Consider the following 55,102-nt stretch of genomic DNA (forward strand, 5'->3'; position numbering starts at 1 on the left):
CACCGCCGAGCCGTACCGCGGCGTGCGCGTCTCACTGCTCGACGATGCCGCGCTCGTCGCCCTGCAGCAGTTGCGGTGCGCCCTCGAGACCGAGGCGCTGCGGATCGTCCGCGACCGCGGCATCCGTCCGCCCGATGTGGATGCCGCGCTCGACGCACTGGCCGCCGCGGAGGCATCCGGCGACTGGCCCGCGACGCTCGACGCGCACGCCCGCGTGCATCGCGCCCTCGTGGATGCCGCGGACTCGCCGCGCATCGCCGAGGAGTACCGGCGCCTCGACTCCGAGATGCACCTGCTGCTCACGCACGTCCGGCCCGCCTACTCCACGGGCGCCCTGACGACCGAGCACCGCGCGTACGTCGAGGCGGCGCTCGCCGACCCCGAGCACGCGGTTCGGGAGCATTTGGAGCACTCGACACGCATGATCTTCGACGGGCGGCGGGGTCTGTGACGACATATCCCGTCACGCGAGGAAACGCCCGTTGGCGGCACCCACGCTCCGGGTTAGCGTGGGGGCACATCGCGGCGATCCGGGCGGTCCCGGGCCTCGGTTCATAACCGAAGGCGTGGCGGGTTCGACTCCCGCCGTCGCGTCCACTTCTTGTCACCAGGTTGGATCGGCGCGCTACGATATACCACGGAGGTATATCGCATGCCCGACCGCTTCGACCCCCGCCGAGCCGGCACGTTAGTGAAGGCCGCGCGCACCGATCGGCACATGTCTCAGGCCGAACTCGCACGCGCAGCCGGCATGAGCCAGCCCCACGTCGCGGCGATCGAATCCGGGCGGAGGATCATCAGTGCCGAGGTTCTGGAGCGCCTCCTCAGAGAAGCGGATTACCGCCCCAGCCTCGCCCTCGAAGAGCACGCGGATGCCATTGTCGAACGGGCGACTCGGCACGGGCTGCACGATCTGCGCGTCTTCGGTTCGATCGCCACGGGCAGCGACCACTTCACCTCGGACATCGATCTGCTCGTGCGATTGAGCAGCGGGAGGAGCTACTTCGACCTCGCGATGTTCCAGAACGAGGTCGAGAAGCTCACCGGTTTCCCCGTCGACGTGATCGTGGATGACGCGAACCGACCGTCGTTCCTCGTCGACGCCCCGATGGTCGCCCTATGACCGACGGAGCGCCGCCCGACTCGCCGCGCCGCTTCGAGCGCATTCCGCGGACGGAGCGCGACGAGTCGTCGACGAATATCGCGCGAGCCAAGCTCGCCGACCGCCTGGAGGCCATCGAGGCCTTTCTCGGCCACGCTGTCGCGGGCGGCCGGGCCGGGTTCACGCGGAACTCCCCGGCCTACGCTTCCGGCTCGATGGTGGTCATCCGCGCGGCGGCCCTTTTCGAGCTGCGCGAGTTCGACGCCCTGCTCGGCGACGTTCCCAGCGACGTCATCGACGCCATCCGCACGATCAGGAACATCGCTGCCCACGGCGGATATCGCGCCATGAACGACGACGTTTTCTGGACGACGCTGACCGTGCACCTGCCGCCGCACCTCGAGCAGTGGCGAGCCTCGCTGGGCCAGGCTCACGCGAGAGAGTGAGTCGGGGGTCGGCAGCTCCACTCCCACCTGGTCGGGCCGCCGGCACCTCGTCGTGACGTGCGATCCCATGGTCGCCGCCACATCGAGCACCATCCACGTGAGCTCGTCACGGGCTCCGGACCGTTTCTTGTCCGGGTGGCCCGCGCCTTACACCTGCGTGCGAGGTGCGGCCTGATGAAGGGGCGCGAGGGCATTATCGAGTGCCGCTTCCAGAGGCCACGCCGATCCTTCAGGCTGACTGAGGATGAGACCGCCCTGGATGGCGGCGAGAATGACGGCTGCGATCCGGTCGGCGTCGGCTGCCTGGTCGACCGCACCGGCCTGTTGCATGTGGCGCACGCCTGCCGCGAGCGCCCCGCGCCAGACGCGCATGCTCTTCGCGAGGATGCGCTCGAGCTCGGAGTCGGTGACCGCTGCCTGAGTCGCGAGCGAACTGATGGGACAGGCCCACCGACCTCGGCCGACGTAGTAGTCGACGAGCCTGGTCCGCCACCGCTCCCACGACTCCCATGACCCGAGGTCGGTGATCTCCGGCTCCTGTGCCTCCCAGAGCTGGTTCCACTCCCATTCGGCCACCTCGCGTATGAGCTCGGCCTTGCCACCGGGGAAGTAATGGAACAGCTGGCTCTTGCTGGTCAGAGTCGCAGCCCGCACGGTGTCCAGCGTCGTGCCGCCGATTCCTGAGGCGAGAATCTGCTCGCCGGTGGCCGCGATGATTCGTTGCCGGGTCAGACGGCCGCGCTGGGTGAGCTGCGCCTCGTGCATGGTCCCACTCTATGTGCTGGACCGTATGGTCCAGCCTGTGCTATCAATGGACCATGCAGTCCAATGAAGCCGCTCTCCAATCCCTTCCCACCGACAGCCGCCTCTTGGGGCGCACAGCGATCGTCACCGGGTCAAGCAGCGGGATCGGAGAAGCGATCGCGCGCGTGCTCGCCGCCTCGGGCGCCACGGTCGTCATCAGCGGCCGAGATGTGGATCGTGCGCGGCGGGTGGCGGACCGGATTTCCGCTGGGGGCGGCGCGGCTCACGTCGTGCCGGTCGACCTTGCCGGTGGTTACGAGGAGATCCGAGAGTTCGCGGCCACCGCTGAACGACAGCTGGGCGGCCGCGTGGACATCCTGGTGAACAACGCCGGCATTTACCCTGCGACGTCGACGGTGAATCTCGCGGACGCTGACCTCGATGCGATGCTTGCAACGAATGTGCGCGCGCCCCACGTTCTCGTCGCAGAGGTCGCTCCTGCCATGGCCACCCGGGGCTCCGGGTGGATCGTGAACGTCGGGTCGTGGATGTCGCGGGTCGGCGTTCCCTTCGGCGCCATGTATACCGCGTCCAAAGCCGCGATCGAGCAGATGACCCGCACGTGGGCGGCGGAATTCGGCCCCTACGGCGTGAACGTGAACACCGTCTCGCCCGGCGTCACGAGTACGCCGGGGAACGCGGGGAGCGCTGCAGTCTTGGCGTCCATGACCGCCGCGACGGTCGCGGGACGACCAGTGCGTCCCGTGGATATAGCGTTCGGAGTCCGCTACCTCGTATCGGAGGACGCGGCATTTCTGCACGGCACGGTCCTGGATATCGATGGCGGCATCACCAAGACCCGGGTCAGTTGATGAGCGAGCTTTTCGGTGCCCACTCGACAGCACTGGAGGTAGCGGACGGCCTCGACCTGAGCGACAGGTCGGCGATCGTCACGGGGGCCAGTTCCGGCATCGGCGTCGAGACCGCGAGAGCGCTGGCAGCCGCGGGCGCGCGCGTCACCCTGGCCGTGAGAGACCCTGCCGCGGGCGGCAGTGCAGCCGACTCGATTCGTGCTTCGACGGGAAATTCCGCTGTGCGCGTCGTGCATCTCGATCTCGCCGACCTCGCCACCGTTCACGGTTTCGCCGAAGCATGGTCCGGACCACTTGATCTGCTGGTGAACAACGCCGGCATCATGCATGCCCCTGAGCGGCGTACCGAGAAGGGGTGGGAAATGCACATGGCCGTCAATCATCTGGGTCACTTCGCACTGGCGACGAGGTTGCTCCCCAGGCTGATCGAGGCCGAGAGTGCACGGATTGTTTCGGTCAGCTCGAGCGGTCACGCTTCCAGCCCTATCCGCTTCGACGACATGTTCTTCCACCGGGATCCCTATGATCCCGGACTCGCCTATGCCCAGTCGAAGACGGCGAACGTCCTGTTCGCTCACGAGGCGACGAGGCGATGGCACCGCTACGGCATCACCGCGACGGCAGTGATGCCGGGCGGCGTCTGGACGAATCTCCAGCGGTTCTGGAATCCCGCAGTACTCGCCGAGATGAAGCGCAGGCACCCCACCAAGACGGTGGCGCAAGGGGCGGCCACATCGGTCTATGCGGCAACGCGGGCATCGCTTCACGCGGGCGGCCCCTTCTACTTCGAGGACTGCCACCCCGCCGAAGTCGTGACGATGGTCACCGACGGACTCCACGGCGTCCTACCGCACGCTCTCGACCCGCCGCTGCCGCTCGGCTCTGGGACGTGTCGGCTCAGCTCATCGCCGAAGAACTGGGGGGATAGTCAGCGGCACGTCAGGCGTCACGCCTATAAAACGAGGCGCATGCCGTGCTGCCTCGGGGCAAGCGCCCGTCAGAGCCGTGGCCCCGACGCCGGTCACGCCGGAATCGGCCTCCGCGGTACCCTCCCCCCATGCGCCACGTCGCCTTCGTCCGCAATCTCAACCAGGGACAGCGCGGGCACGTCACGACCGCCGATCTCGTCGCGTCGTTCGTGGATGCCGGATGCCACGACCCCGTGCCGTTTCAGAGCAACGGCACCGTGGTGTTCGGCGGTGACGCCGAGCGCGCCCAGGACGCGGCTCCCATCCTGGCGGCCCGGGCCGGAGTGAAACGCGAGGTGTTCACCCTCACGCTGGACGAGCTGGGCGACATCGTCTCCGACCACGGCCCGGCTCCCGACGCAGATCGACGCGAGCTGACGCTGCACGACGGCGGCTCGATCGTCATCGATGCCGCTACGCAGGCCGAGGCAGCACGACGCCGGTGCACACTGCTCGAGAGCGCGGAGGGCTGGTCGGTGACGCTCAACGAACGCGACCGCGAATCGAATGCGACGCCCGTCATCGAACGCCTCACCGGTGCGCCCGCCACGTCGCGCGGGCTGCCGACGCTGATACGACTCGTCGCACGATTCCCGCGCGCATGACGAAGGCCCGCCCTTCCCGGAAGAATAGCGGACCCTGTTCAGCACCCCGTAGGGCCCAGACGATCCAGTGCTCGTCGCAGTTGTCGCCGTGGAGCGCGTGGTGGTGGTGCGTCCCGTTCGCGACTAGCCCTGCCGCCCCTTCCACCGCGGGTTCAGCTTGTTGATGACGAACACGCGCCCACGGCGGCGCACCACCTGCGCGCCGGGCTGGTTCTTCAGCGACTTGAGAGAGTTGCGGACCTTCATGGCATCCTCCTGTTGATAACCGTTCTCAATAACAAGATAGGCTGTTCCCCGATTCCCGACAAACGAAGGGCGGATGCCGTGGAGACGACGATCGTGACGATGGGCGTGTGCGCGCCCGAACGGCAGGCCTACGCCGAGCGCACCGCCGTCACGCTGGGCCGCCCGCTGCACCTGCTGAGGTACCGCGATCTCCGCTCGGCGCATGCACTCCCCCAGCCGCGGCCCCGCACCGACGATGAGCCGGCGGTCGTCGATCTGGGCACCGATGTCGATCTGATTCACGCGATCGCCGCGCGCGGTGGGGTCGACGTCGAAGCGGTGTGCGTCGTCGACGCCCGGCACATGATCGGCGATCTCCTCGACGACGCGCCGCTCGTGGCATCCACCCCTTCGGGAGATACGCGCGGCGACGTCGGGGCCCGCGCCCGCCAGGCGGCGCTCGCGCTCGAACTGGCAACCCGGATCGTCTGGGTGAACTGGGAGCAGGTGCCCACCGCAGCCCTCGCGGTCCAGATGGCGCTCGCGTCGCACCTCAATCCCGGCGCCACCCTCCGCCTGACCCGCGACCCGCGTGCCGACCTGCACGCAACCGGCCCTCGCGCTCACGAGACCGAAGTGCTGGAGCGGGCCGGGTGGGTGCGCGCGCTCAACGACGAGCACGACCCGTACATGCGCGACAACCGCGTCAGCACGCTGCGGTACGACCAGGTCCGGCCGTTCCACCCCGCCCGTTTGCAGACCGCTCTCGACCGCCTCGACTACGGCGCCGCCGGACGCCTGGTCCGTTCGGCCGGATTCTGCCGTGTGGCGTCGCGTCCCGGCATCCTGGCACGGTGGGAGCACGTCGGGTCCGCCATGTGGATCGAACCGATCGGCACGGATGACGGACGCATGGGCCTCGGCCAGGAGATCGCGTTCACGGGACTCGACCTCTCCGCGCCGCGCCTGCGCCACGTGCTCGACCTCGCGGCCCTCACCGACGACGAGCTCGCGGCCGGGCCGGAGTCCTGGGTCGGTTTCGACGACCCGCTCCCGGCGTGGCCGACGGTCGAGTCGTCGATACCGGACGCCTCGGACTGACGGCCACCCCGCCGACACCGTGACGGCGGGAGGAGATGCGGCGAAGGGAGGACCGTTGCGCGCGAGAGCATCCTCCCCTCCCCGCATGTCCTCCCGTCGCTACCCCTGGCACCTCTGACGCGCGAGCGCAAGCCGGTCGCCCGCTCGGCTCCCGTGGGGCACCGTGGCCGCATGAGCACACCTGATCTGCCCTCCCGCCACGCTGACGACGCCCGCGCCGACAGCGGCGCCCCCACCGATGCCGTCACCGACGACGTCCGCGAGGATGCCGCCGAAGCCGAGGAGAACGTCGACCTCGACGACCACACCGGCGACGCCCTCCACGACGACGCACCCGCCGCCGAGGGTCACGCCTGACCGCCACGGCCTACGTCGGCACCTCGGGGTGGCGATATCCGAGGTGGCGGGGCGACTTCTACCCGCCCGGCCTCGTGCAGCGGCGCGAGCTCGAGTACCTCGCGCAGCGCCTCCCGAGTGCTGAGCTCAACGGGTCGTTCTACTCTCTGCAACGTCCCGAGAGCTACCGACGCTGGCGTGACGCGGTGCCCGGGGGCTTCGTCTTCGCGGTCAAAGGCTCGCGCTACGTCACGCACATGCTGCGCCTGACGAACACCCGCGTCGCGCTCGCCAACTTCTTCGCCTCCGGGGTACTCGCACTCGGACCGACGCTCGGGCCCATCCTGTGGCAGTTGCCCGAGCGGGTGCCGTTCGACCCGGACGTGCTCGAGGCGTTCCTCGGCGAGCTGCCACGGACCACGGCGGACGCTCTGGCCCTCGCGCATGAGCACGACGCCCGTCTCGACGGCCGCTCCTGGCTCGATATCGACGACGATGCGCCGATCCGGTACGCGCTCGAACCCCGGTCGGAATCCTTTCGCGACCCACGGGCGGAAGAGATCCTGCGCGGGCAGGATGTCTCGCTGGTCCTCGCCGACACGGCCGGGCGCTGGCCCGCGTTCGACGCCGTCACCGCCGATCACGTCTACGTGCGCCTGCACGGTTCCACCGAGCTGTACGCGAGCGGGTACACCCCCGAAGAACTGGACGCGTGGGCCGACCGCGTCCGCCGATGGCGCGAAGACAGAGACGTGTACGTCTACTTCGACAATGACGCGCGCGGACGCGCCCCGCACGACGCCGTCGCCCTGGACGCACGGCTGCGCTGATCCACGCCGGGTTCAGGCGATGCGCGTCCCGGGCGGGAGGCGTCGCGCCGGCGTCCGGGTCCGGGCGATGCCCCACGCGAGCAGGCCCCCGGCCAGCACCAGCTGCAGGAACAGCCCGACGAACCAGCTCGGCACCGTCCCGGCGATGCGATCCTCGGTCGAATCCGACGGCAGGGAGGCGTTGGTGCACGAGTCGTAGGACATGGTGGCCTCGGGCGGGATCTGGGCGATGCGCACGCCCGAGGCGATCTGCGAGAACAGATCCGACGGGTTGCCGTACGCGTCGTAGGTCGGCGGTGTCGCGTCGGCGAGGATGACGAAGGGGTTCGCCGCGAGCACGCCCCACACGCGATCGAACCGCGGCATCTCGCTCGTGTACGACGTCGTCGTGCACCCGATCTCCTCGAGGCTCGGGCACTCGGTCGCGTCGTTCGGCAGGTACGGGTCGCACCCGACGGGGATCGCGTTCCAGTCCACGTCGCGGGTCGTGACCGTCTGTTCGGTCCGCAGGGCCGTGCCGCCCAGGCCGAACGCGATCAGCGTCCCGATCGTCAGCGCCGCCACCAGCAGGTAGGTCGCCGCGACGGAGAAGACGGGACGGGCCACGATCGCGCTGACCCCGACCCCGATCGCCGCCACGACGCCGACCTCGAGCACCAGGATGCCGAGCGACGAGGCGATGACCGCCGGGTTCAGCTCCCCCGCGAACGTCGCGATGACCAGGAACGGCAGCGCCACGACGAGGAAGGCGAGGCCGGAGATCCAGGCCGCGAAGAACTTGCCCAGCACGATCTCGGTCGTCGTCACCAGCGTCACCTGCACGGGCGCGAGGGTCGCGGCATCCCGGTCGCCGTTGACGGCACTTCCGCTCAGCGTCGGCGACACCAGCAGCACCAGCAGCAGAACGAACATGATGACGAGCGAGTAGAACCACCCGTTGCCACCGTCGCTCAGCGAGAACGATGAGAACGACAGGGTGAGCAACGTGAGCAGGACGACGGCGAAGATGCCGAGCAGCACGTACCAGCCCACCGACCGGACCCGCTGGCGCAGGTCGATGCCGATGACGGTGCCGAGGCGACGCAGGTTCATTCCGGGCTCCCCTCGGTCGCGCCGTTGCCTCTGAGGTCGAGGAAGGCGTGTTCGAGGTCACCGACCGCGGGCGCGTACTCAGCGACGGGAATCCCCGCGCCCACGAGGGCTCGGAGCCCCGCAACCGCCGCCGTCTCGTCCGCGAACGGGACGAGGAGGTCGCGGCGGTCGGCGCCGACCTCTTCCGGCGCGCGCCCGAGAGCCGCGGCGACCGCGTCACGATCCGCCGCCGCACCCCGCGAAGCGTCGGCCGCGACCCGCACTCGCCACGCGCGCACGCGCGTCGTCGCCGCCGCGACGCGGTCACGGCCGACCGTTCGCCCGTCGAGCAGGAACACGGCGTCGTCGACGACCTCTTCGAGCTCGGACAGCACGTGGCTGGAGATCAGGATCGTGCGCCCCTCGTCCGCGAGGCGCCGGAGCAGCACGCGCAGATCGATCCGCGCCTGGGGGTCGAGTCCCGACGCGGGCTCGTCCAGCAGCAGCACCCGCGGCTCGTGGACGAGGGCTCGCGCGAGCGCCAGCCGCTGCTTCTGTCCGCGCGAGAGCACCCGCGCGGCGGAACCGGCCAGCGGCACGAGATCGACGAGCTCGAGCAACCGGTCCGCCCGTTCGCGGGCCTCGGCCCGGGAGAGGTCGTAGAGCTGCGCGGTGGCGATCAGCACCTCGCGCGCGGTCAGGGTCGGCCACGCGCCCAGCGAGTCCGGCATCCATCCGAGAAGGCGTCGCGCACCCGCCGGGTCGGCCACGGGGTCGACGCCGCCGATGCGCATCTCGCCGCCATCGGGTCGCAGCAGCGACGCCAGCATCAGCAGCAGCGTCGTCTTACCCGATCCGTTCGGCCCGACGAGTCCGGTCACCCGGCCCGGTTCCGCGGTGAACGTCACGTCGGCCACGGCCGTCACCGTGCCGAACGCCCGCCTCACCTGTACGGCTTCGATGCCCGCGCCCCCTGCGTCCATGCCCCCACCCTACGGGGGCGGTCCGACGGGCCCCGGCGTTTCAGGGCGTTGCTTCAGGATGCCGCGAGTGCACGGCCGAGCGCATCGCCCGACGCCCACGCGGTGCGAACCGCGGCGGAATCCCCCCAGGCGTCGCCACAGAGCGACAGCCCCGGCGAACGGAAGAACGGCTCGCCGGTCGTGCGGGCGGGTCGCGCGAACGTCCACCGGTGCGCGTGGGCCGCCACCGGTTCGGCGTCGATCCCCAGGAGTCGCCGGGTCGCCGCCGCGACCGGGGCGATCACGGCATCCGGGTCGTCGATCCACCGCTGCGCCGCCTCTCCGGTCGTGTGGACGACGAGCACCGGCGCCCCGTCGCCGCGGCGATCGCCGTCGTCCGCGATGAACGCGACATCGGGGTGGCCGTTCACGAACGCGCCGTGCAGGTCGACGGGCCAGCGCCGCGCGTCCCACCGCAGCACGACCGCGATGACCGGCTCCCACTCCTGCGGAGCGACCGGGATGCCGGCCATCAGGCGTCGCGCCTGCGGTTCGGGCATCGCGAGGACGACCTCGCCGGCATCCTCGCCGTCGACCCGGTACGCCTCGACCCGCTCGACGTCCCGCCCCGACTCGACATCGATGCCGTCGGCCAGGTCGAGCACGAGCGCGCGCGATCCGGCGGGCGCCGCCCAGCGCACCGGCCCGGTCTTGCGCGTCTGACCGCCGTCGACGTCGATCGCCGAGAACGTGTCGGTCCACGGCCGGGCGATCCCGCGCGCTTCCCAGTCACCCACGACCCGCGCGAACCGCGCGTCGTCGCCCACGACGAAGTACGACGCCCCGAGATCGACCGCGCGCCCGTCGATCGTGCGGCTCGACAGTCGCCCGCCCGGCCGCCGGCCGCGGTCGATCACGCGCACCGAGCGCCCGGCATCCTGCACCGCCCGCGCGCACGCGAACCCCGAGATGCCGCCACCGACCACCGTCACGTCCACCGTCATGCCGCCATCCTCGCCTCGGCCGCCGACACGCGGCCGGGGCTTGCGCCGACGCCCGCGGCGGCACGAGGCCGATCGCCCGGCTCGCTGACGCCCACGGGGCGCGACACCGCTCGCCCGCGGCGTGCGCCTACGCCCGGAAGAACGCCACGCCCAGGTCGGCGTGGTCGACGAACACGCCGTCGAGCTCGGCGTCCCGCAGCACAGCCCATTCGCGCGCGTAGTCGCCGAACGCCTCCGGGCCGCCGGGGCCGCGGAAGCCCGGCAGCAGGAACCGATTCTCGGGGCGGCACGTCCAGGTGAAGAGGCGCAGCCCGCGCACCCGCGCTTCCGCGACGAAAGGAGCCGGACCCCGCGCCTCACCGCGCCGGTCGGGCGCGAGGATCAGTCGCTTGTCGGGACTGATCCCGTCCACCGCCTCGGCGAGCGCGTCGAGACCCGCCGGAGTGAGCATCGACGCGTACGGCGTCGCGTCCGCCCCGTCCCGCTCGCGCAGATCCCACGGCGCACCGCTCGTCTCGATCAGCTGGACGAGAGGAGCCTGGATGCCACGCTCCCGCAGCCGCTGCAGCACAAGAGGCTCGAACGACTCGACGACCAGCGCCGGGTCGTCCCACCATCCGGCATCCCGAAGCTCCCGCTCCACGAGTGCGGCCATGTCGAACCCCGCGCGCGCGAAGAAGGCCGCGTGCTTGATCTCCAGCACCACGCCGACGCCGCCGACCCGGGCGAGATCGAGCACATCGCTCAGGCTCAGCACGGGATCGATGTCGTCGTGTTCGGCGCTCGCAGGGCGCACCTCGGGGATCCGCTCGCGGCAACGGAGGGTCCGCAGTTCCGCCCAGGTGAAGTCCTCGGTGAACCACCCGTCGAGGTGCTCGCCGTCGACCACGGCGGTGCGGCGGCGGTCTGCGAACTCGGGCCGCGCCGACACGTCGGTGGTGGAGCCGACCTCGTTCTCGTGGCGGACGACGAGCACCCCGTCCGCGGACGGCACGACGTCGGGCTCGACGGCATCCACTCCCGCGGCGATCGCGCGCTCATACGACGATCGGGAGTGCTCGGGGAGGTAGCCGGGAGCACCGCGGTGGCCGATGATCAGGGGGCGCTTCTCGGGCACCGGGCCAGGCTATCCGGAGCGGGTGGCGGGCTCCCTCCGCTCATAGCAGAATCCCAGTCGACACAAGGAATCTCGCGGCTTCCTCGGCTAGTGTTGTCGGACAGCACGGTGCTGTGATCACCAGCAATTTGGAGTGTGAGTCCCTGTGGCCCTCAACAACCCGGCCTTCAACACCCCGGCGTTCCAGGACCCTCGTGCCGGCGCCCAGACCCGTTACAGCCCTCCCCCGGCCGCACCCTCGTCGGCAGCCGCCGCCGCGGAGACCGCGAACATCGAGGGCATGTATGCCGCCCCGTCCGCGGGCGCGGTGCAGACCGACCGCATGACGGTCGAAGACACCGTCTTCAAGACCCTCGGCCTTTTCGCCGTCCTCATCGTCACCGCCGTCGTCGGCTGGATCTGGACGATGAGCACGGTCACGGTCGCGAACCCGAGTCCCAACGTCCTGCCGATGATCATCGGTGGTCTCGGCGGCTTCGTGCTCGCGATGGTGGCGATCTTCAAGAAGAAGCCGTCGGTTCCGGTCTTCATCGCCTACGCCGCGTTCGAGGGTCTGTTCGTCGGAGGCATCTCCGCGTTCTTCGAGTTCCTCTACCCGGGCATCGTGATCCAGGCCACGCTCGCGACCCTCTCGGTCGTCGGTGTGACTCTCGCGCTGTTCGCGAGCGGCAAGATCCGCGCCTCCGCTCGCGCCACGAAGATCTTCATGATCGCGATGGTCGGCTACCTGGTGTTCAGCCTCGTGAACCTCGGCCTGATGCTCTTCAACGTCCCCCTCGCCGGTGGCGCCTTCGGTCTCCGCAGCGTCGAGATCTTCGGCATCCCGCTCGGTCTCATCATCGGCGTCTTCGTCGTCATCATGGCGGCATACTCGCTGGTGCTCGACTTCGACCAGATCCAGCGCGGCGTCCGCAACGGCGCCCCGCGTGTGTACGGCTGGGTCGGCGCCTTCGGCATCATGGTCACCGTCGTGTGGCTGTACGTCGAGATCCTGCGCATCCTCGCGATCCTGCGCGGCAACAACTGACGCACTGCACCGTTCACGGAGGGCCGTCCCATTCGGGGCGGCCCTTCGTCGTTGTCGGGCGGCTCGTTCAGTGTCCAAGACACGCGGACCGGACGCCGCGGCATCCGCGTGTCCTGGACACTGAAGCCAAGCGCTCCCGCGCCTCCCTTTCGCGCACGGCGGCCGACCGAACTCGACGCTCGCCGCTTGCGCCCGCGCAAGGCACTCCCGACCCGGATGCCACGGGGCTACCCTCGCGGCATGAGCCCCGCGAAGACGCCCCCGACGATCCTCGACGTCGACGGTCACGAGGTCCGGGTCACGAGCCCGGATCGGATCGTGTTCCCCGAGCCCGGCCTGACCAAGCTCGACCTCGTGCGCTACTACCTCGCCATCGCCGACGGGGCTCTGCGCGGCGCGGGCGGTCGACCGATGGTTCTGAAGCGCTTCGCCAAGGGTCTCGGGCAGGAGCCGTTCTTCCAGAAACGCATCCCCGAGAACCACCCCGACTTCATCGATACGGCGACGCTGCACTACGCCTCGGGGACGTCCGCCGAAGAGACCGTGATCCGCGACGCCGCCGGTCTCGCCTGGATCGTGAATCTCGGATGCCTCGACCTCAACCCTCACCCGGTGCGCGCCGAAGACCTCGATCATCCCGACGAACTGCGGATCGACCTCGACCCCATGCCGGGCGTCGACTGGGCGCAGATCGTCGATGTCGCCTTCACCGCGCGCGACGTGCTGGAGGACCACGGACTGGTGGGGTGGCCGAAGACGTCGGGATCGCGCGGGCTCCACATCCTCGTGCGCATCCAGCCCGAGTGGGACTATCCGGACGTGCGCCGGGCGGCGGAGACCGTGGCCCGCGAGGTCGAGAACCGTGCGCCGGGCCTCGCGACGGCGCGGTGGTGGAAGGAGGAGCGCGGCGAAAGCGTGTTCGTCGACTTCAACCAGAACGCGAAGGACCGCACCGTGGCATCCGCGTACTCCATCCGCCCGCTCCCGGACGCGCGCGTGTCGACCCCACTGACGTGGGACGAGGTGCGCGAGCGCCGACCCGAGGAGTTCACGGTGCTGACCGTGCCCGAGCGCTTCGCGGCGACCGGCGACCCGCACGCGGGTATCGACGCCGCCGTCGGGTCGCTGGCCGGTCTGCTCGCGCTGGCCGACGAGATGGGGCCGGCCGAGAAGCCTCCCCGCGGCTCGGACGGTTCGGGCCGCCGTGCGTCCACCATGCCGCTCATCGAGGTCGCGCGCACGAAGACCAAGCCCGAGGCGCTCGAGGCGCTCGAGCACTGGAAGAGACGGCATCCCGAGGCGACGGCGGAGCTGCACCCCGCGGACGTGATGCTCGACGGCATGCGCGGGTCGAGCTCGCTCTGGTATCGCGTGCGCGTGAACCTGCAGCACGTCCCGGATGCCATCCGGCCCCCGCACGAGCCACTGATCGCCGACTACGACCCCTGGGCGGGCCGCTCCGGTTCCTGATCGGGAGCGAGCGAGGCGACGAGGCGGCGCATCCCATAGAGGTAGGCCTCGTCCAGATCCCCGCCGAGCCGGAAGGCGCCGGCCAGTTCCATCGTCGCGAAGCCGGTCGCCCATGCGGTCAGCAGTCGAGCCGCATCGAGCGCGTGGGCGGGTCCGACCGCGGCCTCCGTCGCGCGCAGTATGGGTGCGCTCGTGGCGGCGAGCGCCTCGGGGTCGACGATTGTCGTGAACAGCAGGCGGAAGGCCTCGGGACGTTCCCGCGCGAACCCCCGGAACGCCAGGAGGAGCGCGTCGAGACCGCCCTCCGCATCCTCCAACCGAGACGACAAGTCTCGCGCCGCGGCCTCCCCGACGAGTCCGAGCAACGCCTCCCGGTCGCGCACGCGCTTGTACAGCGAGGGAGCCTTCACCCCGACGGCGACGGCCACCGCCTGCATGGTGACCGCGGCCGGTCCGCCCGTCTCGAGCAGGCGGATCGCGGCATCCACGATGGCGTCCAGCGAGGTTCTCTCCGGTGTCGGCATCCACTCTCCCTTGGCTACGGTTATAAGCTATCATGGCTACGACACATAGCCATGATAGGACCCGCCATGAGACTCAGCCCCTCCCTCCACCGCATCGGCAACGACATCGTGGCCGCCTACCTCATCGTCCAGCCCGAGGGCCTCACCCTCGTCGACGCCGGCCTCCCCGGCATGTACTCCGACCTCCGTCGAGAGCTGGATGCCATCGGCCGAGGCATCGACGACATTCGCGGCGTCGTGCTCACCCACGGCGACAGCGACCACGTCGGTTTCGCCGAGCGTCTGCGCCGCGATCGCGGCATCCCGGTCCTGGTCCACTCCGCGGACGCAGCCCGGGCGCGCGGCGGCGACAAGCCGCGGACGCCGATGGGACCGATGCGCCTCGGACCCCTCCTCAGCTTCGCCGCCTACGGCGTCCGCAAGGGCATGCGACCGCAGTGGCTGACCGACGTCGTCGAGATCACGGGCGGCGAGACGCTCGACCTCCCCGGCGCCCCCCGCGTGATCTCGATGCCGGGGCACTCCCCCGGCAGTGTCGCGTTCTTCTCGCCCGCGGTGCGCGCCGTCTTCGTCGGCGACGCCCTGACTACGCGGCACGTGCTCACCGGCCGCACCGGCCCCGGTCCCGCGCCTTTCACCGACGAGCCCGAGCAGGCCCTCGCCTCGCTCGACCGGATCGCCGACCTTGATGCCGAGTGGATCCTGCCCGGCCACGGCCCGGCGTTCCACGGCGCACCGTCCGCCGCGGTCGCCGCCGTTCGGGCCGCCGCGCGCGCCTGACCCGCGGCGCCCTACCGCCGGGTCGGGCGCGACAGCGCCTCGGCGGCCGCGGCCGCGAGCGTGTGCATCGCCCGCTCGGGGCGCAGCGCCTCCGCGGCTGCGCGCGCCTCGGTCCCGAGCCGCCGGCGCAGGGCGGCATCCCCGAGGACTCGTGTGAGGGCGGCAGCGAGCGCGTCCTCGTCGCCGTCGGGCACCAGGATGCCGCCCCCGTCGGCGAGTAGGTCACGGGGTCCGTAGCGGATGTCGTAGGCCACCGCCGGGACCCCGTGGGCGAGGGCCTCGCCGAGCGCGAGCCCCTGTCCCTCGAAGGCCGAGGTCGTGAGGTAGACCGCGGCCGAGTCGAGGACCGCGCCGGGGTCGTGCGTCACACCGCGCAGAGCCACCGCGTCACCGAGGCCGAGGTCGGCGATGAGCTCTGCGAGAGCCTCTCGGCTCGGCCCCGCGCCCCAGAGCTCCAACCGCGCCCCGGGACGCTCGGCGACCACGCGGGCGAAGGCGCGGATCGCGTGGTCGACGCGCTTTCCCGGAGCGACACGGCCCATCACCACGACCGGACCCTCGTCTACGAGGGCCCCGCCGTCGGGCTTCGGGATGCCATGCGGCGCGACCACGTCGACCCGGTCGTCGCCGAAGCGCGCCCGTACGTCGTCGCGCTGGCGCGCCGTGGGCCAGAGCACCGCGTCGAACCGCGGGGCCACAGCCAGCCAGCGTTCCCACAACGAGTTGATCGGCGCATCGGCGGTGAACGGCGGTTCGAGGTGGATCGTGTGCACGGTGTGGAGGATGCGGGCGTCGGGGTCGTCCCAGTCGACGATCAGCTCACCGAGTTGCCGCGACTCGCAGATCAGCACGATCGGGCGGTCGATCTCGGCGCGGAGGCCCGCGACGACGTGGGTGAGCCAGGCGCGGTACAGCGCCCCGAACCCGTCGATCACGCCGAGGGCGGTCCCCGCCGCGCCCCGTACGACGACCGGGGCGGTGGAGAGGTGCCAGTGCGGGTCGACCACGTTCGGCAGGTCGACGGTCCCCGCCGCGACGCTGCGGTAGTCCAGCGACGGGTCCGCCTCCCCCGGCCGCGCAGCCTCCCGCAGCCATCCCGCGGCGCCGCCGTCCGGGCCCACCGCCTCGTCGAAGAGGTTTCGGAACACCTCGGATGCCGCCGCCGCCCCGCGCCGCACGAACTCCGCGCGATGCTCGGCGTGCGCGTGTTCGCTGGCGGGGTCGACCGTGAGCAGAAGCGCCGGAGCACCGGCATCCGCCATCTGTTGCGCCCGCGCGAGGGTGGAGATCGTGTACCCGCCGTCGAGATCGGGAATCAGTCGACTCGAGAGGATCAGGTACCACGCGTCGGGGAACGGCACGGACATTCCCCCATCCTCTCCCATCCGGCTTCGTCAGCCGGTTCGGGGCGCCCCAAACCCTCAGCGGACCGACAGAGCCGGAGCAGGCGGAACGCCTACTCCCATTCGATCGTCCCCGGCGGCTTCGACGTCACGTCGAGCACCACGCGGTTGACCTCGCGTACTTCGTTGGTGATGCGGTTCGAGATCTTCGACAGCACGTCGTACGGCAGACGCGTCCAGTCGGCGGTCATCGCGTCTTCGCTGGAGACGGGACGCAGCACGATGGGGTGACCGTAGGTGCGGCCGTCGCCCTGCACGCCCACCGACCGCACGTCGGCCAGCAGCACGACGGGGCACTGCCAGATCTCGGCATCCAGGCCCGCTTTGGTCAGCTCGGCGCGCGCGATGGCGTCGGCGTCACGCAGGATCTCGAGACGGTCAGCGGTGACCTCGCCCACGATGCGGATGCCAAGACCGGGCCCCGGAAAGGGCTGGCGGCCGACGATCGCCTCGGGGAGGCCGAGCTCGCGGCCGATCGCGCGCACCTCGTCCTTGAAGAGGGTGCGCAGCGGCTCGACGAGCTCGAACTGCAGGTCTTCCGGCAGCCCGCCGACGTTGTGGTGCGACTTGATGTTCGCGGTGCCCGCGCCGCCGCCGGACTCCACGACGTCGGGGTACAGCGTCCCCTGGACGAGGAACCGGATCGGCTCACCGTCGGCCTTGGCCTCGGCGACGAGGTCGGCCTGCACCTTCTCGAACGCGCGGATGAACTCGCGGCCGATGATCTTGCGCTTCTCTTCGGGGTCGCTGACGCCGGCGAGCGCGTTCAGGAACGTCTCGCGCGCGTCGACCGTGATGAGGCGCACACCGGTGGAGGCCACGTAGTCGTTCTCGACCTGCTCGCGCTCGCCCTTGCGGAGGAGTCCGTGGTCGACGAACACCGCGACGAGCTGGTCGCCCACGGCCTCGTGCACCAGGGCGGTCGAGACGGCCGAGTCGACGCCGCCCGACAGCGCCGACAGCACGCGGCCGGTACCGACCTGCTCGCGGATGCGAGCGACCTGCTCGGCGATGACGTTGCCGCTGTTCCAGTCGGCGGGAAGACCCGCGGCCTTGTGCAGGAAGTTCTCGAGAACGTGCTGGCCGTGATCGGAGTGCTTGACCTCGGGATGCCACTGCACCCCGTACATGCGGCGGGTGTCGTTCGCGAACGCGGCGACGGGGGTGTGCGCCGTGCGGGCGAGCACGTCGAAGCCGTCGGGAGCGCGGGAGACCTGGTCGCCGTGGCTCATCCACACGTTCTGCTCGACCGGCTGCCCCTCGAGCAGGGTGCCCTCGGTGACGATGGTGGCATCCGTCGCGCCGTACTCGCGCAGGCCCGTGTTCGCGACCTCGCCGCCGAGCGCCTGGGCCATCACCTGGAATCCGTAGCAGATGCCGAGCGTGGGCACGTCGAGATCGAACACACCCTCGTCCAGGCGCGGAGCACCCTCTTCGTAGACCGACGACGGTCCGCCGGACAGGATGATGCCCACCGGGTTCTTCGCGGCGATCTCGTCGGCCGTGGCGGTGTGCGGCACGATCTCGCTGTAGACCCCCGCTTCGCGGACGCGGCGGGCGATCAGCTGGGCGTACTGGGCGCCGAAGTCGACGACGAGGACGGGACGCTGCGACGTTTCGGTCTGTTCGGTCACCGGGGTCCTTCCGGGGCGGGGACGGGAGCGGAGGCCTCGGCGGCCTCCCGCTCGGCGAGGTAGGAGCGCACGTTCCGGGCGGTGCGCACCTCGAGGAAGAAGGAGAGGAAGGGCACGACGCCGCCGAGCGCGAGGAAGACAAAGCGGCGGAACGGCCAGCGCATGAGGCTCCACACGCGGAAGCACGAGAACAGGTACACGACGTAGAACCAGCCGTGCGCCACGAGGATCGCGAGCGAGATGTTCAGGCCGTCGCCGGTGGAGACGATGTCGCACCCGTTGCCGCCCGGGAGGAACAGCGAGAACCACTGGCATCCGGGACCGGGGATGGCATCCGCGAACCACAGGAAGCCACCGGATCCGCCCAGGAAGAGTTCCTTGTGAATGGGCGTGTACTTCAGGATCATCTCGGCGACCAGCAGCAGCAGGCCGACACCGGTGATGACCGAGCAGATCTGGTAGAACTTCAGGGCTCCGCGGATCGCCGGGAACGAGGCGAGTTTCGGGGCGCGGGGCATGGATGCCAGTCTAGTCGCGGGATTCTGCGGAACCTGCCGCGAGGGCCTCGGCCTCGGCGTCCTCGAGATCTTCCACTTCCTTCTCCCACGCGTCGCGGGCGAGGCGGTACCAGAGGTACAGCGCGAAGCCGGCGAAGATCGCCCACTCGGCGGCGTAGAAGATGTTCAGCCAGTTGACGCGCGAGCGCTCCTCGGGGGCCGGTGAGTCGATGGCCTCCACCGGTCCGATCGCGGTCTGCGAGGCGACATAGGACCGGTAGACGGAAACGCCGTCGATATCGTGCCAGCGCCCCAGAAGAACGGCGGGCGACATGCGGGTCATGGTCTGCGGGTCGGCGGCGCCCCGGGGCGCGCGCCCCGGACCCTCGTCCGAGATCAGGCGGCCGGTCACCGTGACGACGGCGTCGGGCTCGGCGAGCGCCTCAGCACGAAGCGCCGCCGCGGCGCTCTCGGCCGACGCGGCGTCGCGGGTCCAGCCGACCGCGACCGCGAGCGACGTGGGCGTGGGAGTGTCGTCGAGCCGCAACTGTCCCGTCACCCAGTACCCCTCGACGCCGTCGTTGTACCGCGAGGAGACGACGAGGAAGTCGGGGGCCACCCACCTTCCGCTCACCTCGACACGCTGCCCCACGAGCGGCTCGGCCAGGTACTCGCCCGGCTGCGCGACGTCGGCCAACGGCCGGACGATCTCGGTCTGTCCCGGCTCGGACGGAGCCGTGTCGACGGCACGACTCAGCTGCCACTGCCCGAGCCACGCCAGCACACCGGCGACGATGAGCGAGAAGGCCAGGAGCGCCAGCCATCGCGGGCGCAGCATGACCTCCCGCAGGGTCGGCGGGAAGACCTGCCGAGGCTCCTGCTCGATCACCGTGGGAAAGGTCACGCGGTCTCCGACATCAGTGTCCGTAGGGCGCCACGACGACCTCGACCCGCTGGAACTCCTTGAGGTCGGAGTATCCGGTGGTGGCCATCGACTTCTTGAGCGCGCCGATGAGGTTCGCGGTGCCGTCGGCCACCGGGGCCGGGCCGTACAGGACCTGCTCGAGCGGGCCCACGCGGTCGACCGCGACGCGGTGGCCGCGCGGCAGCTTGGCGTGGTGCGCTTCGGGGCCCCAGTGGAAGCCGCGACCGGGCGCATCGGTCGCGCGCGCCAGGGCGACACCCAGCATCACCGCATCGGCCCCCATGGCGAGCGCCTTCACGATGTCGCCCGAGGTGCCCACGCCTCCGTCGGCGATCACGTGGACGTAGCGTCCGCCCGACTCGTCGAGGTAGTCGCGGCGCGCTCCGGCGACGTCGGCCACTGCCGTCGCCATCGGCGCGTGCAGTCCGAGCGTCACGCGGGTCGTGGACGCGGCGCCGCCGCCGAAGCCGACCAGGACGCCCGCGGCGCCCGTCCGCATGAGGTGCAGCGCCGCGGTGTAGGTCGACGCACCGCCGACGATGACGGGGACGTCGAGGTCGTAGATGAACTTCTTGAGGTTCAGGGGCTCGGCGACGCTGGAGACGTGCTCGGCCGAGACCGTCGTCCCGCGGATCACGAACAGGTCGACGCCCGCGGCCACGACCGTCTCGTACAGGTCGTGGGTGCGCTGCGGGGTGAGGGCGCCGGCCACCGTGACGCCGGCGGCGCGGACCTCGGCGAGGCGATCGCGCACCAGCTCGGGCTTGATCGGCTCGGAGTACAGCTCCTGCATGCGACGCGTCGCCTCGGAGTCGGGCAGTCCCGCGATCTCGGCCAGGAGCGGCTCGGGATCGTCGTACCGCGTCCACAGGCCCTCGAGGTCGAGGACACCCAGGCCGCCGAGGCGGCCGAGTTCGATCGCCGTGCGAGGGCTGACCACCGAGTCCATCGGCGCGCCGAGCACCGGGATCTCGAACGGGAAGGCGTCGATGGTCCACGCCGTCGACACGTCTTCCGGGTTGCGCGTGCGGCGCGACGGAACGACGGCGATGTCGTCGAAGGTGTAGGCGCGGCGGGCACGCTTGGCGCGGCCGAGATCGATCTCCATGGTCACTCCCCCAGCCTACCCGCGCCCTCCGACGCCCCCGGCGATGCGGGCGGCGGCCCGATCGGATCCACCGGCGCGTCCGTGCCGCGCAGCACCCGGGTCAGCGGACCGTCCAAGAAGAACAGCAGGAAGCCGGCCGAGCCGACCAGCGGGCTCGCGGCCACGGCCAGAGCGCTGATGATCACGGCGCTCAGCGCCGCTCGCCCCAGACGGCGCGCGTCGGCGGGCGAGAGACCGGGGATCGCACCGGACCGGAGCGCCCACGCCCACTGGAGCCACCCGACGAGGATCGCGAGGAAGAAGTTCACCGGCAGCAGCACACGACCGATCAGGTAATCGGAGTAGTCGGTGCCGAGCGAGGAGGTGAACGGAACGAGGACGACCAGGAGGAGTCGAAGGTTGTTGATCCACATCCCCGCGTTGTCGATCCGGGCGATCCATTCGAACTGCCGGACGTGCGTCATCCACATCACGCACAGGATGAGGAAGCTGATGACGAACGTGAACACCGGGTGCAGCAGGTTCCCCAGCGCTGCGGCGAGATCGGCCTCGGAGTCGATCGAGCCCAGCGACTGCGACGTCAGCCCCAGCACGAGCAGCGTGGCCGCGATCGCGAAGACCCCGTCGGTGAAGGCCTCGGTGCGTCGCGCGGAGACGGTCGCCTCGGGGTGGCTCGTGCGCCGGATCATGCGCACAGCGTAGCGGCGGCGCGGCAGGACGCCGAAGGGCCGGGCAGTCTCCTGCCCGGCCCTTTTCGAACACGCCTACTTCTTGTAGTTCGGTGCCTCGACGACGATCTGCACGTCGTGCGGGTGGGACTCCTTCAGCCCCGCCGAGGTGATCCGCACGAACTTGCCCTTGGCCTTGAGCTCATCGACCGTGCGCGCGCCGACGTAGAACATCGACTGCCGAAGGCCCCCGATGAGCTGGTAGGCCACGGCGGACACCGGGCCGCGGTAGGGCACCTGCCCCTCGATGCCCTCGGGGATCAGCTTGTCGTCGCTCGGCACGTCGGCCTGGAAGTAGCGGTCCTTCGAGTAAGAGGTCTTCTTGCCGCGGGTCTGCAGCGCGCCCAGCGACCCCATGCCGCGGTACTGCTTGAACTGCTTGCCACCCTGGAAGACGATCTCGCCGGGAGACTCGTCGGTGCCGGCCAGGAGCGACCCGAGCATGACCGTGTCGGCGCCCGCGACGAGGGCCTTGGCGATGTCGCCCGAGTACTGGAGTCCGCCGTCGGCGATGACCGGGACACCCGCGGGGATCGCGGCCTGCGCGGCCTCGTAGATCGCCGTGACCTGGGGAACGCCCACACCGGCGACGACGCGCGTCGTGCAGATGGAACCGGGACCGACGCCCACCTTCACGGCATCCACGCCGGCGTCGATGAGGGCTTGAGCGCCCTCGCGTGTCGCGACGTTGCCGCCGATGACGTCGATGTGCGCGAACGATGCATCGGCCTTGAGGCGACGCACGACGTCGATGACTCCGGCGGACTGCCCGTTCGCGGTGTCGACCACGAGCACGTCGACACCCGCGTCGCGCAGGGCCTCGGCGCGCTGCCACGCGTCGCCGAAGAAGCCGATCGCGGCGCCGACACGCAGGCGCCCCTGCTCATCCTTGGTGGCGAGGGGATACTTCTCGCTCTTGTCGAAGTCCTTGATGGTGATGAGACCGGCGAGCTTGCCCTCGTCGTCGACGAGCGGCAGCTTCTCGACGCGGTGCTTCGCGAAGGTCGCGATGACGTCGTTCGCGTGGATGCCGACGGGCCCCGTGATTAGCCCCTCCTTCGTCATCACGTCCTTGACCAGGGTCGTCTGGCGCTCGAAGCCCGAGACGAAGCGCATGTCGCGGTTGGTGATGATGCCGACAAGGACCCCATCCGGGTCGATGACGGGGAGTCCGGAGATGCGGTACTGCGCGCACATCGCGTCGACCTCGGCAACGGTGGCATCCGGCGTCGTTGTGATCGGGTTGGAGACCATTCCCGACTCGCTGCGCTTGACCTGGTCGACGATCGCGGCCTGGTCCTCGATCGAGAGGTTGCGATGCACGATGCCGATCCCACCCTGGCGCGCGATCGCGATCGCCATGCGGGCCTCGGTCACGGTGTCCATCGCGGACGAAAGCAGCGGCGTCGCGACGGTGATGCGCCGGGTGAGCCTGGACGAGGTGTCCGCCTCGCTCGGGATGACGTCGGTGTGACCTGGCAGAAGCAGGACGTCGTCGTAGGTCAGTCCGATGAAACCGAAGGGGTCGTGCTGCTCCATGGATCCTCCTGCGCGCGCGGCGCCTGCTCGAAAAGGACGACGTCGGCCGGTGCGCGCACTGCGCTCCGCCTTGAATTCTAAGCGTCGGAAGGGGCCGGATCATTCCCGCGTGGGCGGGAATCCGGCGATGTCGCCGCAACACGATTCGCTAACGGCGATCGCGCCGAAACACGATCGACACATTACGCTCGTAGCGTCGATCGTCGAAGCAGACGAAACGACATCGTCAGCGTTGCCGAACTGGAGACTCCGTGGGTCATTCCTCCCCCACCGCGATACGATCGCGCACCCTTCCCCGCCCCGCCGTCCTCCTCGTCTCGCTCCTCGCGAGCGCGGTGGCCGTGCTGAGTCTGATGTTGGCCGCACCAGCCCACGCGCAGACCACCCCGACTCCCGCCGCCTCCGCAGGAACGGGCGACGTGGCGACGCAGTACACGATCGGCGGCATCATCCGCGCGGACGACGAGCCGCTGGAAGGCGTCGAGGTGGCCGTCGAGGGGTCCGGCTTCTCGGAGACGGGAACGACCGGCGCCGACGGACGCTGGGCGGTCTCGGTCCCCGGCCCGGGCGCCTACACGGCCACGCTCCAGGTCGACACCCTCCCGGACGGAGTCGCACCCCGAGACCCCGACAACGTCACGCGCGACGTCACGATCGGCACCACCAACACGGTGAACGTCCTCTTCCCCACCGGCGAGGGCACCGCGGCGAGCGGCTCGTTCCTGGACACGCTGTTCTCGCGCTTCATCTACGGCCTGAACTTCGGCCTGCTGCTCGCTCTCGCCGCGATCGGGATCTCGCTCATCTTCGGCACGACGGGCGTCAACAACTTCGCGCACGGTGAGATGCTCACCTTCGGCGCGATCATCTTCTACGTCTTCACCTCGCTCGGGTGGAACCCGCTCCTGGGAGTGCTCCTCACGGTGGCGCTGTCGGCGGCCCTCGGGTGGACACAGGATGCCGTGCTGTTCAAACCTCTGCGCAAACGCGGGGTCGGGTTGGTCCAAGTCCTCATCGTGACCATCGGTCTCTCGATCGTCCTGCGCTACCTGTACCTCTACTTCTTCGACGGCGGCACTCGGAACATCGACACCGGCATCACCGACAACGTCACGATCGGTCCGGTGACCATCACCCTCACCTCGCTGATCAGCATGGGCGTCAGCATCGTGATGCTCGCCGCGGTGGCCTACTTCCTCACGCGGACCCGTATCGGCAAGGCGACCCGCGCCGTGAGCGACAACGCCTCGCTCGCCGCGGCATCCGGGATCAACGTCGACCGTGTCATCCGCATCGTGTGGGTGCTCGCCGGGGCGCTGACGGGCCTGTCGGGCGTGCTCTACGGCCTTTACCGCGGAGTCACGTGGGACATGGGCTTCGCGATCCTGCTCCTGCTGTTCGCGGCGGTGACGCTCGGCGGCCTGGGCAGCGCCTTCGGCGCCCTCGTGGGCTCGCTCATCATCGGCATCATCACGGAACTGTCCACCATCGTCATCCCCCCGGACCTCCGGTACGCGGTGGCACTGATCGTGCTCATCGGCGTGCTGCTGTTCCGGCCGCAAGGTGTGCTGGGTCGTAAAGAGCGGATCGGCTGAGGAAGAACGACATGGACTGGCTTTCGATTCTCAACAACGCCGCGGGCGAGCTCATCAGCCCGACCACCGCGGCCTATGCCCTCGCCGCGATCGGCCTCAGCGTTCACTTCGGCTACGCGGGTCTGCTCAACTTCGGTCAGGCGGGCTTCATGGCTGTCGGCGCCTACGCCTTCGCCATCGCCACCCTCTCGCTCTCGGCCCCCGTGTGGCTGGCGATCCTCATCGCCATCGTCGCGTCGGTGCTGTTCGCGTTCATCCTCGGCATCCCGACCCTTCGCCTGCGCGCCGACTACCTCGCGATCGTGACGATCGCGGCCGCCGAGATCGTGCGCTACGTGGTCTCGACCGTCGGACTCACCAACATCACGGGCGGCTCGCAGGGACTCAACGGCTACAACCGCGAGTTCCAGAGCCTCAACCCGTTGCCCGAGGGCACCTACGGCATCGGGCCGTGGACCTACTCGGCGAACGACTGGTGGGTGCGTCTGTTCGGCTGGGGTCTCGTGATCCTCGCGACGCTGCTGGTCTGGCTGCTGATGCGCAGCCCGTGGGGCCGTGTCGTCAAGGGCATCCGCGAGGACGAGGATGCCGTGCGCAGCCTCGGCAAGAACGTCTACTCGTACAAGATGCAGGCGCTGGTCCTGGGCGGCGTCATGGGCGGTCTCGCCGGAGTCGTCTTCATCCTCCCCCGCGCCGTCCAGCCGGGGAACTACGGCACCGCGCTGACGTTCTTCATCTGGACCGCGCTGCTGCTCGGCGGTGCCGCGACGCTCCTCGGCCCGATCGTCGGCGCCGCCCTCTTCTGGGTGCTGCTGTCGCTGTCGAACGGCATCATCGTGGGACTTCGCGATGTCGGCATCCTGGGCTTCATGAGCTCCACCCAGACCGGCCAGGTGCGCTTCATCATCGTCGGGATCGGGCTGATGCTCCTGGTCATCTTCCGACCACAGGGCATCTTCGGCAACAAGAAGGAGCTGTCGTTCAATGTCTGACACGACCCTCACCCACCCCCTGGTGAAGGGCGACGTGGGCCCCGGCTGCGCGAAGGTCGACCCCATCGTCGTCGCCGACGGCGTCACCCGGCAGTTCGGCGGCCTCAAGGCCGTCGACGTCGAGCACCTCGAGATCCCGCGGGGGCACATCACCGCCCTCATCGGCCCGAACGGGGCCGGCAAGACGACCCTGTTCAACCTGCTCACCGGCTTCGACAAGCCCAACACCGGTCGCTGGAGCTTCGAGGGGTCCAACCTCGCCGGCGTGCCCGCCTTCAAGGTGTCGCGTAAGGGCATGGTCCGCACCTTCCAGCTGACGAAGTCGCTCGGTCGCCTCTCGGTGCTGCAGAACATGCTGCTCGGGGCCCGCGGGCAGAAGGGCGAGAACATCTTCCGCGCCATGATCCCCTCGATCTGGCGCTCGCAGGAGAAGGCGAACACCGAGCGGGCCGACGACCTCCTGCGCCGGTTCAAGCTGGATGCCAAGCGCGAAGACTTCGCCGCGTCGCTGTCGGGCGGCCAGCGCAAGCTCCTCGAGATGGCGCGCGCCCTGATGAGCGATCCCACGCTGGTGATGCTCGACGAGCCCATGGCCGGCGTGAACCCGGCGCTGACGCAGAGCCTGCTCGGCCACATCCTCGACCTGAAGAAGGAGGGGATGACAGTGCTCTTCGTCGAGCACGACATGCACATGGTCCGCCACATCTCTGACTGGGTGGTCGTGATGGCCGAGGGTCGCGTCGTCGCGGAGGGTCCCCCCGAGACGGTCATGAGCGACCAGGCCGTCATCGACGCCTACCTGGGCGCGCACCACGACACGGATCTCGGCGACATGACGACGTCGCAGCTGGAGACCATCCAGGCCGAGGCCGCCGCCGAAGCCGAGGCCGAGCTCGTCGCCGACGAGAAGGACGGGAAGCTCTGATGACCGACACCGCCACGCGCACCGCGGTGCTGCGCACCGACGACCTCGTCGCCGGGTATCTGCCCGGGGTGAACATCCTCAACGGCTGCTCCGTCGACGCCTACCAGGGCGATCTCATCGGCATCATCGGTCCGAACGGCGCCGGCAAGTCGACGCTGCTCAAGGCCATCTTCGGGCAGGTGAAGATCCGCGGCGGCGCCGTGCTGCTCAACGGCGAGGACATCACCGCGCTCAAGGCCGACAAGCTCGTCGGCAAGGGCGTCGGCATGGTCCCGCAGAACAACAACGTGTTCCCGAGCCTGTCGATCGAGGAGAACCTGCAGATGGGGCTCTTCCAGCGCCCCAAGGTCTTCGCCGAGCGATTCGAGTTCGTCACGGGCCTGTTCCCGGAGCTGGGCAAGCGTCGGCGCCAGCGCGCGGGTTCGCTCTCGGGCGGTGAGCGCCAGATGGTCGCGATGGGTCGGGCACTGATGATGGACCCGTCCGTGCTCCTGCTCGACGAGCCCTCTGCCGGCCTCTCCCCCGTGCGCCAGGACGAGACGTTCCTCCGCGTCGCCGAGATCAACCGTGCCGGCGTGACGATCATCATGGTCGAGCAGAACGCCCGCCGGTGCCTGCAGATCTGCCACCGCGCCTACGTGCTCGACCAGGGCAAGGACGCGTACACCGGCACCGGTCGCGAGCTGCTGACCGACCCGCGCGTCATCGAGCTGTACCTGGGCACGCTCGCGGCCGATGAGGACGCCAAGCGCGACGCACGGGAGACCGAGGCCTGATCCGCGCGCGTCCCGTGGGGGCGACGCTCACCCTGGTGGGTGTCGCCCTCGCGGGGTGCTCTACGAACCCTCCCCCGGTGGTTCCGGACGGGCTGACCGTCTCGGTCGTGCAGCAGCGCGGAGACATCGCACCGGGACGAGCACAGCTGCGCCTCGCCAACGGGTCGGACCGGCCGATCACCGTTGTCGCGGCCACGCTCACGTCCGCCGCTCTGTCGGAGCCCGCCGCCTGGTCGGCGCGCCGCGCCACGTCGATCGGCTCCGGTCGCGTCGTCGACCTGCCCCTGCCGCTTCCCCCGGTGGCCTGCACCACCGACGACGACGGCCCCCGCGTGACTCTCGAGGTCGGGGCTGACGACGGCACCCGAAGCGTAGACATCGCCGCCGACGACCCCCTGCACGTCCTGGAGCGCCTCAGCGCCACGCAGTGCGATCAGGATGCGGTCGACGCCGTGGCCCACGTCGAGGCGACGGCGGTCGCTCCGCGCGGCGACGGCACCGCCGACCTCACGATCTCGATCACTCCGGCCGGCGGCGGCTCGACATCGGCGCTCGATCTCGTGGCACTGCGCGGCACGCCGCTTCTGCGCTTCGCCGCCGGGGACGAAGCGCCGCTCGGCGCGGCGGTGAGGTCGGGGGACGCGCCGTCGACGCTGAGCGTCGCCGTGACGCCTCGTCGGTGCGACCCGCACGCGATAGCGGAAGACAAGGTCGGCACGCTGTTCGATCTCGTCGCCCGCCTCGACGGGAAGGACGTCACCCTGTCGCTGGAACGTCCGCAACCGGTCGCCGACGCGCTGCTGGCGTTCACCGCCGCCGCGTGCCGCCTGACACCCGCGGGCTGACCCCGTGTGCGTCCGCGTGTGCAGGAAGAAGGGCCCGGATGCCGTGGCATCCGGGCCCTTCCCGATCGGGTCAGATCACTCGTTGAGCGAGCCGAACTCCGTGTTCAGCAGGGTGTACTTGTTGTCGGCACCGTACTGGTAGATACCGATGTACGCCTCGGTCGGGTCACCGTTCTCATCGAACGTGATCGGGCCGGAGACACCGTCGTAGTCGATGTCGGTGCCGGCGTTGATCAGCTCGAGGCAGTCGGCGAACGTCGTGCACTTCTCGCCGCCCTCGGTGACGGACTGCAGGTTGTCACGGATGGCCGTGCCCGAGTCGTCCTTCGCCTGCGCCGCGGCGAGGGCCGCGACGATGACCGCGTCGTACGACTCCGGCGCGTAGCTGAAGTCGGTCAGCGCGGGGTCGATCTCCTTCAGGCGCGTCTGGAAGTCGGTGTCGGCCGGGTTGCCGGGCAGCGTGCCCTTGGCGCCCTCGAGCGTGCCGGGCTGGAACTCGTACGAGTTCGAGAGGTTGCCGTCGACGAAGTAGACCTTCGACCCCGCGTAGCCCTGCGTGTTGACGAGCTGCGGGATGATCGACGACGTCTCCTCGAACGCGATCACGGCGATCGCGTCGGGCTGGGCGGCCAGGAGCTGGTCGACCTGCGACGTGAAGACGGTGTCGCCCGGGTTGTAGGGAACCGCGACCGAAACCTCGCCGCCGGCGGCCTCGATGGCCGTCGTGGCGTTGTCCTTCAGGCCGATGCCGTACGGGTCGTTGATGTAGATGATGCCCACGTTCGCGGCGCCGTCGCCGACCATCAGGTTACCGAGCACGCGCCCCTGGAGGACATCCGAGGGGGCGGTCCGCCAGTAGTACCCGTCGTCGTCGTAGGTCGTGAAGTCGGGCGACGTGTTGGCCGGTGAGATCTGAACGATCCCCGCGTCGACCAGCTGGTCGACGAAGGTGAACGAGACACCGGACGATGCGGCACCGATCACGACGTCGGCACCCGCACCGACGAGCTCGGTCGCCGACTGGGTGGCGATGTCGGTCGTCGTGTCACCCGAGTCACGCTCGGTGAGCTGGGTCGTGAACGGGAATGCGTCGCCGGTCGCCTCAATGTCCTGGATCGCCAGCTTCACACCGGCGACCTCGGGCGGGCCGAGGAACGCGAGGTTACCGGTGGCGGGAAGGATCGTGCCGACGTGGAAGGTCCCGTCGGCCTCGGACACGGCGCCTCCGCCGGACGATGCGCTGGGGGCGGCGTCGCCGCCACCGCCGGCGCAACCGGCGAGGACGAGCGCGCTGGCACCGACCAGGGCGAGACCGCCCAGGGCCTTGCCGGCACGCGTACGCGTGAAGACGCTCATAGTGCTCCTTGCTGTGAATGAACGTTCGACGGCACAGGGGTGCCGTCTGGTGTCCTAAACCTAATGGCCCGCACGTTTTCGCCGTGTTGCCGTTCGTTAACGATGTGCGTCGCCGAGGTCACGGCGTCATAACGCCCCCTAGACGGGTTCGGTCACATCCGATATGGCGTGCTGCCGTCGGCGGGCCGCGACGAGCGAGTCCACGCTCAGCACCGTGAGCGCCACCCACACGAGACCGAATCCGATCCAGCGCTCGAGCGTCATCGGCTCGTGGAGCACCCATACTCCGATGGCGAACTGGATGATCGGCGCGACGAACTGGATCAGCCCCATGACGGTCAGGGGAGCGCGCCGCGCCCCCGCGGCGAACAGCAGCAGCGGGACCGCCGTGATCGCCCCGGCGCAGGCGAGGAGCACCGTGTGCACGGGGCCGTTCGCCCCCAACGTGAGCCCTCCCGTCACGGCGACGACGACCAGCTGGACGATCGCCACCGGCAGCAGCCAGAAGGACTCGAGGGTCAGTCCGCTGACGGCATCCACCGACGGGCCGATCTGCTTCTTGACCAGGCCGTACACGCCGAACGACAACGCCAGGGTCAGCGCGATCCACGGGAAGCCGCCGTAGCCGACCACAATCACGAGAACCGCCGCGACCGACAGCCCGATGGCGATCCACTGCACGGGCCGGAGTCGTTCGCGCAACACCGTGACTCCGAGGAGGACGGTGACGATCGGGTTGATGAAGTAACCGAGGCTCGTCTCGATCACGCGGTCGTTCAGCGCGCCGTAGACGTAGGTCTGCCAGTTCACGTAGATCAGCGCGCCGGCGAGCGCCGTGAGCCCCAGCAGGCGCGGTTGACGGACGATCACGAGGAACGGGCGCCAGGCCCGCAGAACCGTCAGGAGGAGCAGGCAGAACACGAACGACAGCGCGATGCGCCAGCCGACCAGCTCCCATGCACCGGTCGGCTCCAACTGCAGGAAGTACAGCGGCAGCACGCCCCACAGGAGGTAGGCGGCGAGGGCGAACAAGCCGCCACGGACGGCTCCCGAGACGGGCGGCGGAGCGGGGGTCACTGCGCCAGCCTAGGCCCGCGCGGCGCGCCCGTTCTGCCGAGGTTCCCGCATTCCCCGCCAATGACAGAACCCCGGATGCCGAGGCATCCGGGGTTCTGAGAATCGCGGAGCGATCAGCGAACGACCACCGCGAGGACGTCGCGAGCCGAGAGCACGAGGCACTCGTCGGCGCCGAACTTGACCTCGGTGCCGCCGTACTTGCTGTAGAGCACGCGGTCACCGACGGCGACGTCGAGGGGGACACGGTTGCCGTTGTCGTCGATACGGCCGGGGCCGACGGCGACGACTTCGCCCTCCTGCGGCTTCTCCTTGGCGGTGTCGGGGATGACGAGACCACTCGCGGTGGTCTGCTCAGCCTCGACCTGCTTGATGACGATGCGGTCCTCGAGCGGCTTGATGGAAACCGACACGGTCTACCTCTTCTTTCTCGTTACAGAAGACTTGTCAGCACTCACGCGGGGAGAGTGCTAATCCGAGTGTAGAGAAGCACTGGCACTCACGCAACGCGAGTGCCAGCAGAATCGGCACCTAGGCTGGCCCGGTGGAGATCGCCGAGCTGACCGCCCTGCTCACCCCCGGAGGGCTCACGCTGCTCGACGAGGTGGGCCCGCTCACGACCACCGACGAGGCCGCTCGCGCGGTCTCGCGGTTGCGGGCCGCGGGCCACTCCCCGGATCTCGTCGCCGCCGTCGTCGGCCAGGCGCGGCTGCGCGTGAAGGCGGCCGCGAAGTTCGGCCCGTTCGCCGACCGCATGCTCTTCACGCGCGCCGGCCTCGAGCAGGCGACGCGGCTGTCGATCGCGGCGCGGCACGCGGGACGCTTCCGCGCCGCCGGCGTCGCATCGGTGGCCGACCTCGGCTGCGGGATCGGCGGCGACGCGCTGGGACTCGCGGGGCTCGGCATCCGTGTGCACGCGGTCGACGCCGACGAGGTCACGGCCGCGATCGCCGCCTACAACCTCGCGCCCTTCGGCGACGCCGTCACGGTGGCGCACGGGCGCGCGGAGGACGCCGACGCGAGCGCGGTGGATGCCGTGTGGCTCGACCCTGCGCGCCGCACGGCGGGGCACGGCGAGACGCGGCGCGTGGCGGCCGACCAGTGGTCGCCGTCACTGGACTGGGTGTTTGCGCTGCTGCAGGAGCGACCGGGCGGCGTGAAGCTCGGACCGGCGTTCGACCGCGAGCTGATCCCGGACGACGTCGAGGCGCAGTGGATCAGCGCCGACGGCTCGACGATCGAGCTGGTCCTGTGGGCGGGCAGCCTGGCGCGCGGGGGCGTCCGCCGTGCCGCGCTCGTCGCGCGTGGCGACGAGGCCTGGGAGCTGACGGCCCCCGCCGATGCCCCCGACGCCGAACCCCGCGAACTCGGGGCCTTCGTGCACGAGCCCGACGGCGCCGTGATCCGCGCGCGCCTGATCGGGGAGGTCGCCCGCTCGCTGGATGCCGGGATGCTGGCGCCGGGAATCGCCTACCTGACCTCGGACGCGGCGCTCACGAGCCCCTTCGTCTCGTCGTTCCGCGTGCGCGAAGCGCTGCCGACCGACACGAAGAAGCTCGCGCGGGCACTGCGCGAGCGGAACATCGGAACCCTCGAGATCAAGAAGCGGGGCGTGGACGTCGACCCCGCCGTGCTGCGCACGCGCCTCTCGCTGCGCGGCGACGAGTCGGCGACGCTGCTCATCACACGCATCGACGGACGCCGCGCGGCACTGCTCGCCGACCGCGTGGGCTGAGGAGTCAGACGGTCGAGAGCTGCGGGAGGGCCCACAGCACCCATCCCGCACTGAACACGACGGAGAGCGCGGCGAGAGCGAGCGCCCAGATCGCCACGCGGCGGCTGTCGTGCGCCCGACGCAGCGAGATGATCGACATCACGATCGCGATCACACCGAGCGGCAGAAGCACACCGGCGAACAACGACGCGATCAGCGCGAGGATCGCGACGGCCAGCGCCCACGGCGCGACCGAGGGGGGAGCGACCGGCGCCGGCGGGCTCCACGGGATGACGTGCTCGCCGAAGGCCGCGCGCTCCAACTGCGCGGTCGGCAGCCGCTCGCCATCGAACGCGTCCCCGGCGGTGATCTGCTCGGCGGCCGTCGGGGCGGGCGGCACGGTGCCCTCGCTCGCTTTGCGGGCGCGGCGACTGGGCGGCGGCGTCTCGCTCACGACGCCACCCGGGTCGCTATGCGGCCGGGGGCCGTGGCATCCGGATCCTCGGCGACCTGGATCTCGGTCACCGGAAGCGTGGAGTCCGCCCCGAAAGCCAGCGTCGACGGGCGGCTTCCCGACACGATGAGTTCGGCGGCGAGCGCGGCGATCATGGCGCCGTTATCGGTGCACAGTCGCAGCGGCGGGATGCGGACGGCGACGCCCGCCGCGGCGGCGCGTTCGGTGGCGACGTCGCGCAGGCGCTTGTTGGCGATCACTCCCCCGCCCAGCAGCAATCGCGGCACCCCGTAGCGCTCGCACGCGTCGAGCGCCTTGGTGACGAGCACGTCGACGACGGCCTCTCGGAACGACGCCGCGACGTCGGCGACCGGCACCGGCTGCCCCGCCGCTTCGTGCTGCTCGACCCATCGGGCAACGGCGGTCTTCAGGCCCGAGAACGAGAAGTCGTAGCGGTGGGATGCCATGTCGGACGCCCGCGAGAGCCCGCGGGGGAAGCGGATCGCGGTCGGGTCGCCCGACGCCGCGGCGCGATCGATCTCGGGACCGCCGGGGTACGGCAGCTTCAACAGGCGCGCGACCTTGTCGAACGCTTCACCGGCGGCGTCGTCCATCGTCTCGCCGAGCAGTTCGACATCGCTGGTGAGGTCGCGGACGAGGAGCAGCGACGTGTGCCCGCCGCTCACCAGCAGCGCGACCGTGGGGTACTCCAACTCGCCGGCCTCCGCGTCGAGGATGTCGGCGGCGATGTGGCCCACGAGGTGGTTCACCGCGTAGAGCGGCTTGTCGAGGGCGACCGCGAGACCTTTGGCCGCGCCGACGCCGACCATCAGGGCACCGGCGAGTCCGGGGCCGCTCGTGACGGCGACGGCGTCGATCTCGTCGAGGGTCACGCCGGCCTCGGCGAGCGCCGCGTCGATCGAGGGCTGGAGTGCTTCGAGGTGCGCGCGGGCCGCGACCTCGGGCACGACGCCGCCGTAGCGGGCGTGTTCGTCCATGCTCGAGGCGATCGTGTTGCTCAGGAGCTGCCGACCCCGCACGATCCCGATTCCGGTCTCGTCGCAGCTGGTCTCGATGCCGAGCACGAGGGGCGCGTTCATCAGCACCATCCCTTTCCGGCCGTCGCCGCGTCATCGGGTGTGCGCCGGGCGGCCCACGCCCGCAGGTCGAGCTGCATGACGATCGCGTCGACATCGTCGGGCTGGTAGTACCGCGGGCGGCGACCGACCTCGGCGAACCCTTCCGAGGTGTACAGCGCCTGCGCGACGGGATTGTCGGCGCGCACCTCGAGGAAGACGTCGTGCACGCCGCGCCGCTCGGCCTCGTCGAGCAGGTCGGTCAGCAGCGCGCGACCGCGGCCGCGCCCGCGCGCGGTCTCGGCGATCGTGATCGTCTGGATGTCGGCATCCTTCGCCCCGCGGGCGGCGCGAAGACCCGCGTAGCCGACGAGGCGACCGGCCTCTTCGACGACGACGTACCAGCCGTGCGGGGAGGCGAGCTCCTCGCGCATCATCGCCGGGCTCCACGCGTCCGTCGGGAACGACGCGTGCTCGAGCGCCATGATCGCGTCGAGGTCGTCGAGGGTCGCGGCGCGGGTGCTCACGCGCTCACCCGCTTCGGGGCGTGGGCGGCGACGACATCGGGGCTGCGGAGATAGAGCGGCTCGGAGCCGGCGAGCTCGCGACCGGCGTCGAGCGCGCGGGCGGCGGCGAGCGCGACCATCGCGGCCGAGACGCTCGTCGCGTCATAGCGCACGGCTCCGGCCTCGGCGAGGCGGGCGTCGAGGTCGTCGCGGGGGCTGAGCGTGGCATCCAGGATCCGGATCGGGAGTCCGTCGTCGTCGATGCCGTCGTAGACGCTGTACGCGAATTCTCTGCGGCGGGCGTCGGTGACGACGGCGAAGCGCGGCGTCTCTGTGCCGGTGAGGGCGTCGGAGAGCAGGATGCCGAGCGCGACGCCGTCGTGACTCGGCACAGGGACCACCGGGATGCCACACCCCAGCGCGAACGCGCGCGCGGTGGCGATGCCGACGCGGAGGCCCGTGAACGGCCCCGGGCCCATGCCGATCGCGACGTGCGTCGGGGTCGGCGCCGCTCGCGAGGCGCGGCGCAGCAGGTCGCCGATGACCTCGGCGTGTCCGAGAGCGTTGGCGCTCTGCTCGTCGGCGAGCACTTCCCCGTCGCGCGCGATAGCCGCCACCGCGGTGCCGAGGGAGGTGTCGATGCCGATGATCACCGCTCCAGGGTATCCGGGGCGCCCGACACCGGTGCCGTCGGCGGGTCGCCTGGCGCACAACTCCGGCAGAACGTGCCTCGCCGCGTGCAGGTGGCCGCACGCCGGCGGAACTGCCGGAGTTCTGCGGGCATCCGGCCGAGGCCTCGGCTCCGAACAAGAGGCATGGAACGACAGCTGCGCCGCCTGGTGGTGCCGACGGCCGCGGGGCCGATCGTCGCGCACGCCGGCCGACGCTCCGCGAGCGCCGTCGCCACGGTGCTGCTGCACGGCGCCGCGGGGTCCTGGAGAACGTGGATGCCATTGCTCGGCGCGGCCGATCGGCTCGGCATCCCGCTCGATGACGTCATCGCGATCGACCTGCCCGGGTGGGGCGAGTCGCCGGGTCCGGCCCCCTCCCCGGCGGAAGCGGCGGAGGCGGTGGTCGCGGTCGCCCGCGCCCTCGGGTATCCGCGGTGGCGCGTCGTCGGGCACTCGCTGGGCGCCGTGATCGCCCTCGACGTCGCGGCGCTGTTCCCGGCGCAGACCGTCGCCGTCGGCCTCGTCTCCCCCACCGGCGCCGCGGTGCGCGCGGTGATGCGGCGACCGCTCACAGGGTGGACCGCCCTTCCCGCCTTCGGCGGCATGGTCGGGGCGATGGGGATCCTCCGGGGCCTCGGTCCCCTCGCGCGGCCGCTCCTGCGCTCACTTCGCCGCATCGGCGCGCTGCGGGTGTTCGCGCGGCCGCTGTTCCGGCATCCGGACCGCGTGGATCCCGAGGTCTCGGACGCGCTGGCAGATGAAATCCGCCCATCGGCATTCCTCTCGGCGGCGCACGCCGCCCGCGCCCACGACGACGCCGTCTGGAAGCGGATCACCGCGCCGGTCCGGGCCGTGCGCGGTCGCCATGACGTCTTCGCCGGGCGTCAGGACGCACGCGACGCCCGCCGCCGCATCCCCGGCTACCGCGAAACGGTGCTCGACGACAGCGGCCACTTCGCCCACGTCGAGCAGGCCTATGAGACGCTCCGCGCTCTGCGCGACGTCTGGACCGCCGAGCCCGACCGCCGATCGAACGCGACGCGTGACCGCCAGCCGACCTGAGCCTCACGGCCTCCGCGAGACCGTCACCGTCCGCGGAGCATCCGCGTCCAGGTCCAGGGTGTGCGGGGCGATCTCGCCGCACGCGTTGTCGACGCCTCGTCCGCCGGTCTGGCGGGAGATCTCGATCTCCCACCAGCCGTCGGCGAGGTGGTCGGCGACGCCGCGGCCCCATTCCACGATCACGACCGAGTGCTCCACGTCGATGTCGAGGTCGTCGAGTTCGACGGCGGCCCCGAGCCGGTAGGCATCCACGTGCACGAGAGGAGAGCCACCCACGAGCGACGGATGCGTCCGCGCGATCACGAACGTCGGACTCTGGACCGGACCCCGGATGCCGAGCCCCTCGCCGATCCCGCGGGTCAAGGTCGTCTTGCCTGCGCCGAGCGGACCGGTGAGCACGACCACGTCGCCCGGCTCGAGGGCGCGGCCGAGCGCGCGCCCGAGCTGCTCCATGTCCGCGGGGCCGGCGACCTCGCGCTCGCCCAGCAACTCGTCGGGAACGCTCACGCGCCCACCTCCCGTCGCGGCACGCGCGCACCGATCCGCGTCACGATCTCGTAGTCGATGGTGTCGGCGGCATCCGCCCAGTCCCTCGCCGACGGCACGCCGAGTGTCGGGTCGCCGAACAGCACCGCCTCGTCACCGACGGCGACGGGGTGATCGCCGACATCGACGACGAACTGGTCCATGGCGATGCGGCCCGCGACCGTGAAGCGGCGGCCGTTGATCGTCACCGGGCCGCGGCCCGACGCCTGCCGCGGCACGCCGTCCGCGTACCCGAGGGGGACGAGCGCCAACGTGGTGTCGGTCTCCGTGCGGTACGCGTAACCGTACGAGACGCCGGTGCCGGCGGGCACACGACGGACCGCGGCGACGGCACCGCGCAGCGTCATCGCGGGACGAAGGCCCAGGTCGGCCGAGGACCGGTCGTGAAACGGCGAGATGCCGTAGATCCCGATGCCGATGCGCACCGCGTTCAACCGCGCCTCGGGCAGGGCGATCGCGGCGTGGGTCGCCGCGATGTGCCGGAGCGGCGGGTTCAGCCCGGCGGCCGCCGCGAGCACGACGCCCTCCGCGAACTTCGCCAGAGCGGCGCGGTCGTCAGCCTCGCTCGTGTTCGACAGGTGCGAGAAGAGCCCGACGACCCGCAGGCGCCCGATGCGCTCGAGACGCGCGGCCTCGGAGAACACGACGCGCCAGTCCGCGGGCGCGATGCCGTTGCGCGACAGGCCCGTCTCGATCTTCAGGTGCACCGCCGCGGGCCGGTCGCCCTGCGCCCCCTCCCCCGCTCGCAGCAGCTGGTCGATGTCGGAGATACCCAGCTCGATGTCCTCGCGGACGGCCTCGGCGAACGACGCTCCGGGGGCGTGCAGCCACGCGAAGAGCGGTGCGCGGATACCCCGTCGCCGCAGGGCCAGCGCTTCGTCGATGTCGGAGACCCCGATGCGGGTCGCCCCACCGCGGAGCGCCGCGATAGCCGCACGGTGCGCGCCGTGCCCGTACCCCTCGGCCTTGACGACCGCGATGACCTCGACGCCGGTCAGGCGGCGCAGGTGCCGTACGTTCTCGGCGATCGCGTCGACGTCGATCAGCGCTTCGCGCAGAACTCCGGATGCCATCCTCATGCGACGCCCTCCCGGGTCGGTCCGGTCGGCCCGGCTTCCGCGATGACGTAGGCGGTGGCGAGCGCCGCGTCGTGCGACATGGACAGGTGCAGCGTCGTGATCCCGCGCGCGGCCACCGTCGCGGCGGTATCCCCGCTCAGGGTGAAAGTCGGGCGCCCCGAGGGCTCGGGCGTCACCTCGATATCCGTCCAGTACACCCCGTCGGATCCCCCGAGTGCCTTGATCAGCGCCTCTTTCGCGGCGTAGCGGGCGGCGAGCGAGCGGGGCTTGAGCAGCCGCTCCGCCGGCGCGAACAGCCGGGCGAGCAGCCGCGGGGTCCGCGCGAGCTGCTGCTCGAAGCGCGGTACGTCGACCAGGTCGACGCCGATTCCGACGATCATGCGCCCTCCCTGTCTGGCATCCTGTCCATTCTGCCGTGACGACGGTGTCCGGGCCGCGCGCCGTCCCACGCGCACGACTCCGGCAGATCCCACCGGCCTCGGCCGATCGGCATCCCACCCCGCGCCGTCTTCCTGAGTTGTGCGGGACTCCCCGGCAGCGCCGATGCACCGGCACAACTCCTGCGGCACCGGCCGCCAAAGCCACATCACGGCATTCCCCCGTCGAGAATGCCGGAGTTGTTCGGCGCGCAAAAGAAAGGGGCCGGATGCCAGTGGCATCCGGCCCCGAAAACGTCCGGTCTTACTCGACCGTCACCGACTTCGCGAGGTTGCGCGGCTGGTCGACATCCAGGCCCTTGGCCTCGGCGAGGCCCATGGCGAAGATGTGCAGCGGCACGACGGCCAGGAGCGGCTCGAACATCGGAGCGGCGAGCGGGATGCGCAGAACCTCGTCGGCCGCCGGAAGAACGGCCGCATCCCCCTCTTCGGCGATCGCGATGACGCGGGCGCCGCGGGCGCGGATCTCCTCGATGTTGGACACGACCTTCTTGTGCATCTCCGCGGAACCGCGCGGCGAGGGCACCACGACGAACACCGGCTGACCGGGCTCGATCAGGGCGATGGGACCGTGCTTGAGCTCGCCGGCGGCGAAGCCCTCGGCGTGGATGTACGCGAGCTCCTTGAGCTTGAGCGCACCCTCGAGCGCGATCGGGTACCCGACGTTTCGGCCCAGGAACAGCACCGAACGGGTGTCGGCCATCCAGTGCGCGAGCTGCTCGATCCGCGCCTGCTCGGTCTCGAGCACGCGAGCGATCTTGCCGGGGACGGCCTCGAGCTCCGTCACGGCCTCGACGGCGACGACGGGGTCGACCGCGCCGCGCACGCGACCGACGTGCAGCGCCAGCAGGTAGATCGCCGTGATCTGCGCGACGAACGCCTTCGTCGAGGCGACGGCGACCTCGGGCCCGGCGTGCGTGTAGACGATGGCATCCGACTCGCGCGGGATCGTCGCCCCTTGCGTGTTGCAGATCGACAGCGTCTTGGCTCCGCGCGAGCGCGCGTACTTCACGGCCATGAGCGTGTCCATCGTCTCGCCGGACTGACTGATCGAGACGACGAGGGTGCGGGGCGAGAGCACCGGATCGCGGTAGCGGAACTCGTGCGCGAGCTCCACGTCGACCGGAACCCGCGTCCAGGTCTCGAGCGCGTATTTGCCCACCATGCCGGCGTACGCGGCGGTGCCGCACGCGATGACGAGGATGCGATCGATGTCGGCGAGGAACGCGTCCATCCCGTCGAGCTCGGGGATCTCGACGCGACCCTCGTGGATGCGACCGCGGATGGTGTTGGCGACCGCCTCGGGCTCCTCCGAGACCTCCTTCGCCATGAACGACGACCAGCCGCCCTTCTCGGCGGCGGAGGCGTCCCACGTGACCTCGAAGGCCTCGACCTCGACGGGAGCACCGGAGAAGTCGGTCACCTCGACGCCCTCGGGCGTGATCGCGACGATCTCGTCCTGACCGATCGCGAGTGCCTTGCGCGTGTGCTCCACGAAGGCCGCGACGTCGGAGCCGAGGAAGTTCTCGCCCTCGCCGAGGCCGATGACCAGCGGCGAATTGCGGCGGGCGCCGACGACGAGGCCCGGGTGGTCCTCGTGCATCGCGAGCAGCGTGTACGCGCCCTCCAGCCGCGACACCACGGCGCGGAACGCCGCGACGAGGTCGCCGGTCCGAACGTACTCGCGGCCGATCATGGCGGCCGCGACCTCGGTGTCGGTCTCGCTGTGGAAGGCCACGCCCTCGCCGACCAGCTCGCTCTTGAGCTCGGCGAAGTTCTCGATGATCCCGTTGTGGATGACGGCGAGCTTGTCGTCATCCGCGAGGTGCGGGTGCGCGTTGGCATCCGTCGGGCCGCCGTGCGTCGCCCAGCGCGTGTGCCCGATCCCCGTCGTGCCGTCGGCGAGGGGCGTGGATGCCAGATCGTCACGCAACACGGCGAGCTTGCCCGCCCGCTTGCGCATGCCCAGGCCCCCGTCGCCGTCGATGACGGCGATGCCGGCGGAGTCGTACCCCCGGTACTCCAGCCGCGACAGACCGGCCAGCAGGATGTCCTGGCTCTGCCGAGGACCCACGTATCCGATGATTCCGCACATAGCCTCCGAGTCTACGGGGCGACGCCTGGGGGAACCCCCGGCAGGCCGGCGGGTCAGAGCTTGCGCAGGAGCACCGATTCGACCGTGTGGTCCGCGCCCTTCTGCAGCACCAGCTTGGCCCGGTGACGGGTGGGCAGAACGTTCTCCTCGAGATTGGGCAGGTTGATCTCGCGCCAGAACCCGAGCGCGCGCGACACCGCCTCCTCGTCGCTGATGTCCGCGAAGACGCGGAAGAACGACGTCGGGTTGGTGAAGGCGTTGTCCCGCAACGCCAGGAAGCGATCGACGTACCAGCGCTCGATGTGGGCCGCATCGGCATCCACGTAGATCGAGAAGTCGAACAGGTCGCTGACCGCGACGTCGTTGGGCGTGGGCGGGGGCTGCAGCACATTGAGCCCCTCGACGATGACGACGTCGGGGCGGTGCACCGTGACGTGCGCGTCGGGCATGATGTCGTACCGCACGTGCGAGTAGAACGGTGCCCGCACCTCCTCCGCACCGGACTTCACCTCGCTCAGGAACTCCACCAGGGCGCGGCGGTCGTACGACTCGGGGAAGCCCTTCCGGTCCATCAGGCCGCGGCGCTCGAGTTCGGCGTTCGGGTAGAGGAAGCCGTCCGTGGTCACGAGCTCGACGCGCGGGGTGTCGGGCCAGCGGCTCATCAACTCGCGCAGGAGGCGCGCGATCGTGGACTTCCCCACCGCGACGGAGCCCGCGACCCCGATGACGAAGGGGGTCGTGGCATCCGATTCGCCCAGGAACTCGCTCGTGTCGGCGCCGAGGCGTCGGGTGGCGCGGGCATACAGGCTGAGCAGCCGGCTGAGCGGCAGGTACACCTCGGCGACCTCGCGCAGGTCGAGCCGGTCACCGATTCCTCGCAGCTGCACGACCTCGGTCTCGGTGAGGGGCTGCTCGATGCCCCCGGCCAACCGGGCCCACTCGGCACGATCGATCTGGCGGTAGGGGCTCAGCGACGGTGCGGGAGCGGCGGTCTCAGCGGCGGACACCCGCCCATGCTACCCGTGAGCCCCCAGTACGCTCGGAGCGTGCGACTCGGCGTTCTCGACATCGGTTCCAACACCGTCCACCTGCTGGTCGCGAATGCGCGCGCCGGTGGTCGGCCCACCGCGACGACGTCGCACCGCTCGGTGCTGCGTCTCATGCGCTACCTCGAACCCGACGGCTCGATCTCGCCCGAGGGGGTGACGGGCCTCGTGGATGCCGTGACCCAGGCGTGCGAGAGGGCGCGCGCGGAGGGCGTCGACGAACTGCTGGCCACCGCGACCTCCGCGGTCCGGGAGGCGACCAACGGCGAAGAGGTCATCGCCCGCATCGAGGACGTCCTGGGCCAGCCCCTGCAGGTGCTGGGTGGCGAAACCGAGGCGCGGTACACGTTCCTCGCGGTCCGCCGCTGGTTCGGCTGGTCGGCCGGACAGATCCTGCTGTTCGACATCGGTGGCGGGTCGCTCGAGATCGCGGGTGGCGCCGACGAACTGCCCGAGCTCGCCGAGTCGGTGCCGCTGGGCGCCGGCCGCTCGACCGTGCAGTTCCTCCCGCACGACCCGCCCAGCGAGGACGAGATCGACGCGCTGCGTCGGCACGCGGCATCCGTCCTCGCCCCCGTCGCCGAACGATTCGCCACTCTTCCGCGCCCGGATCACGTGATCGGGTCGTCGAAGGCGATCCGCTCGCTCGCGAAGCTCGCCGGCTACCCCGTGCCCGGTTGGTCGGGCATCGACCGCATGGTGCTGCCCCGCAGGGAGCTGAAGGACTGGATCCCGCGCCTCGCGCGCATCCCCGCGGACGCCCGCGAGGCGCTGCCCGGGATCACCGCCGACCGCACGTTCCAGATCGTCGCCGCCGCGGTCGTGGTCGAGCGGGCCATGAAGGCGATGGACGTCGACGAGCTCGAGGTCTCGCCGTGGGCTCTGCGCGAGGGAGTACTGCTGCGCTACATCGAGTCGCTGGAGTTCTGACCCACCTCACTGCCGCGACCGCAGCATCCTCTGGCTTGGGGCGCGTTCCGGCGTTCCGAACCGCAGCGCGCGTCAGAGCGCGAGGCGCTCGCGCACGACCTCGGACAGACGGTCGGCGTGGGTGCGGGCGACGTCCTCGGACGCGGCCTCGACCATGACCCGCACCAGAGGCTCGGTGCCGGAGGCGCGCAGCAGCACACGGCCGGAGTCGCCCAGGTCGGCCTCCGCCGCGCGGACCGCCTCCTGCACGACGTCGTCGGACACGCGGTCGCGATCGACACCGCGGACGTTCACGAGCACCTGCGGGTACACGGTCATGATCGCGGCGAGCTCGGCCATCGTCTTGTTCTGCCGGGCCATCTCGGCCACGATGTGCAGACCCGTGAGGAGCCCGTCGCCGGTCGTGGCGAACTCGCTCATGATGACGTGGCCGGACTGCTCACCGCCGAGCGAGTACCCGCCCTCGTTCATCGCCTCGAGCACGTAGCGGTCGCCTACGGCCGTCTGCTTCACCTGGATGCCGTGCTCCGCCATCGCGCGATGCAGTCCGAGGTTGCTCATGACGGTCGCGACGAGGGTGTCGTGCGCCAGCGCTCCGCGTTCCTTCATCGCCACGGCCAGGATCGCCATGATCTGATCGCCGTCGACGACAGTGCCCTCGGCATCCACCGCGAGGCATCGGTCGGCGTCGCCGTCGTGGGCGATGCCGACGTCGGCCCCCAGGCGCACCACGGCTTCGGCGAGCACGTCGAGGTGCGTCGAACCGACGCCGTCGTTGATATTCAGCCCGTCGGGGTCGGCACCGATCACCGTCACCGTCGCACCGGCGTCACGGAACGTCTCGGGGGAGACTCCCGCGGCGGCGCCGTGCGCGCAGTCGAGGACGACATGGATGCCGTCGAGCCGGTGCGGAAGCGAGCCGAGCAGGTGCACGACGTACCGGTCTTCCGCGTCGGCGAAGCGACGGATGCGTCCGACACCCGCGCCGGTGGGCTGCAGCCGCTCCCACTCGAGGGCGCGCTCGATGCGCTCCTCGACGATGTCGGGAAGCTTGGTGCCCCCGCGGGCGAAGATCTTGATTCCGTTGTCGGGAGCGGGGTTGTGAGACGCGGAGACCATGACGCCGAAGTCGGCGTCACGGTCGGCGATGAGGAACGCCGTCGCCGGGGTCGGGATGACGCCGGCGTCGAGCACATCCACGCCCGACGAGGCCAGGCCCGCGGCGACCGCCGCCGACAGGAACTCGCCCGAGACCCGTGGATCGCGCGCGACGACAGCGGTGAGGCGGCGGCCTTCGGCCTTCCGCGCCTCCGCCGAACGGCCCTGGCCCAGGACGACCGCGGTCGCCTGGGCCAGGTGCAGCGCAAGTTCGGCGGTGAGGAGGCCGTTGGCCAGCCCCCGCACCCCGTCCGTGCCGAAGAGAGGCATCCGGAGCGTCGAACTCAGCGCTTGGAGTACTGAGGCGCCTTACGGGCCTTCTTGAGACCGGCCTTCTTGCGCTCCTTGACGCGGGCGTCGCGCGAGAGGAAGCCGGCCTTCTTCAGACCCGGGCGGTTGTTCTCGGCGTCGATCTCGTTGAGCGCGCGAGCGATGCCGAGCCGCAGCGCACCGGCCTGGCCCGAGGGGCCGCCGCCGGAGATGCGGGCGATGACGTCGTAGGCGCCAGCGAGCTCGAGAACCGTGAACGGGTCGTTGATGAGCTGCTGGTGGAGCTTGTTCGGGAAGTAGTCCTCGATCGTGCGGCCGTTGACCGTGATCGTGCCGGAGCCGGGGACCAGACGCACGCGGGCGATGGCCTGCTTGCGGCGGCCGACGGCCCCGCCCGGGACCGAGAGCACGGGGCGCTCGGTGGCGACGGCGGTCTGCTCGGCCGGCGTCTCGGTGCTGTAGTTGCTGGGGTCGATGTTCGACACTGTTTCGTCCTTATCCGGCGGCGCTTACTGGGCGACCTGGTCGAAGGTGTACGCGGTGGGCTGCTGGGCACCGTGGGGGTGCTCGGCGCCGCGGTAGACCTTGAGCTTCTTGAGCTGGGCCGCGCCGAGGCTGTTCTTGGGCAGCATGCCGCGGATGGCCTTCTCGACCGCGCGGACGGGGTTCTTCTCGAGGAGTTCCTCGTAGCTGACCGACTTGAGGCCGCCCGGGTAGCCCGAGTGGCGGTAGGCCATCTTCTTCTGGAGCTTCTGACCCGTGAGCGCGACCTTTTCGGCGTTGATCACGATGACGAAGTCACCCGAGTCGATGTGGTTGGCGAAGGTCGCCTTGTGCTTGCCGCGGAGGAGGGCCGCCGCGTGCGAGGCCAGGCGGCCGAGGACGACGTCGGTGGCGTCGATAACGACCCACTCGCGCGTGACCTCTGCGGCCTTGGGGGTGAAAGTGCGCGTCACAGTAGTGCTGCTTTCTTGATCGAACGGAGGAGTTCGTGAATCCCGCTCCGGTGGTCGGTTCTCCGGTCGATGGCCGGGCAACTGGGCCGGTGGAGGGCTCACGTTCGGGCAACCCGCTCGCAGTGAGGCGGGCACCAAAGGGTTAGCTTACGGCATCCGGATGCCACGACCAAACATGGCCGCGCTCCTCGCGACCGGTCGCGTCCTGCCTCCGGGACGCAACCGTGCCCCCGGCGCCGGTGGAGTCGGGGGCACGGAACACGCCCTCCGCGGGATCGCGGGCGAGGTCGAGGGCGCGGTGAGGCGTCAGCGCTGCAGGAAATCCCGCAGCACGCGGTTGAACTCGTCGGCGTGGCTGACGTTGACACCGTGCGGGGCGCCTCCCACGACGTGCAGCTCGCTGCCGGGGATCGCCGCGTGGGTCCGCTTGCCCGAGCCCTCGAAGGGAACGGTCGCGTCGCTGTCGCCGTGCAGGATGAGCGCGGGCACCGAGACGTTGCGCAGGTCGTCACGGAAGTCGGTCGTAGCGAACGCCTCCATCGACTTCAGCGCGGCGTGGTGGTCGGCCTGGTTCGCGAGACGCTCCGCCTCGGCCTGTTCGGCCGGGGGAACGGCGAGCGCCCCGTCGACCGAGAAGAAGTCGGTCGTGAACTGGTGGTAGAAGGTCTTCTCGTCGTCCTTGAGCCCCTTCTCCATCCCCGCGGCCGTGTCCGCATCGAGCGGCCCCTCGGGGTTGTCCTCGGTCTGGGCCAGGTAGGGCGGGACCGCGGCGGCGAAGACGACGCTGTGCACCCGGTCGGTACCGTGGCGGGTCAGGTAGCGCGCGACCTCTCCCCCGCCCATGGAGAAGCCCACGAGAGTGGTGTCGCGGAGATCGAGCGCTTCGAGCACGGCGTGCAGATCGTCGGCGAAGGTGTCGTAGTCGTAGCCCGTGCGCGGCTTGTCGCTGCGCCCGAACCCCCGGCGGTCGTAGGTGACGACGCGGTAGCCGGCGCTTTCGAGGGCAGGCACCTGGTGGGCCCACGATTCGCCCGAGAGGGGCCAGCCGTGGATCAGGACGACGGGGCGTCCTGCCCCGCCGGTGTCGTCGACGTGGAGGTCGATGTCGGTCAGCAGTCCGTGGTGTGCGGTGATCTCGCTCATGCCCATCATGCTTCGAGGCCGACCTGCGTGCGCCCGGGCGATTGACGCCGTGCCGGCGAGTTGATATGCGAGAGGGACTGGCATATCGGGCGAGCGGACGCAATCACGACAGCAGGGTCGCCTCCGCTCGATAACCTCCCGCCATGGCATCCCTCCGCGTTCCGACCGTCGGCCTCTCGACCGTGGCGCTCGCCCTCGCCCTGACGTCCTGCGCGCCGTCGCCGACGGTGAATGACGTCGGGTACGAGCGCATCATCGGCGCGGTCGTGCTGGCGGAGTCGGATGCCGGCGGCCGGGCCTACGCGGTCGAGGTCGACGACGACACGGTCGAAGTGAAAGTCGCCACCGGCGACCGGGCAGTGGAGATCGACGTCGACCTGTCCGGCCCGACGGTGACGGATCGTCGCGACGACGCCCTCGACGCGGACGACAGGGAAGCCGTGACGGCGGCGGTCACAACGCTTGCGGACGGCGTGCGCATCGCCGCTGCGGCTCACCGCGGCGAAGGGGGCATCTCCGAGGTCGAACTGCGGCGCGATTCCGAGACCGCGTGGGAGATCGAGTTCACCGACGGCGGCGAGGTCGCGGTCGCGGTCGACGACGGCGCGGTCCTGAACGCCGACGGGTGATTCGACGGCCGTCAGATCGGCTCGACGAGGCCGGGGGGGCTCAGTAGACCGAGGTCGAACTGATGCCCGTTGATGGCGAGGACGTCGCGATCCCCGTCGGACACGAAGCCCGACGGGGAAACGGCGCTCGCGTCGCTGCGGGGGGTCATGCGACCCATGGTGCGGGTGCACCCGTTCGAACGGCAGGGCTTGACTTCGGAGACTCCCTCCGATTCACATTGTGCACAATTGAATTGTGTGCAACCCTTAGGCCATGCCCGCCGTCGACTCCCTCGTCTGCTTCGCGCTGTACGCCGCCAGCCGGACCACCACCCAGGCCTACCGCGTCCTCCTCGATCCGTGGGACCTCACCTATCCCCAGTACCTCGCGCTCGTGACGCTGTGGAACGACGGCGACCAGACCGTGAGTGGGCTGGGTGAGGCGCTGCAGCTCGATTCCGGCACGCTCTCGCCGATGCTCGCCCGCATGGAGTCGGCGGGATACGTCCGGCGAGAACGCCGCACCGATGACGAGCGCGTCGTGACCGTCTCCCTGACCGAGCGCGGGCGGGAGATGCGCGACGAACTCGCCCACGTCCCGCGATGCATCGCCGTGGGATCCGGCATCCCCGACGCCGACAGCGCCCACGAACTCATCCGCGCCCTCCACCAGCTGACGGTCGCCATGCGTGACCTACGCGACCACCCGCAGACCGTGCTCGATGCGGTGGGCGGACAGATCCACACCTGACCACCGCGGCGCCCTCCGCACCCGGTCCCTCCACGCCTGCCTCCCGGCATCCGTTCGTCCCGATGAAAGGAACCCCACCCATGGACGTCCTCTACACCGCTGAAGCCCTGTCCACCGGCGAAGGCCGCAACGGCCACGTCGTGGCCGGCGACCAGCTCGACCTGAACGTCGCCGTCCCGAAGGAGATGGGCGGCTCCGGCAACGGCACGAACCCCGAGCAGCTCTTCGCCGCCGGCTACGCGGCCTGCTTCCACAGCGCGCTGCACGCCGTCGCTCGCGGCCACAAGCTCAAGCTCGAGGACTCGTCGGTCGGCGGTCGCGTGCAGATCGGCCCGAACGATCAGGGCGGCTACCAGCTCGCCGTGCTGCTGGAGGTCGTCCTCCCCGGCATCGATCGCGAGCAGGCCCAGCAGCTCGCCGACGAGGCCCACCAGGTCTGCCCGTACTCCAACGCCACGCGCGGCAACATCGAGGTGACGGTCACCGTCTCGGACGATTGACCCGTCGAGGGCAGGGGATGCCGGTTGCCCGGCATCCCCTGCCGTGTTCCGGGGCAGGCGACCAGGCCCACCCCGTCGTAGGGTGACAGACGTGATCCGCGTGGTAGTCGTCGATGACGAAGCCCTCGTCCGTTCGGGCTTCGAACTCATCCTGGGCGCCGCCGACGACATCGAGGTCGTCGCCGCCGTCGACGGCGACCGGGCCGTGGACACCATCCGCCGCGAACGACCCGATGTCGTCCTCCTCGACATCCGGATGCCGGGACGCAGCGGCCTCGAGGTCCTGGCCGACCTGCGCGACGACGCGGACCGCCCGGTCATCGGCATCCTCACCACCTTCGACATCGACGAGCACATCGCCCGCGCGCTCCACGACGGGGCATTGGGATTCCTCGTGAAGGACACACCACCGGAGCATCTCGCGGCCATGGTGCGCTCGCTGGCCGCCGGCGGGGTCGTGCTGTCGCCACAGGTGTCGCGCACGCTCGTCGAGGGGTACACCGCTGCAGCCGACCCGGACGCCGTGGATCGCGTCGCCCTCCTGACCGAGCGCGAGCGCGACGTCCTCGAGCATCTCCCGACCGGAGAGTCCAATGCGGAGATCGGCAAACGTCTGCACCTGAGCGGCGCAACGGTGAAGGATCACGTCAGCGCGATCCTGGCGAAACTGTCGGTGTCGACGCGACTCGAGGCGGCGCTCATCGCCGAGCGTGCGCGCCGAGGTGGCGACCGCCGGTGACGGTCCGCGCGCGCACGCGGCTGGCAGACCTCTCGCGCAGTCGCTGGTTCGCCGTCGTCACCGATCTCGCCCTGGTCGCGGCGGCGGTGGTCGACGTCGCCGTGCTCCTTCCGATCTGGACGCCGTTCGAGATCGCCGTCGCGGCGGTCGCGGTCGCCGGCCTCCTCGTGCGACGACGCCTCCCGTGGGTCGCCTTCGCCCTCGTTCTCCCCGGACTGGTCGTGGATGCCATGACCATCGCCGCCCCGATCGCGCTGTATTCCGTCGCCGTCCGCGAGCGGCGCCTGCCGCCCGTCCTCGCGGCGGGGGCCGTGACCTACGCGTGCTTCCTCCTGCCCGATTGGCAGCTGCCGGAACTGGACTACCTCGCCCCGTCGCTCCTTTACGCGCTCCTATACGCGGCGACGCCGATCGCCCTCGGCGCCCTGGTGCGGACACGGCGCGACCTCAGCGCCCGCGTGGCCGAGCTCTCCGCCGCCCGCGCGGCCGAGCGTCTCCGCGACGAGCAGGATGTCCTGCGACGCGAGCGCACCCGCCTGTCGCGGGAGATGCACGACGTCGTCTCCCACCAGGTGAGCCTGATCGCCGTGCAGGCGGGAGCGCTGCAGGTCTCGTCATCGGACCCTGCGGCCCGGACCGCGGCCGGGGTCATCCGTTCCCTCGCGGTGCGCACCCTCGACGAGCTGCGGCAGATGGTCGGCGTGCTGCGCGCCGACGGCGCGCCCACCGGTGGCGACAAGCCGCAGCCGACGCTCGACGACCTTCCGCGCCTGGTCTCCGACAGCGGACTCCCCGCCGAGCTGATCACCGATACTCCCGCCGACCTCGCCCCGCCGCTGCAGCGCGCGGTGTACCGCACGGTGCAGGAGGGGCTGACGAATGCGCGCAAGCACGCCCCCGGCGCACCCGTCCGGGTGAGCGTGCGCACGACGACCGCCACGATCGACGTCGTCGTGCGCAACGGCGCCCCCACCGCGCCCGCCCTCGCCCTCCCGTCGGGCGGCGCGGGCCTGCGCGGCCTGCGCGAACGTGCCGAGCTCCTGGGCGGCCGTCTGGACGCCTCCCCGGAACCCGACGGCGGCTACCGTCTCCGCGTCACGCTCCCCCGGCGCGGGTCGAACGGCTGAGCGAAGCCGCTCAGGACAGGCGGAGCTCCGCCTCGGACTTGGGATAGGTCCGTCGCAGCCAGTCGCCGAAACCGGGCTGCGAGAGGCACGTGGACGCCTCCGCGCACCGCACCACCGGGTCATCGGCCGCGTAGGTGCGGTACACCTCGACCTTGGCATCCAGTTCTTCGCCGACGACGTTGACCGGCTGATCCTTCGAGGGGTAGCCCAGGTAGTACGACATCTGCGCCGGGGCGATGCCGACGACCGGCGCCGAGGCGCGGACGAGCGATCCGACGCACGAGTGGTCGGGGTGATCGCCGTGGGCGAAGGCGCTCTCGTGGGGCACGTTCGTGCTGATGCGGCGGGGCTGAGCGGCCGACACCAGTTCGGCCAACGTCGCGGTCAGGCGTGGCAGGTCGTACGCGGGGCCGCCGTCGATCGGGGAGAGTTCGCCGACGTCGCCGTTGATGAGCTGCGTGAGTCCGGCCTTTCCCGTGGCCGGGAATCCTTTCCCGTCGAGCCCGCCGTCGGGCAGACGCAGAACGGTGATGGAGAGGCGTGGTTCGTCGGTCGGAACGAACCGCGTCACGCGGGCACCGCTCGCCAGGAGCAGCTCGCGCTCGTCCCACTCACCCGCGGAGCCGCGCATGTGGTCGTAGGCGGCGCGGATGCCGTCTTCCCGCTCGCGGGCGTACTCGAGCCCCTTCCCGGCGTCGCCGGCGGTCACATAGACCGCACGGACGCACGTCCCGGCCGCGATCGCGTCCGACAATTCGGGATTGGCGAAGATGATGTCGTCGTCGGCGTGGGCCCAGATCGTCATTGCGGTGTCGAGACCGGGCGATTCGATCGCGGGCGACCGCACCGGCGGCGCCGTGGGCGCCGGAATCGGACGCAAGGGGCCCCACGCCCCCACCGGACCCCCCGCGCGCCGCAATTGACGCACCAGCAGAGCGCCCGCGCCGACGCCGACGAGCGCCAGACCGCCAATGATCACGCCTCGCCGGGTCACCCGGATACGACGCGGGTCGCGCACCGCGTCCCCCGTCTCGCCTTCCTCCCCAGAAAGGTCGTCGTCCTGCACTGTCGCTCCGTCCCCTGTCCCCCGCCCGGGCGCGGCGACGGGTTCGGGTCGTCGGCGCTCGGGATGACCGTACGACGGTATCGCTTCCGGGCTCGCGGGCCGCGACGCGCCACCCGGCATCCCCACCCCGGGGCGGGGATGCACGCGTCGATCGGCGGGGAGCACCCGCCAGACGGCTCGCCTGCGACCGGGACCGCCGATTACTCAGCGATCGCGCCGGGCGCAAGCCCGCCGCCGTGGCCAGCTCCGTCTTCTATCGTGCCGCCATGGTTGATCTGACCCGCCCCCAGACCCCCGATCCGTATCCCCTGCTCCCCGCGGTCGCGTCCTTCGACGTCGTGAGCGACGACGTCACCGATGCGCAGCCCCTGAAGGACGACCAGGTCGCCGCCGGCGGCAACACCTCTCCCCACCTGCGGTGGTCGAACGTGCCCGAGGGCACGGCCTCGTTCACCATCACGTGCTTCGACCCGGATGCTCCGACACCGAGCGGCTTCTGGCATTGGGTCCTCGTCGACCTGCCGGCCGACCTCCGCGAGATTCCTCCCGGGTTCGCGGCCGGTGACCTGCCACCCGGCGCGTTCCACGTGCGCAACGACGGCGGTCAGGCCGGATTCCTCGGAGCCGCTCCGCCCGAAGGGGATCAGCCGCACCGCTACTTTTACGTCGTGCACGCGGTCGGGGCGGACAGCCTCGGAGTGGATGCCGATGCGACCCCCGCCGCGGTGTCCTTCGCCCTGGCGTTCCAGACCCGTGGCCGAGCCGTCGTCCACGGCACATTCCAGCACTGAAAGGCAGCGCGATGCGTGAGAACGAGGACTTCGATCCCGAACAGACCGTGGCCGATATCGAGAACCGCGTGCAGGACCGATTCCCGGATGCCGAGCCGGCGCTCGTCCACGAGGAGGCCGTTGCGGCCGTCGACCAGTACGCGGACGCGCCGGTGAAAGACTTCGTCGACATCATCGCCGAACGTGAGGCCCGGGCCCGCGTCGACGAGGCGCTGTCCGAGGACTGAGTCAGGACATGCGGAGGTCGGCCTCGCTGAGGGGGTACGACCTCCGCAACCACTCACCGAAGTTCCGGGTCTTCAAGCACGTATCCCGGTCGGCACAGCGGACCACATCGTCCTGCTGGGCGTAGATGCGGTACGTCTCGACCTTGGCATCCAGGACCGCTCCGTCCAGTGTTCGCGGCAGATCCTTCGACGGGTACCCCACGAAGTACCGGATGCCGGGAGCAGCCGCCGCGTCACGTCCGATGGAATCGCGCACGAGTGTCCCCACCGCCGAGTGATCGGGGTGGTCACCGGGGGCGTAGGCGCTCCCGCGGGGGACATGCGTCAGCGTCCGCACGGGGTGCAGTGCGGTGGCGAGTTCGGACAGCGAGGCCGACAGCTGCGTGCGGTCGACGGCCGGGCCGCCGTCGATGGGAACGAGCGCGCTGATGCCGCCCGCGAGGAGCTTGCTCAGTGTGGCGTGCGCGGTGGAAGGGAACCCGCCGTCGGTGATGTTGCCGTCGGGGAGGCGGACGAACATCACCGATACCCGCGGATCACCCTGAGGACTCAACCGTTCGAGGCGCAGTCCCGCGTTCAGCGTCACGACGGTGGAGTCCCACAGTCCCGTCGCACCGCGCATCTGGTTGTACGCCTTCAGGATGCCGAGCTCCCGAGCGTGCGTGTACCCCACGTCCTTACCCGCATCACCCGCCGTGAGGAAGACCGTGCGGACGCACTGCCCCGCGGCGAGCGCCTCCGAGATCGTCGGATTGCCGAAGATGAGGTCGTCGTCCGGATGCGCCCAGATCGTCAGGACCGTCTCGCCGTCGCAGTCCTGAGCCGCGGGTGAGACCGGCGGCGCGGGCGTCGAGAGTGACGCCGGCGCAGGGGTCGGTGCGGGCGTCGCCGTCGGCGACAGACGCGGGGGTGGAGACGCGCTCGGCGAGGTCGTGATGACGGGGGCGGCATCCGAGGTCGCCGCCCCGAGGGGCCAGAGGCCGAGCGCACTGGAGAAGACGATGGAGCCCCCGACCAGGAGCACGATGGCGAGGACGGCGACCAAGGCTCCGGGCGCGAACCGAGACCGGAGAGGAGTCGACCGGCGCGTGCGTGTCATCGGCGGTCCCCCCGGGCGTCGCGGTCGTCGGCATCCGGCGTCCGCGAACCGCCGTCGAGTCTAGGCGCCCGGCAGTGCTTACACCAAGGGAGCATGCCACGGGTGGCTCTTGACGCCGACGCTCCTGTGTGGATGCGGTCCCACCCATCGTCCGTACGGCCGTGTCCCCCGATCGGTGGACACGGCCGTCATCTGGGGAAACCCCAGGCGAAGCCTCCCGACCCCCAGGAAACAATTCGTTCATCCAGGGGTGATTCACGGGGTGAGTTCGGGCTGTTATCGTTCAGCAGGACAGCCGAGATCCGGGACACCCGGGGAAAGGGGCCTACGCACTGTGACGTCTGACCTGAAGGTCGGCGCGACATCGACGTCGCAGAGCACCGTCGTCGCCATCGACGATGCCCCGACGACGATGGAACCGAGCCGCGGATCTTTTCTGGATCGCGCTCCCCGTTCGGCCACCTCAACGCGCGATCGCTGGCGCCAGCGGTATCGCCGGAACCTCATCCTCACCGACCTGGCCGCCCTGATCTGGGTCGTCTACGGCACACAGCTGGCGTGGTTCGGCACCGGTAACGCCGCGGTGGCGGCCAGCCGCGACAGTCGGATCACCGACCTCTCCTACTGGGTCTTCTCGGCGGTGCTCGTCGTCGCGTGGATGTGGGCCCTGTCGTTCATCGACTCCCGCAGCGACCGCGTGCTGGGCACGGGCTCGCAGGAGTACATCCGGGTCATCGACTCCAGCTTCCGACTGTTCGGAACCATCGCGATCATCGCCTTCCTCACCCAGATCGATGTCGCCCGCGGATACCTGCTGATCAGCTTGCCCGTCGGCATCCTGGTCCTGATCTTCACGCGGTGGCTCTGGCGGCAGTGGCTGGTCGTGCAGCGCTCGCGGGGCAAATACTCCGCCAACGTCCTCCTCGTCGGGTCGCTCCCCTCCGTCACCCAAGTGGCTCGGGAGTTCGCCCGCAACCCCAACGCCGGGTACCGCGTCGTCGGGGCGTGCGTGCCGAGCGGCAAAGTCGCCGACACGATCCCGGGCACGGACATCCCCGTGATGGGGCACGTGGGAGACATCTCCCGCGCGCTGCAGGTCACGGGTGCCGACACCGTCGCGGTCACCAGCGCCGACGAGCTGCCGGCGGACAAGGTGAAGCAGATCTCGTGGAGCCTGGAAGCCGGTCGACAGCACCTCGTGCTGGCCCCGAGCATCATCGACATCGCCGGTCCGCGCCTGCACACCCGGCCGGTCGCCGGTCTCCCGCTCATCCACGTCGAGACGCCGAGGTTCTCCCGCGGGCAGGTCTTCCTGAAGCGCACGGTCGATCTCGTGGCGAGCATCGCCGGAGTGATCGTGCTGAGCCCCTTGCTGCTGTTCCTCGCCATGGCCGTTCGACTCTCGAGCGAGGGTCCTGTCTTCTTCCGCCAGAAGCGCGTCGGATTCCGCGGGCGCGAGTTCACCATGATCAAGTTCCGCTCCATGGTGGTCAACGCCGAGGACCTGCTCGAGCAACTCGCCAAGCAGGAGCGGGATGCCGGTAACGAAGTCCTCTTCAAGATGAAGAACGACCCGCGCGTCACCCCCATCGGGCGCATCATGCGCAAGTTCAGCCTCGACGAGCTTCCCCAGCTGTTCAACGTCATCGGCGGATCGATGTCACTGGTCGGGCCGCGGCCGCCGCTGCCGTCGGAGGTCGCCCTCTACGCTGACCATGTGCACCGTCGATTCCTCGCCAAGCCCGGCATCACGGGCCTGTGGCAGGTGAGCGGACGTTCCTCCCTGTCCTGGGAGGAGTCCGTGCGACTCGACCTGTCGTACGTGGAGAACTGGACGCTCGTCGGCGACTTCGTGATCCTGGGCAAGACCGCTCGCGCCGCCCTGGCGCCGGGCGAGACGGCCGCGTGAACTCCCCGCGCTCCCGCGCGGGTCGACGGCGCGACACTCGCGTGCCGTCTCGCTATGAAGCTGGAGGAGACCCGTGCGTCTTTCTGTGATTGGTTGCGGATACCTGGGAGCCGTCCATGCGGCGGCGATGGCCTCGATCGGACACGAAGTCGTCGGCATCGACGTAGACGAGCGGAAGGTGGCCTCCCTGTCGAAGGGCGAAGCACCCTTCTTCGAGCCCGGCCTCCAGGAGATCCTCACCGAGGGCATCGCCTCCGGCCGTCTGTCCTTCACGACCGACATGTCCGCAGCACAGGGCGCGAAGGTCCACTTCATCGGCGTCGGAACCCCGCAGCAGCCGGGCGGATACGCCGCCGACCTCACCTACGTCCACGCGGCCGTCGACGGCCTCCTCCCCTACCTCTCCGAGGGTGACATCGTCGCGGGCAAGTCGACCGTGCCGGTCGGCACCGCCGAGTCGCTCGCACCCCGGGTGTTCGATCGCGGTGCCACCCTCGTCTGGAACCCCGAGTTCCTGCGCGAGGGCTGGGCGGTTCAGGACACCATCGACCCGGACCGCCT

Annotated in this window: 61 protein-coding genes, 1 tRNA gene and 1 pseudogene (1 of these 63 cut by a window edge); 30 read left to right on the forward strand and 33 right to left on the reverse strand. The window is 70.4% G+C overall.

The genetic code is table 11. The features are described from left to right. The 4 genes from D8Y23_RS03155 to D8Y23_RS16940 all read left to right on the forward strand — a co-directional run. Nucleotides 1–451, forward strand: a 451-nt coding sequence (locus D8Y23_RS03155) for an FCD domain-containing protein (protein ID WP_128216725.1), incomplete at its 5' end; no start/stop codon positions are given. Nucleotides 452–521: 70 nt separating this feature from the next. Continuing rightward, nucleotides 522–597 (forward strand) — tRNA-Met (locus D8Y23_RS16695). A gap of 55 nt (nt 598–652) precedes the next feature. Beyond that, complete coding sequence (locus D8Y23_RS03160; protein WP_128216726.1) at nt 653–1,123, forward strand: helix-turn-helix domain-containing protein; 471 nt, start codon at nt 653–655, stop codon at nt 1,121–1,123. Then, nucleotides 1,120–1,548, forward strand: a complete 429-nt coding sequence (locus tag D8Y23_RS16940) for a hypothetical protein (RefSeq protein ID WP_205796770.1) — start codon at nt 1,120–1,122, stop codon at nt 1,546–1,548. Before D8Y23_RS03160 ends, D8Y23_RS16940 begins: the two co-directional genes overlap by 4 nt. 147 nt (nt 1,549–1,695) lie before the next feature. Here the strand turns inward: D8Y23_RS16940 and D8Y23_RS03170 are convergent, their stop codons facing one another. After that, nucleotides 1,696–2,313, reverse strand: coding sequence for a TetR/AcrR family transcriptional regulator (locus tag D8Y23_RS03170; RefSeq protein WP_128216727.1), 618 nt, complete (start codon nt 2,311–2,313; stop codon nt 1,696–1,698). A gap of 53 nt (nt 2,314–2,366) precedes the next feature. On the opposite strand from D8Y23_RS03170, the gene D8Y23_RS03175 reads away from it, so the two are divergent. The 3 genes and pseudogenes from D8Y23_RS03175 (at nt 2,367) to D8Y23_RS03185 (ending at nt 4,737) form a co-directional block, all read left to right on the forward strand. Beyond that, entirely contained in the window at nt 2,367–3,164 is a 798-nt protein-coding gene (locus D8Y23_RS03175) for an SDR family NAD(P)-dependent oxidoreductase (RefSeq protein WP_128216728.1), read from the forward strand. After that, nucleotides 3,164–3,826, forward strand: a pseudogene (locus D8Y23_RS03180) (SDR family NAD(P)-dependent oxidoreductase); the annotation flags it as partial. The gene D8Y23_RS03175 and the pseudogene D8Y23_RS03180, both read left to right, overlap by 1 nt. Nucleotides 3,827–4,221: 395 nt before the next feature. Next, complete coding sequence (locus D8Y23_RS03185) at nt 4,222–4,737, forward strand: DUF1697 domain-containing protein (RefSeq protein ID WP_128216729.1); 516 nt, start codon at nt 4,222–4,224, stop codon at nt 4,735–4,737. 123 nt (nt 4,738–4,860) lie between these two features. On the opposite strand, the gene ykgO is transcribed toward D8Y23_RS03185, so the two are convergent. Next, nucleotides 4,861–4,983, reverse strand: coding sequence for a type B 50S ribosomal protein L36 (gene ykgO, locus D8Y23_RS03190; RefSeq protein WP_077050572.1), 123 nt, complete (start codon nt 4,981–4,983; stop codon nt 4,861–4,863). Between the two features lie 78 nt (nt 4,984–5,061). On the opposite strand from ykgO, the gene D8Y23_RS03195 reads away from it, so the two are divergent. From D8Y23_RS03195 to D8Y23_RS03205, 3 genes are all read left to right on the forward strand, one after another. Next, nucleotides 5,062–6,063 carry a GTP-binding protein gene (locus D8Y23_RS03195; protein ID WP_240663750.1) on the forward strand — a complete coding sequence of 334 codons (1,002 nt, stop codon included), beginning with the start codon at nt 5,062–5,064 and terminating at the stop codon, nt 6,061–6,063. 171 nt (nt 6,064–6,234) lie between these two features. After that, nucleotides 6,235–6,420, forward strand: a complete 186-nt coding sequence (locus tag D8Y23_RS03200; RefSeq protein WP_128216730.1) for a hypothetical protein — start codon at nt 6,235–6,237, stop codon at nt 6,418–6,420. Next, nucleotides 6,417–7,229: a DUF72 domain-containing protein gene (locus D8Y23_RS03205; RefSeq protein WP_128216731.1), complete on the forward strand. Its 813-nt coding sequence runs from the start codon at nt 6,417–6,419 to the stop codon at nt 7,227–7,229. Before D8Y23_RS03200 ends, D8Y23_RS03205 begins: the two co-directional genes overlap by 4 nt. 12 nt (nt 7,230–7,241) lie before the next feature. Here the strand turns inward: D8Y23_RS03205 and D8Y23_RS03210 are convergent, their stop codons facing one another. The 4 genes from D8Y23_RS03210 to D8Y23_RS03225 form a co-directional block, all read right to left on the reverse strand. Beyond that, nucleotides 7,242–8,321, reverse strand: a complete 1,080-nt coding sequence (locus D8Y23_RS03210) for an ABC transporter permease (RefSeq protein ID WP_128216732.1) — start codon at nt 8,319–8,321, stop codon at nt 7,242–7,244. Further along, a complete protein-coding gene (locus tag D8Y23_RS03215; RefSeq protein ID WP_128216733.1) occupies nt 8,318–9,283 on the reverse strand; it encodes an ABC transporter ATP-binding protein in 966 nt (321 codons plus the stop codon). Before D8Y23_RS03215 ends, D8Y23_RS03210 begins: the two co-directional genes overlap by 4 nt. Nucleotides 9,284–9,336: 53 nt before the next feature. After that, a complete protein-coding gene (locus D8Y23_RS03220; RefSeq protein WP_128216734.1) occupies nt 9,337–10,266 on the reverse strand; it encodes an NAD(P)/FAD-dependent oxidoreductase in 930 nt (309 codons plus the stop codon). Nucleotides 10,267–10,393: 127 nt separating this feature from the next. After that, nucleotides 10,394–11,383 carry a glycerophosphodiester phosphodiesterase family protein gene (locus tag D8Y23_RS03225; RefSeq protein ID WP_128216735.1) on the reverse strand — a complete coding sequence of 330 codons (990 nt, stop codon included), beginning with the start codon at nt 11,381–11,383 and terminating at the stop codon, nt 10,394–10,396. A gap of 145 nt (nt 11,384–11,528) precedes the next feature. Between D8Y23_RS03225 and D8Y23_RS03230 the strand changes: the two genes are divergently transcribed. Together D8Y23_RS03230 and ligD are read left to right on the forward strand one after the other, a co-directional pair. Beyond that, on the forward strand, nt 11,529–12,410 hold the full coding sequence (locus D8Y23_RS03230) for a Bax inhibitor-1/YccA family protein (RefSeq protein ID WP_128216736.1): 882 nt from the start codon (nt 11,529–11,531) through the stop codon (nt 12,408–12,410). Between the two features lie 240 nt (nt 12,411–12,650). Continuing rightward, nucleotides 12,651–13,880, forward strand: coding sequence for a non-homologous end-joining DNA ligase (gene ligD, locus D8Y23_RS03235; RefSeq protein WP_128216737.1), 1,230 nt, complete (start codon nt 12,651–12,653; stop codon nt 13,878–13,880). Here ligD and D8Y23_RS03240 read toward each other — a convergent pair. Next, the gene (locus D8Y23_RS03240; protein WP_128216738.1) at nt 13,847–14,404 is read right to left on the reverse strand and encodes a TetR/AcrR family transcriptional regulator; all 558 of its coding nucleotides are present in this window, start codon (nt 14,402–14,404) and stop codon (nt 13,847–13,849) included. The two genes, ligD and D8Y23_RS03240, sit on opposite strands and share 34 nt — an antisense overlap. A gap of 66 nt (nt 14,405–14,470) precedes the next feature. Here D8Y23_RS03240 and D8Y23_RS03245 point away from each other — a divergent pair, with 66 nt between their 5' ends. Further along, a complete protein-coding gene (locus tag D8Y23_RS03245) occupies nt 14,471–15,184 on the forward strand; it encodes an MBL fold metallo-hydrolase (RefSeq protein ID WP_128216739.1) in 714 nt (237 codons plus the stop codon). Nucleotides 15,185–15,195: 11 nt separating this feature from the next. Here D8Y23_RS03245 and D8Y23_RS03250 read toward each other — a convergent pair whose 3' ends face one another. From D8Y23_RS03250 to guaB, 7 genes are all read right to left on the reverse strand, one after another. Next, nucleotides 15,196–16,551 carry a glycosyltransferase gene (locus D8Y23_RS03250; protein ID WP_128216740.1) on the reverse strand — a complete coding sequence of 452 codons (1,356 nt, stop codon included), beginning with the start codon at nt 16,549–16,551 and terminating at the stop codon, nt 15,196–15,198. Nucleotides 16,552–16,640: 89 nt separating this feature from the next. Beyond that, nucleotides 16,641–18,221 (reverse strand): glutamine-hydrolyzing GMP synthase, encoded by a 1,581-nt coding sequence (gene guaA / locus D8Y23_RS03255; RefSeq protein WP_128216741.1) that lies wholly within the window; start codon nt 18,219–18,221, stop codon nt 16,641–16,643. After that, the gene (locus tag D8Y23_RS03260) at nt 18,218–18,739 is read right to left on the reverse strand and encodes a DUF3817 domain-containing protein (protein WP_128216742.1); all 522 of its coding nucleotides are present in this window, start codon (nt 18,737–18,739) and stop codon (nt 18,218–18,220) included. Before D8Y23_RS03260 ends, guaA begins: the two co-directional genes overlap by 4 nt. A 10-nt stretch (nt 18,740–18,749) precedes the next feature. Beyond that, nucleotides 18,750–19,556 (reverse strand): SURF1 family protein, encoded by an 807-nt coding sequence (locus D8Y23_RS03265; protein ID WP_128216795.1) that lies wholly within the window; start codon nt 19,554–19,556, stop codon nt 18,750–18,752. 79 nt (nt 19,557–19,635) lie between these two features. Further along, the gene (locus D8Y23_RS03270) at nt 19,636–20,751 is read right to left on the reverse strand and encodes a GuaB3 family IMP dehydrogenase-related protein (protein ID WP_128216796.1); all 1,116 of its coding nucleotides are present in this window, start codon (nt 20,749–20,751) and stop codon (nt 19,636–19,638) included. A 2-nt stretch (nt 20,752–20,753) separates the two neighbouring features. Then, on the reverse strand, nt 20,754–21,440 hold the full coding sequence (locus D8Y23_RS03275; RefSeq protein WP_128216743.1) for a TMEM175 family protein: 687 nt from the start codon (nt 21,438–21,440) through the stop codon (nt 20,754–20,756). A gap of 75 nt (nt 21,441–21,515) precedes the next feature. After that, a complete protein-coding gene (guaB, locus tag D8Y23_RS03280) occupies nt 21,516–23,018 on the reverse strand; it encodes an IMP dehydrogenase (RefSeq protein WP_128216744.1) in 1,503 nt (500 codons plus the stop codon). A gap of 251 nt (nt 23,019–23,269) precedes the next feature. On the opposite strand from guaB, the gene D8Y23_RS03285 reads away from it, so the two are divergent. Genes D8Y23_RS03285 through D8Y23_RS03305 form a run of 5 tightly spaced genes read left to right on the forward strand, consistent with a single transcriptional unit; the run spans nt 23,270 to nt 28,151 of the window. Next, nucleotides 23,270–24,613, forward strand: coding sequence for a branched-chain amino acid ABC transporter permease (locus D8Y23_RS03285; protein WP_240663754.1), 1,344 nt, complete (start codon nt 23,270–23,272; stop codon nt 24,611–24,613). 11 nt (nt 24,614–24,624) lie between these two features. Beyond that, nucleotides 24,625–25,605, forward strand: coding sequence for a branched-chain amino acid ABC transporter permease (locus D8Y23_RS03290; RefSeq protein WP_128216745.1), 981 nt, complete (start codon nt 24,625–24,627; stop codon nt 25,603–25,605). Beyond that, a complete protein-coding gene (locus D8Y23_RS03295) occupies nt 25,598–26,530 on the forward strand; it encodes an ABC transporter ATP-binding protein (protein WP_128216746.1) in 933 nt (310 codons plus the stop codon). The genes D8Y23_RS03290 and D8Y23_RS03295 overlap by 8 nt, the downstream gene beginning before the upstream one ends. After that, nucleotides 26,530–27,306 carry an ABC transporter ATP-binding protein gene (locus D8Y23_RS03300; RefSeq protein WP_128216747.1) on the forward strand — a complete coding sequence of 259 codons (777 nt, stop codon included), beginning with the start codon at nt 26,530–26,532 and terminating at the stop codon, nt 27,304–27,306. The genes D8Y23_RS03295 and D8Y23_RS03300 overlap by 1 nt, the downstream gene beginning before the upstream one ends. Nucleotides 27,307–27,341: 35 nt before the next feature. Beyond that, a complete protein-coding gene (locus D8Y23_RS03305; RefSeq protein WP_128216748.1) occupies nt 27,342–28,151 on the forward strand; it encodes a hypothetical protein in 810 nt (269 codons plus the stop codon). Between the two features lie 75 nt (nt 28,152–28,226). Here the strand turns inward: D8Y23_RS03305 and D8Y23_RS03310 are convergent, their stop codons facing one another. From D8Y23_RS03310 to groES, 3 genes are all read right to left on the reverse strand, one after another. Then, a complete protein-coding gene (locus D8Y23_RS03310; protein ID WP_128216749.1) occupies nt 28,227–29,507 on the reverse strand; it encodes an ABC transporter substrate-binding protein in 1,281 nt (426 codons plus the stop codon). Between the two features lie 138 nt (nt 29,508–29,645). Then, on the reverse strand, nt 29,646–30,584 hold the full coding sequence (rarD, locus tag D8Y23_RS03315; RefSeq protein ID WP_128216750.1) for an EamA family transporter RarD: 939 nt from the start codon (nt 30,582–30,584) through the stop codon (nt 29,646–29,648). 113 nt (nt 30,585–30,697) lie between these two features. Beyond that, nucleotides 30,698–30,994, reverse strand: a complete 297-nt coding sequence (gene groES, locus D8Y23_RS03320) for a co-chaperone GroES (RefSeq protein WP_128216751.1) — start codon at nt 30,992–30,994, stop codon at nt 30,698–30,700. Between the two features lie 131 nt (nt 30,995–31,125). Here groES and D8Y23_RS03325 point away from each other — a divergent pair, with 131 nt between their 5' ends. Continuing rightward, a complete protein-coding gene (locus D8Y23_RS03325) occupies nt 31,126–32,316 on the forward strand; it encodes a class I SAM-dependent methyltransferase (protein ID WP_128216752.1) in 1,191 nt (396 codons plus the stop codon). A gap of 4 nt (nt 32,317–32,320) precedes the next feature. On the opposite strand, the gene D8Y23_RS03330 is transcribed toward D8Y23_RS03325, so the two are convergent. From D8Y23_RS03330 to tsaB, 4 genes are read right to left on the reverse strand one after another with little or no spacing between them, the layout of a single operon-like run. Beyond that, on the reverse strand, nt 32,321–32,749 hold the full coding sequence (locus tag D8Y23_RS03330; RefSeq protein ID WP_128216753.1) for a hypothetical protein: 429 nt from the start codon (nt 32,747–32,749) through the stop codon (nt 32,321–32,323). After that, complete coding sequence (gene tsaD / locus D8Y23_RS03335) at nt 32,746–33,849, reverse strand: tRNA (adenosine(37)-N6)-threonylcarbamoyltransferase complex transferase subunit TsaD (protein WP_205796774.1); 1,104 nt, start codon at nt 33,847–33,849, stop codon at nt 32,746–32,748. Before tsaD ends, D8Y23_RS03330 begins: the two co-directional genes overlap by 4 nt. Next, the gene (gene rimI, locus D8Y23_RS03340) at nt 33,849–34,352 is read right to left on the reverse strand and encodes a ribosomal protein S18-alanine N-acetyltransferase (protein ID WP_128216755.1); all 504 of its coding nucleotides are present in this window, start codon (nt 34,350–34,352) and stop codon (nt 33,849–33,851) included. The genes tsaD and rimI overlap by 1 nt, the downstream gene beginning before the upstream one ends. Next, nucleotides 34,349–34,984, reverse strand: coding sequence for a tRNA (adenosine(37)-N6)-threonylcarbamoyltransferase complex dimerization subunit type 1 TsaB (gene tsaB, locus D8Y23_RS03345; RefSeq protein WP_128216756.1), 636 nt, complete (start codon nt 34,982–34,984; stop codon nt 34,349–34,351). The genes rimI and tsaB overlap by 4 nt, the downstream gene beginning before the upstream one ends. Nucleotides 34,985–35,146: 162 nt before the next feature. Here tsaB and D8Y23_RS03350 point away from each other — a divergent pair, with 162 nt between their 5' ends. Beyond that, nucleotides 35,147–36,064 carry an alpha/beta fold hydrolase gene (locus D8Y23_RS03350; RefSeq protein ID WP_128216757.1) on the forward strand — a complete coding sequence of 306 codons (918 nt, stop codon included), beginning with the start codon at nt 35,147–35,149 and terminating at the stop codon, nt 36,062–36,064. 3 nt (nt 36,065–36,067) lie between these two features. Here the strand turns inward: D8Y23_RS03350 and tsaE are convergent, their stop codons facing one another. The 5 genes from tsaE to coaA all read right to left on the reverse strand — a co-directional run bounded on the left by tsaE (nt 36,068) and on the right by coaA (nt 41,228). Then, nucleotides 36,068–36,571 carry a tRNA (adenosine(37)-N6)-threonylcarbamoyltransferase complex ATPase subunit type 1 TsaE gene (gene tsaE / locus D8Y23_RS03355; RefSeq protein ID WP_128216758.1) on the reverse strand — a complete coding sequence of 168 codons (504 nt, stop codon included), beginning with the start codon at nt 36,569–36,571 and terminating at the stop codon, nt 36,068–36,070. Next, nucleotides 36,568–37,689, reverse strand: coding sequence for an alanine racemase (gene alr / locus D8Y23_RS03360; RefSeq protein ID WP_205796777.1), 1,122 nt, complete (start codon nt 37,687–37,689; stop codon nt 36,568–36,570). Before alr ends, tsaE begins: the two co-directional genes overlap by 4 nt. Beyond that, on the reverse strand, nt 37,686–38,069 hold the full coding sequence (locus tag D8Y23_RS03365; RefSeq protein WP_128216760.1) for a holo-ACP synthase: 384 nt from the start codon (nt 38,067–38,069) through the stop codon (nt 37,686–37,688). The genes alr and D8Y23_RS03365 overlap by 4 nt, the downstream gene beginning before the upstream one ends. A gap of 301 nt (nt 38,070–38,370) precedes the next feature. After that, complete coding sequence (glmS, locus tag D8Y23_RS03370) at nt 38,371–40,221, reverse strand: glutamine--fructose-6-phosphate transaminase (isomerizing) (RefSeq protein WP_128216761.1); 1,851 nt, start codon at nt 40,219–40,221, stop codon at nt 38,371–38,373. A 53-nt stretch (nt 40,222–40,274) separates the two neighbouring features. Continuing rightward, entirely contained in the window at nt 40,275–41,228 is a 954-nt protein-coding gene (coaA, locus tag D8Y23_RS03375) for a type I pantothenate kinase (RefSeq protein WP_128216762.1), read from the reverse strand. A 39-nt stretch (nt 41,229–41,267) separates the two neighbouring features. Between coaA and D8Y23_RS03380 the strand changes: the two genes are divergently transcribed. Next, the gene (locus D8Y23_RS03380; RefSeq protein ID WP_128216763.1) at nt 41,268–42,197 is read left to right on the forward strand and encodes a Ppx/GppA phosphatase family protein; all 930 of its coding nucleotides are present in this window, start codon (nt 41,268–41,270) and stop codon (nt 42,195–42,197) included. A gap of 72 nt (nt 42,198–42,269) precedes the next feature. Here D8Y23_RS03380 and glmM read toward each other — a convergent pair whose 3' ends face one another. The 4 genes from glmM to D8Y23_RS03400 form a co-directional block, all read right to left on the reverse strand. Continuing rightward, entirely contained in the window at nt 42,270–43,625 is a 1,356-nt protein-coding gene (glmM, locus tag D8Y23_RS03385) for a phosphoglucosamine mutase (RefSeq protein WP_128216764.1), read from the reverse strand. A 14-nt stretch (nt 43,626–43,639) separates the two neighbouring features. Continuing rightward, nucleotides 43,640–44,110, reverse strand: a complete 471-nt coding sequence (rpsI, locus tag D8Y23_RS03390; RefSeq protein ID WP_128216765.1) for a 30S ribosomal protein S9 — start codon at nt 44,108–44,110, stop codon at nt 43,640–43,642. A gap of 24 nt (nt 44,111–44,134) precedes the next feature. Beyond that, nucleotides 44,135–44,581: a 50S ribosomal protein L13 gene (rplM, locus tag D8Y23_RS03395; RefSeq protein WP_128216766.1), complete on the reverse strand. Its 447-nt coding sequence runs from the start codon at nt 44,579–44,581 to the stop codon at nt 44,135–44,137. A gap of 306 nt (nt 44,582–44,887) precedes the next feature. Further along, entirely contained in the window at nt 44,888–45,724 is an 837-nt protein-coding gene (locus D8Y23_RS03400; protein WP_128216767.1) for an alpha/beta fold hydrolase, read from the reverse strand. Nucleotides 45,725–45,867: 143 nt separating this feature from the next. On the opposite strand from D8Y23_RS03400, the gene D8Y23_RS03405 reads away from it, so the two are divergent. Beyond that, entirely contained in the window at nt 45,868–46,353 is a 486-nt protein-coding gene (locus D8Y23_RS03405; protein ID WP_128216768.1) for a hypothetical protein, read from the forward strand. Nucleotides 46,354–46,364: 11 nt separating this feature from the next. Here the strand turns inward: D8Y23_RS03405 and D8Y23_RS16700 are convergent, their stop codons facing one another. After that, a complete protein-coding gene (locus tag D8Y23_RS16700; RefSeq protein WP_164878121.1) occupies nt 46,365–46,502 on the reverse strand; it encodes a hypothetical protein in 138 nt (45 codons plus the stop codon). Between the two features lie 104 nt (nt 46,503–46,606). On the opposite strand from D8Y23_RS16700, the gene D8Y23_RS03410 reads away from it, so the two are divergent. The 4 genes from D8Y23_RS03410 (at nt 46,607) to D8Y23_RS03425 (ending at nt 49,449) form a co-directional block, all read left to right on the forward strand. Then, nucleotides 46,607–47,083, forward strand: coding sequence for a MarR family winged helix-turn-helix transcriptional regulator (locus D8Y23_RS03410; RefSeq protein ID WP_128216769.1), 477 nt, complete (start codon nt 46,607–46,609; stop codon nt 47,081–47,083). An 80-nt stretch (nt 47,084–47,163) separates the two neighbouring features. Further along, nucleotides 47,164–47,583, forward strand: a complete 420-nt coding sequence (locus tag D8Y23_RS03415) for an organic hydroperoxide resistance protein (RefSeq protein WP_128216770.1) — start codon at nt 47,164–47,166, stop codon at nt 47,581–47,583. A gap of 91 nt (nt 47,584–47,674) precedes the next feature. Next, entirely contained in the window at nt 47,675–48,322 is a 648-nt protein-coding gene (locus D8Y23_RS03420; protein ID WP_128216771.1) for a response regulator, read from the forward strand. Beyond that, entirely contained in the window at nt 48,319–49,449 is a 1,131-nt protein-coding gene (locus D8Y23_RS03425) for a sensor histidine kinase (RefSeq protein ID WP_205796783.1), read from the forward strand. Before D8Y23_RS03420 ends, D8Y23_RS03425 begins: the two co-directional genes overlap by 4 nt. A gap of 10 nt (nt 49,450–49,459) precedes the next feature. On the opposite strand, the gene D8Y23_RS03430 is transcribed toward D8Y23_RS03425, so the two are convergent. Then, a complete protein-coding gene (locus D8Y23_RS03430) occupies nt 49,460–50,428 on the reverse strand; it encodes a PIG-L family deacetylase (protein ID WP_205796786.1) in 969 nt (322 codons plus the stop codon). 353 nt (nt 50,429–50,781) lie between these two features. Between D8Y23_RS03430 and D8Y23_RS03435 the strand changes: the two genes are divergently transcribed. Beyond that, nucleotides 50,782–51,306: a YbhB/YbcL family Raf kinase inhibitor-like protein gene (locus D8Y23_RS03435; protein WP_128216773.1), complete on the forward strand. Its 525-nt coding sequence runs from the start codon at nt 50,782–50,784 to the stop codon at nt 51,304–51,306. A gap of 11 nt (nt 51,307–51,317) precedes the next feature. Continuing rightward, complete coding sequence (locus D8Y23_RS03440; RefSeq protein ID WP_128216774.1) at nt 51,318–51,533, forward strand: three-helix bundle dimerization domain-containing protein; 216 nt, start codon at nt 51,318–51,320, stop codon at nt 51,531–51,533. 1 nt (nt 51,534) lies between these two features. Here D8Y23_RS03440 and D8Y23_RS03445 read toward each other — a convergent pair whose 3' ends face one another. Then, nucleotides 51,535–52,632: a PIG-L family deacetylase gene (locus D8Y23_RS03445; protein ID WP_128216775.1), complete on the reverse strand. Its 1,098-nt coding sequence runs from the start codon at nt 52,630–52,632 to the stop codon at nt 51,535–51,537. 334 nt (nt 52,633–52,966) lie between these two features. Here D8Y23_RS03445 and D8Y23_RS03450 point away from each other — a divergent pair, with 334 nt between their 5' ends. After that, nucleotides 52,967–54,541, forward strand: coding sequence for a sugar transferase (locus tag D8Y23_RS03450; protein WP_205796803.1), 1,575 nt, complete (start codon nt 52,967–52,969; stop codon nt 54,539–54,541). 73 nt (nt 54,542–54,614) lie between these two features. Then, nucleotides 54,615–55,102, forward strand: partial view of a UDP-glucose dehydrogenase family protein gene (locus D8Y23_RS03455; RefSeq protein ID WP_128216776.1) — the beginning only. The gene runs 838 nt beyond the window's last position; the window shows 488 of its 1,326 coding nt (coding positions 1–488); the start codon lies at nt 54,615–54,617; its stop codon lies beyond the right edge, outside the window.

The sequence above is a fragment of the Microbacterium enclense genome (assembly GCF_004022425.1).
In the GTDB taxonomy this organism is placed as follows: Bacteria; Actinomycetota; Actinomycetes; order Actinomycetales; family Microbacteriaceae; genus Microbacterium; species Microbacterium enclense_A.

Coding starts and splice junctions, on each gene's coding strand:
- D8Y23_RS03160 (WP_128216726.1), top strand. CDS start 653: ATGCCCGACCGCTTCGACCCCCGCCGAGCCGGCACGTTAGTGAAGGCC.
- D8Y23_RS16940 (WP_205796770.1), top strand. CDS start 1,120: ATGACCGACGGAGCGCCGCCCGACTCGCCGCGCCGCTTCGAGCGCATT.
- D8Y23_RS03170 (WP_128216727.1), bottom strand. CDS start 2,313: ATGCACGAGGCGCAGCTCACCCAGCGCGGCCGTCTGACCCGGCAACGA.
- D8Y23_RS03175 (WP_128216728.1), top strand. CDS start 2,367: ATGCAGTCCAATGAAGCCGCTCTCCAATCCCTTCCCACCGACAGCCGC.
- D8Y23_RS03185 (WP_128216729.1), top strand. CDS start 4,222: ATGCGCCACGTCGCCTTCGTCCGCAATCTCAACCAGGGACAGCGCGGG.
- ykgO (WP_077050572.1), bottom strand. CDS start 4,983: ATGAAGGTCCGCAACTCTCTCAAGTCGCTGAAGAACCAGCCCGGCGCG.
- D8Y23_RS03200 (WP_128216730.1), top strand. CDS start 6,235: ATGAGCACACCTGATCTGCCCTCCCGCCACGCTGACGACGCCCGCGCC.
- D8Y23_RS03210 (WP_128216732.1), bottom strand. CDS start 8,321: ATGAACCTGCGTCGCCTCGGCACCGTCATCGGCATCGACCTGCGCCAG.
- D8Y23_RS03215 (WP_128216733.1), bottom strand. CDS start 9,283: ATGGACGCAGGGGGCGCGGGCATCGAAGCCGTACAGGTGAGGCGGGCG.
- D8Y23_RS03220 (WP_128216734.1), bottom strand. CDS start 10,266: ATGACGGTGGACGTGACGGTGGTCGGTGGCGGCATCTCGGGGTTCGCG.
- ligD (WP_128216737.1), top strand. CDS start 12,651: ATGAGCCCCGCGAAGACGCCCCCGACGATCCTCGACGTCGACGGTCAC.
- D8Y23_RS03240 (WP_128216738.1), bottom strand. CDS start 14,404: ATGCCGACACCGGAGAGAACCTCGCTGGACGCCATCGTGGATGCCGCG.
- D8Y23_RS03245 (WP_128216739.1), top strand. CDS start 14,471: ATGAGACTCAGCCCCTCCCTCCACCGCATCGGCAACGACATCGTGGCC.
- D8Y23_RS03250 (WP_128216740.1), bottom strand. CDS start 16,551: ATGTCCGTGCCGTTCCCCGACGCGTGGTACCTGATCCTCTCGAGTCGA.
- D8Y23_RS03260 (WP_128216742.1), bottom strand. CDS start 18,739: ATGCCCCGCGCCCCGAAACTCGCCTCGTTCCCGGCGATCCGCGGAGCC.
- D8Y23_RS03265 (WP_128216795.1), bottom strand. CDS start 19,556: ATGCTGCGCCCGCGATGGCTGGCGCTCCTGGCCTTCTCGCTCATCGTC.
- D8Y23_RS03270 (WP_128216796.1), bottom strand. CDS start 20,751: ATGGAGATCGATCTCGGCCGCGCCAAGCGTGCCCGCCGCGCCTACACC.
- D8Y23_RS03275 (WP_128216743.1), bottom strand. CDS start 21,440: ATGATCCGGCGCACGAGCCACCCCGAGGCGACCGTCTCCGCGCGACGC.
- guaB (WP_128216744.1), bottom strand. CDS start 23,018: ATGGAGCAGCACGACCCCTTCGGTTTCATCGGACTGACCTACGACGAC.
- D8Y23_RS03290 (WP_128216745.1), top strand. CDS start 24,625: ATGGACTGGCTTTCGATTCTCAACAACGCCGCGGGCGAGCTCATCAGC.
- D8Y23_RS03295 (WP_128216746.1), top strand. CDS start 25,598: ATGTCTGACACGACCCTCACCCACCCCCTGGTGAAGGGCGACGTGGGC.
- D8Y23_RS03300 (WP_128216747.1), top strand. CDS start 26,530: ATGACCGACACCGCCACGCGCACCGCGGTGCTGCGCACCGACGACCTC.
- D8Y23_RS03310 (WP_128216749.1), bottom strand. CDS start 29,507: ATGAGCGTCTTCACGCGTACGCGTGCCGGCAAGGCCCTGGGCGGTCTC.
- tsaD (WP_205796774.1), bottom strand. CDS start 33,849: ATGAACGCGCCCCTCGTGCTCGGCATCGAGACCAGCTGCGACGAGACC.
- D8Y23_RS03350 (WP_128216757.1), top strand. CDS start 35,147: ATGGAACGACAGCTGCGCCGCCTGGTGGTGCCGACGGCCGCGGGGCCG.
- alr (WP_205796777.1), bottom strand. CDS start 37,689: ATGAGGATGGCATCCGGAGTTCTGCGCGAAGCGCTGATCGACGTCGAC.
- D8Y23_RS03365 (WP_128216760.1), bottom strand. CDS start 38,069: ATGATCGTCGGAATCGGCGTCGACCTGGTCGACGTACCGCGCTTCGAG.
- glmS (WP_128216761.1), bottom strand. CDS start 40,221: ATGTGCGGAATCATCGGATACGTGGGTCCTCGGCAGAGCCAGGACATC.
- glmM (WP_128216764.1), bottom strand. CDS start 43,625: ATGCCTCTCTTCGGCACGGACGGGGTGCGGGGGCTGGCCAACGGCCTC.
- D8Y23_RS03400 (WP_128216767.1), bottom strand. CDS start 45,724: ATGAGCGAGATCACCGCACACCACGGACTGCTGACCGACATCGACCTC.
- D8Y23_RS03405 (WP_128216768.1), top strand. CDS start 45,868: ATGGCATCCCTCCGCGTTCCGACCGTCGGCCTCTCGACCGTGGCGCTC.
- D8Y23_RS16700 (WP_164878121.1), bottom strand. CDS start 46,502: ATGACCCCCCGCAGCGACGCGAGCGCCGTTTCCCCGTCGGGCTTCGTG.
- D8Y23_RS03410 (WP_128216769.1), top strand. CDS start 46,607: ATGCCCGCCGTCGACTCCCTCGTCTGCTTCGCGCTGTACGCCGCCAGC.
- D8Y23_RS03415 (WP_128216770.1), top strand. CDS start 47,164: ATGGACGTCCTCTACACCGCTGAAGCCCTGTCCACCGGCGAAGGCCGC.
- D8Y23_RS03435 (WP_128216773.1), top strand. CDS start 50,782: ATGGTTGATCTGACCCGCCCCCAGACCCCCGATCCGTATCCCCTGCTC.
- D8Y23_RS03440 (WP_128216774.1), top strand. CDS start 51,318: ATGCGTGAGAACGAGGACTTCGATCCCGAACAGACCGTGGCCGATATC.
- D8Y23_RS03445 (WP_128216775.1), bottom strand. CDS start 52,632: ATGACACGCACGCGCCGGTCGACTCCTCTCCGGTCTCGGTTCGCGCCC.